Source organism: Brevibacterium sp. LAARM3_SD1, assembly GCF_057364765.1.
On record NZ_JBNFOL010000013.1, the window covers coordinates 1 to 57671 of the forward strand.

Annotated in this window: 44 protein-coding genes, 1 tRNA gene and 5 pseudogenes (2 of these 50 only partly in view); 12 read left to right on the forward strand and 38 right to left on the reverse strand. The window is 65.7% G+C overall.

Translation table 11 applies throughout. The features are described from left to right. Positions 1 to 210: 210 nt before the first annotated feature. The 24 genes and pseudogenes from nrdR to mraZ all read right to left on the reverse strand — a co-directional run bounded on the left by nrdR (position 211) and on the right by mraZ (position 26111). Positions 211 to 708: a transcriptional regulator NrdR gene (gene nrdR / locus AC2W7L_RS09205; RefSeq protein ID WP_486004217.1), complete on the reverse strand. Its 498-nt coding sequence runs from the start codon at positions 706 to 708 to the stop codon at positions 211 to 213. Between the two features lie 2 nt (positions 709 to 710). Then, positions 711 to 2021: a histidinol dehydrogenase gene (gene hisD, locus AC2W7L_RS09210; RefSeq protein ID WP_486004218.1), complete on the reverse strand. Its 1311-nt coding sequence runs from the start codon at positions 2019 to 2021 to the stop codon at positions 711 to 713. Between the two features lie 61 nt (positions 2022 to 2082). Further along, positions 2083 to 5592, reverse strand: coding sequence for a DNA polymerase III subunit alpha (dnaE, locus tag AC2W7L_RS09215; protein ID WP_486004278.1), 3510 nt, complete (start codon positions 5590 to 5592; stop codon positions 2083 to 2085). Positions 5593 to 5738: 146 nt separating this feature from the next. Continuing rightward, the gene (locus tag AC2W7L_RS09220; protein ID WP_167196894.1) at positions 5739 to 6662 is read right to left on the reverse strand and encodes an RluA family pseudouridine synthase; all 924 of its coding nucleotides are present in this window, start codon (positions 6660 to 6662) and stop codon (positions 5739 to 5741) included. Further along, positions 6655 to 7191: a signal peptidase II gene (locus tag AC2W7L_RS09225; RefSeq protein ID WP_486004219.1), complete on the reverse strand. Its 537-nt coding sequence runs from the start codon at positions 7189 to 7191 to the stop codon at positions 6655 to 6657. Before AC2W7L_RS09225 ends, AC2W7L_RS09220 begins: the two co-directional genes overlap by 8 nt. 124 nt (positions 7192 to 7315) lie before the next feature. Then, positions 7316 to 8119, reverse strand: a complete 804-nt coding sequence (locus AC2W7L_RS09230; protein WP_486004220.1) for a DivIVA domain-containing protein — start codon at positions 8117 to 8119, stop codon at positions 7316 to 7318. A gap of 304 nt (positions 8120 to 8423) precedes the next feature. After that, on the reverse strand, positions 8424 to 8723 hold the full coding sequence (locus AC2W7L_RS09235) for a YggT family protein (protein ID WP_062243070.1): 300 nt from the start codon (positions 8721 to 8723) through the stop codon (positions 8424 to 8426). A gap of 94 nt (positions 8724 to 8817) precedes the next feature. After that, the gene (locus tag AC2W7L_RS09240; RefSeq protein WP_167196902.1) at positions 8818 to 9336 is read right to left on the reverse strand and encodes a cell division protein SepF; all 519 of its coding nucleotides are present in this window, start codon (positions 9334 to 9336) and stop codon (positions 8818 to 8820) included. A 78-nt stretch (positions 9337 to 9414) separates the two neighbouring features. Continuing rightward, positions 9415 to 10173, reverse strand: a complete 759-nt coding sequence (gene pgeF / locus AC2W7L_RS09245; protein WP_486004221.1) for a peptidoglycan editing factor PgeF — start codon at positions 10171 to 10173, stop codon at positions 9415 to 9417. Position 10174: 1 nt separating this feature from the next. Further along, positions 10175 to 11367: pseudogene (gene ftsZ / locus AC2W7L_RS09250) on the reverse strand (cell division protein FtsZ). Between the two features lie 270 nt (positions 11368 to 11637). Continuing rightward, positions 11638 to 12393, reverse strand: a complete 756-nt coding sequence (locus AC2W7L_RS09255) for a cell division protein FtsQ/DivIB (protein ID WP_486004222.1) — start codon at positions 12391 to 12393, stop codon at positions 11638 to 11640. A 5-nt stretch (positions 12394 to 12398) separates the two neighbouring features. Beyond that, on the reverse strand, positions 12399 to 13814 hold the full coding sequence (murC, locus tag AC2W7L_RS09260; protein WP_486004223.1) for a UDP-N-acetylmuramate--L-alanine ligase: 1416 nt from the start codon (positions 13812 to 13814) through the stop codon (positions 12399 to 12401). A 2-nt stretch (positions 13815 to 13816) separates the two neighbouring features. After that, on the reverse strand, positions 13817 to 14917 hold the full coding sequence (locus AC2W7L_RS09265) for a UDP-N-acetylglucosamine--N-acetylmuramyl-(pentapeptide) pyrophosphoryl-undecaprenol N-acetylglucosamine transferase (protein ID WP_486004224.1): 1101 nt from the start codon (positions 14915 to 14917) through the stop codon (positions 13817 to 13819). A 1-nt stretch (position 14918) separates the two neighbouring features. After that, a pseudogene (gene ftsW / locus AC2W7L_RS09270) lies at positions 14919 to 16036 on the reverse strand (putative lipid II flippase FtsW). A gap of 131 nt (positions 16037 to 16167) precedes the next feature. Next, positions 16168 to 16497: a hypothetical protein gene (locus AC2W7L_RS09275; protein ID WP_486004225.1), complete on the reverse strand. Its 330-nt coding sequence runs from the start codon at positions 16495 to 16497 to the stop codon at positions 16168 to 16170. Between the two features lies 1 nt (position 16498). After that, positions 16499 to 17942 (reverse strand): annotated as a pseudogene (gene murD / locus AC2W7L_RS09280) (UDP-N-acetylmuramoyl-L-alanine--D-glutamate ligase). A gap of 67 nt (positions 17943 to 18009) precedes the next feature. Beyond that, a complete protein-coding gene (gene mraY, locus AC2W7L_RS09285; RefSeq protein ID WP_167196920.1) occupies positions 18010 to 19098 on the reverse strand; it encodes a phospho-N-acetylmuramoyl-pentapeptide-transferase in 1089 nt (362 codons plus the stop codon). After that, the gene (locus tag AC2W7L_RS09290) at positions 19095 to 20561 is read right to left on the reverse strand and encodes a UDP-N-acetylmuramoyl-tripeptide--D-alanyl-D-alanine ligase (RefSeq protein WP_486004226.1); all 1467 of its coding nucleotides are present in this window, start codon (positions 20559 to 20561) and stop codon (positions 19095 to 19097) included. Before AC2W7L_RS09290 ends, mraY begins: the two co-directional genes overlap by 4 nt. Position 20562: 1 nt before the next feature. Beyond that, the gene (locus AC2W7L_RS09295; protein ID WP_486004227.1) at positions 20563 to 22134 is read right to left on the reverse strand and encodes a UDP-N-acetylmuramoyl-L-alanyl-D-glutamate--2,6-diaminopimelate ligase; all 1572 of its coding nucleotides are present in this window, start codon (positions 22132 to 22134) and stop codon (positions 20563 to 20565) included. Continuing rightward, complete coding sequence (locus AC2W7L_RS09300; protein WP_486004279.1) at positions 22134 to 23123, reverse strand: peptidoglycan D,D-transpeptidase FtsI family protein; 990 nt, start codon at positions 23121 to 23123, stop codon at positions 22134 to 22136. The genes AC2W7L_RS09295 and AC2W7L_RS09300 overlap by 1 nt, the downstream gene beginning before the upstream one ends. Positions 23124 to 23317: 194 nt before the next feature. Beyond that, a pseudogene (locus AC2W7L_RS09305) lies at positions 23318 to 23914 on the reverse strand (penicillin-binding protein 2); the annotation flags it as partial. Between the two features lie 74 nt (positions 23915 to 23988). After that, positions 23989 to 24555 carry a cell division protein FtsL gene (gene ftsL / locus AC2W7L_RS09310; protein ID WP_486004228.1) on the reverse strand — a complete coding sequence of 189 codons (567 nt, stop codon included), beginning with the start codon at positions 24553 to 24555 and terminating at the stop codon, positions 23989 to 23991. Then, positions 24552 to 25514 carry a 16S rRNA (cytosine(1402)-N(4))-methyltransferase RsmH gene (gene rsmH / locus AC2W7L_RS09315; RefSeq protein WP_486004229.1) on the reverse strand — a complete coding sequence of 321 codons (963 nt, stop codon included), beginning with the start codon at positions 25512 to 25514 and terminating at the stop codon, positions 24552 to 24554. The genes ftsL and rsmH overlap by 4 nt, the downstream gene beginning before the upstream one ends. 165 nt (positions 25515 to 25679) lie before the next feature. Next, on the reverse strand, positions 25680 to 26111 hold the full coding sequence (gene mraZ, locus AC2W7L_RS09320; protein ID WP_025777975.1) for a division/cell wall cluster transcriptional repressor MraZ: 432 nt from the start codon (positions 26109 to 26111) through the stop codon (positions 25680 to 25682). A 460-nt stretch (positions 26112 to 26571) separates the two neighbouring features. On the opposite strand from mraZ, the gene AC2W7L_RS09325 reads away from it, so the two are divergent. From AC2W7L_RS09325 to AC2W7L_RS09335, 3 genes are read left to right on the forward strand one after another with little or no spacing between them, the layout of a single operon-like run. Continuing rightward, the gene (locus AC2W7L_RS09325) at positions 26572 to 27561 is read left to right on the forward strand and encodes an AAA family ATPase (protein WP_167196933.1); all 990 of its coding nucleotides are present in this window, start codon (positions 26572 to 26574) and stop codon (positions 27559 to 27561) included. 4 nt (positions 27562 to 27565) lie between these two features. Next, a complete protein-coding gene (locus AC2W7L_RS09330) occupies positions 27566 to 28822 on the forward strand; it encodes a DUF58 domain-containing protein (RefSeq protein WP_486004230.1) in 1257 nt (418 codons plus the stop codon). Then, complete coding sequence (locus AC2W7L_RS09335; protein WP_486004231.1) at positions 28819 to 31347, forward strand: transglutaminase TgpA family protein; 2529 nt, start codon at positions 28819 to 28821, stop codon at positions 31345 to 31347. The genes AC2W7L_RS09330 and AC2W7L_RS09335 overlap by 4 nt, the downstream gene beginning before the upstream one ends. 155 nt (positions 31348 to 31502) lie before the next feature. On the opposite strand, the gene AC2W7L_RS09340 is transcribed toward AC2W7L_RS09335, so the two are convergent. From AC2W7L_RS09340 to dinB, 3 genes are all read right to left on the reverse strand, one after another. Next, positions 31503 to 32183 carry a YdcF family protein gene (locus AC2W7L_RS09340; protein ID WP_486004232.1) on the reverse strand — a complete coding sequence of 227 codons (681 nt, stop codon included), beginning with the start codon at positions 32181 to 32183 and terminating at the stop codon, positions 31503 to 31505. A gap of 153 nt (positions 32184 to 32336) precedes the next feature. Next, complete coding sequence (locus AC2W7L_RS09345; RefSeq protein WP_486004233.1) at positions 32337 to 32699, reverse strand: DUF3040 domain-containing protein; 363 nt, start codon at positions 32697 to 32699, stop codon at positions 32337 to 32339. Positions 32700 to 32830: 131 nt separating this feature from the next. After that, the gene (gene dinB, locus AC2W7L_RS09350) at positions 32831 to 34066 is read right to left on the reverse strand and encodes a DNA polymerase IV (protein WP_486004234.1); all 1236 of its coding nucleotides are present in this window, start codon (positions 34064 to 34066) and stop codon (positions 32831 to 32833) included. Positions 34067 to 34126: 60 nt separating this feature from the next. On the opposite strand from dinB, the gene AC2W7L_RS09355 reads away from it, so the two are divergent. Both AC2W7L_RS09355 and AC2W7L_RS09360 read left to right on the forward strand, forming a co-directional pair. Next, entirely contained in the window at positions 34127 to 34672 is a 546-nt protein-coding gene (locus AC2W7L_RS09355) for a hypothetical protein (RefSeq protein ID WP_486004235.1), read from the forward strand. Beyond that, positions 34669 to 35901, forward strand: coding sequence for a polyprenyl synthetase family protein (locus AC2W7L_RS09360; RefSeq protein WP_486004236.1), 1233 nt, complete (start codon positions 34669 to 34671; stop codon positions 35899 to 35901). Before AC2W7L_RS09355 ends, AC2W7L_RS09360 begins: the two co-directional genes overlap by 4 nt. Positions 35902 to 35959: 58 nt before the next feature. Here the strand turns inward: AC2W7L_RS09360 and AC2W7L_RS09365 are convergent, their stop codons facing one another. Then, positions 35960 to 36310: an Rv2175c family DNA-binding protein gene (locus AC2W7L_RS09365; RefSeq protein ID WP_486004237.1), complete on the reverse strand. Its 351-nt coding sequence runs from the start codon at positions 36308 to 36310 to the stop codon at positions 35960 to 35962. A gap of 129 nt (positions 36311 to 36439) precedes the next feature. Between AC2W7L_RS09365 and AC2W7L_RS09370 the strand changes: the two genes are divergently transcribed. Both AC2W7L_RS09370 and AC2W7L_RS09375 read left to right on the forward strand, forming a co-directional pair. After that, positions 36440 to 37672 carry a lytic transglycosylase gene (locus tag AC2W7L_RS09370; RefSeq protein WP_486004238.1) on the forward strand — a complete coding sequence of 411 codons (1233 nt, stop codon included), beginning with the start codon at positions 36440 to 36442 and terminating at the stop codon, positions 37670 to 37672. Then, on the forward strand, positions 37669 to 39882 hold the full coding sequence (locus tag AC2W7L_RS09375; RefSeq protein WP_486004239.1) for a protein kinase domain-containing protein: 2214 nt from the start codon (positions 37669 to 37671) through the stop codon (positions 39880 to 39882). The genes AC2W7L_RS09370 and AC2W7L_RS09375 overlap by 4 nt, the downstream gene beginning before the upstream one ends. A 109-nt stretch (positions 39883 to 39991) precedes the next feature. On the opposite strand, the gene AC2W7L_RS09380 is transcribed toward AC2W7L_RS09375, so the two are convergent. Genes AC2W7L_RS09380 through gcvH form a run of 4 tightly spaced genes read right to left on the reverse strand, consistent with a single transcriptional unit; the run spans position 39992 to position 43505 of the window. Continuing rightward, the gene (locus tag AC2W7L_RS09380) at positions 39992 to 41386 is read right to left on the reverse strand and encodes a class II 3-deoxy-7-phosphoheptulonate synthase (RefSeq protein ID WP_486004240.1); all 1395 of its coding nucleotides are present in this window, start codon (positions 41384 to 41386) and stop codon (positions 39992 to 39994) included. Between the two features lie 10 nt (positions 41387 to 41396). Next, positions 41397 to 41882 (reverse strand): bifunctional nuclease family protein, encoded by a 486-nt coding sequence (locus AC2W7L_RS09385; RefSeq protein ID WP_167196965.1) that lies wholly within the window; start codon positions 41880 to 41882, stop codon positions 41397 to 41399. Between the two features lie 10 nt (positions 41883 to 41892). Further along, the gene (locus AC2W7L_RS09390; RefSeq protein ID WP_486004241.1) at positions 41893 to 43101 is read right to left on the reverse strand and encodes an FHA domain-containing protein; all 1209 of its coding nucleotides are present in this window, start codon (positions 43099 to 43101) and stop codon (positions 41893 to 41895) included. Next, on the reverse strand, positions 43101 to 43505 hold the full coding sequence (gene gcvH / locus AC2W7L_RS09395; RefSeq protein ID WP_486004242.1) for a glycine cleavage system protein GcvH: 405 nt from the start codon (positions 43503 to 43505) through the stop codon (positions 43101 to 43103). The genes AC2W7L_RS09390 and gcvH overlap by 1 nt, the downstream gene beginning before the upstream one ends. Positions 43506 to 43735: 230 nt before the next feature. Between gcvH and AC2W7L_RS09400 the strand changes: the two genes are divergently transcribed. Further along, a tRNA-Pro gene (locus AC2W7L_RS09400) sits at positions 43736 to 43812 on the forward strand. A gap of 139 nt (positions 43813 to 43951) precedes the next feature. On the opposite strand, the gene AC2W7L_RS09405 is transcribed toward AC2W7L_RS09400, so the two are convergent. The 4 genes from AC2W7L_RS09405 to AC2W7L_RS09420 form a co-directional block, all read right to left on the reverse strand. Further along, complete coding sequence (locus AC2W7L_RS09405; protein WP_486004243.1) at positions 43952 to 45205, reverse strand: MFS transporter; 1254 nt, start codon at positions 45203 to 45205, stop codon at positions 43952 to 43954. A 104-nt stretch (positions 45206 to 45309) separates the two neighbouring features. Continuing rightward, the gene (locus tag AC2W7L_RS09410; protein WP_486004244.1) at positions 45310 to 46185 is read right to left on the reverse strand and encodes a sodium:proton antiporter; all 876 of its coding nucleotides are present in this window, start codon (positions 46183 to 46185) and stop codon (positions 45310 to 45312) included. A 431-nt stretch (positions 46186 to 46616) separates the two neighbouring features. Beyond that, a complete protein-coding gene (locus tag AC2W7L_RS09415) occupies positions 46617 to 47120 on the reverse strand; it encodes a DedA family protein (protein WP_062243135.1) in 504 nt (167 codons plus the stop codon). A 208-nt stretch (positions 47121 to 47328) separates the two neighbouring features. Beyond that, complete coding sequence (locus tag AC2W7L_RS09420) at positions 47329 to 48543, reverse strand: metal-dependent hydrolase family protein (protein WP_486004245.1); 1215 nt, start codon at positions 48541 to 48543, stop codon at positions 47329 to 47331. Between the two features lie 245 nt (positions 48544 to 48788). Between AC2W7L_RS09420 and AC2W7L_RS09425 the strand changes: the two genes are divergently transcribed. Both AC2W7L_RS09425 and AC2W7L_RS09430 read left to right on the forward strand, forming a co-directional pair. Beyond that, entirely contained in the window at positions 48789 to 52811 is a 4023-nt protein-coding gene (locus tag AC2W7L_RS09425) for a Pls/PosA family non-ribosomal peptide synthetase (protein ID WP_486004246.1), read from the forward strand. After that, positions 52804 to 54147, forward strand: a pseudogene (locus AC2W7L_RS09430) (M1 family metallopeptidase); the annotation flags it as partial. The gene AC2W7L_RS09425 and the pseudogene AC2W7L_RS09430, both read left to right, overlap by 8 nt. A gap of 196 nt (positions 54148 to 54343) precedes the next feature. On the opposite strand, the gene AC2W7L_RS09435 reads toward AC2W7L_RS09430, so the two are convergent. Together AC2W7L_RS09435 and AC2W7L_RS09440 are read right to left on the reverse strand one after the other, a co-directional pair. Then, a complete protein-coding gene (locus tag AC2W7L_RS09435) occupies positions 54344 to 55099 on the reverse strand; it encodes a GNAT family N-acetyltransferase (protein WP_486004247.1) in 756 nt (251 codons plus the stop codon). Then, complete coding sequence (locus AC2W7L_RS09440) at positions 55096 to 56412, reverse strand: MATE family efflux transporter (RefSeq protein WP_486004248.1); 1317 nt, start codon at positions 56410 to 56412, stop codon at positions 55096 to 55098. The genes AC2W7L_RS09435 and AC2W7L_RS09440 overlap by 4 nt, the downstream gene beginning before the upstream one ends. Before the next feature lie 326 nt (positions 56413 to 56738). Here AC2W7L_RS09440 and AC2W7L_RS09445 point away from each other — a divergent pair, with 326 nt between their 5' ends. Further along, a protein-coding gene (locus AC2W7L_RS09445; protein WP_486004249.1) for a hypothetical protein crosses the window boundary here: on the forward strand, positions 56739 to 57671 show its 5' portion. It continues 6 nt past the right edge of the window; 933 of the gene's 939 nt are visible here — the first part of the coding sequence; the start codon lies at positions 56739 to 56741; its stop codon lies beyond the right edge, outside the window. Continuing rightward, on the forward strand, positions 57665 to 57671 hold the start of the coding sequence (locus tag AC2W7L_RS09450; protein WP_486004250.1) for an HNH endonuclease signature motif containing protein. It continues 1988 nt past the right edge of the window; only the first 7 of its 1995 coding nucleotides appear in the window; it begins with the start codon at positions 57665 to 57667; its stop codon lies beyond the right edge, outside the window. The genes AC2W7L_RS09445 and AC2W7L_RS09450 overlap by 13 nt, the downstream gene beginning before the upstream one ends.

Here is a 57671-nt window from a genome sequence, read left to right on the forward strand (position 1 = left end):
GTTGCTGGGCCGCCGTCAGGTAGTAATTAAAGGGGTGAATGTGAAAGGCCGCTTGGGTTCGGCTTCCCCTCCGAACCGCAAGCGGCCGCGCGCCGTAGCGCGCACGTTCAATACTACACAACTATTTCTGTACCGCGGTACTCGAAACGGCAATTTCTGACAGAAATCTCAGCCGTCTCAGGATCCGATCTCGCGCACGCTCCGCGACGCTCAGTTCGCGAAGTCGTCGGGGGCGGGTTCGCGGGTCTGTCCGGACTGCAGAAGCGCATCGGCACGCAGGGAATCGATCGCGGTCTCGAAGTCTTCGAGCGAGTCGAAGCCCTGGTACACGCTGGCGAATCGCAGGTAGGCGACCTGGTCGAGTTCGCGCAGCGGTTCGAGGATCGACAGGCCCACTTCGTCGGCATCGATCTCCGCGATTCCGCGCGACCGGATGTTCTCCTCCACCCGCTGTGCGAGCTTCGCGAGATCATCGTCGCTGACCGGACGTCCCTGGCAGGCCTTGCGCACACCCGACATGATCTTCTGACGGGAGAACTCCTCGGTGACTCCGGAGCGTTTGATCACCGACAGACTCGTGGCCTCCATCGTGGTGAAGCGGCGGCCGCAGTGACGGCACTGCCGGCGCCGACGGATCGCGGCGCCGTCTTCGCTGGTCCTCGAATCGACGACCCGCGAATCTGACTCGCGGCAGAACGGACAGCGCATCTCTACTCCTCGAACCTGATGTCGACGGCCCGGCCGTGGGCCGGCAGCTGTTCGCTGGCGGCGAGAACACCGATGTGTCCGGCTACCTCGTGCAGTGCCGCCCTGTCATAGTCGATGACCTGGCTGACCTTGATGAATGAGTGCACACCCAGACCCGAACCGTGAGCGGCGGTGCCCATCGTGGGCAGCACGTGGTTCGATCCGGCACAGTAGTCGCCCAGCGACACCGGTGCCCAATCGCCGAGGAAGACCGCTCCCCCGTTCGTGATCCGAGCCCCGACCGCTTCCGCCTCGGCAGTGTGGACCTCGACGTGTTCACCGGCATAGCCGTTGACGACCGTGATCCCGGCGTCGACGTCGTCGACGAGGACGATCGCCGACTGCCGTCCGGCCAGCGCCGTGGCGATCCGTTCGGTGTGCGTCGCCTCCGGCACCTGCACGTCCAGTTCCTTCTGCACCCCTTCGGCCAGTGCGACGGAGTCGGTGACCAACACCGAGGCGGCCAGTTCGTCGTGCTCGGCCTGGCTGATGAGATCGGCGGCAACGAAGCGCGGGTCCGCCTGCTCGTCGGCGAGGATGATGATCTCCGTGGGTCCGGCGACCGCGTCGATGCCGACCCGGGAACGGACGAGCGACTTCGCCGCGGCCACATAGGCGTTTCCGGGGCCGGTGATGAGGTCGACGGGCTCGAGTTCCTCACCATCGTCGAAACCGTAGGCCAGGGCACCGATCGCCTGTGCTCCGCCAATCGCCCAGACTTCGTCGACGCCGAGGATGTGTGCGGTGGCGAGCACCGTCGGGTGAGGCAGGCCGTTGCTCTGCGGCGGGCTGGCGATCGCCAGTGAGTGGGCGCCGGCGGTCTGCGCGGGCACCACGTTCATGATCACCGTCGAGGGGTACACGGCCAGTCCGCCGGGCACATAGAGTCCGACGCGTTCGACCGGCAGGTGGCGGGTGGTGACGAAAGCGCCGGAGGCCAGCTCGGTGCGGACATCGACGGGGCGCTGATCGGCGGCGACCTTCCGAGCTCGGGCGATGGATTCGACGAGCGCGGCCTTGACCGCGGGATCGAGAACTGCGGCAGCCTCGGCCAGTGCGGATTCCGGTACGCGCAGGGTTTCGGGGCGCACTCCGTCGAAGCGTTCGGTGAAGTCCTTCACCGCGGCCGCTCCCCCACCGGCGACGGTGTCGAGCAACTCGGCCACCCGTCGTTCGATATCGGCATGGGTCTCGGCGGCCCGAGGCAGCTTCTGTGCCAGGAATCGCTTGTTGAGGGTCTCACCACGGAAGTCCAGAATGTTCACCCGCACCATTCTAGTCTCCTCGGCAAGGCATCGGTCCTCCGGCCCGAAGTGCGGACCGACCGCAACGACCTCAGACGCTCAAGCAGCGAGAGCCGAGCAGCGCCTTGAGGTCGCCGTAGAGGCTCGGGTTCGGGTCGACACGGATCGACCGGTCCAGACGCATCACGGTCTGCCGCCCCGGCTGGGAGAGGGTGATGTGGACGTCGGTCTGTCCCTTGTTGGCCTCGAGGATCTGCTTGAGTTTCGACGCCATCTCCTCGGTCGCCTTCTCCATCGGCATGATGAGGTTGAGCGGCCGGTCGTTGGGGTCGGTGACATCGGGAATCGTCATCGACATCGCCATCAAAGAGGTCGGCCGGTCATCGGAGGTGCGGATACGTCCGGTCAGAGAGATGACGAGGTCGGTCGCCAGCAGGCTCGCCACCGGTTCGTAGGTGTCGCCGAAGAACATCACTTCGATCTCGGCTTCGAGGTCCTCCAAGGTCACGATCGCATAGGGACGTCCGGAGTTCTTCGACACCTTGCGGGTGACCTGCGTGATCATTCCGCAGACCTTGATCTGGGATCCGTCGTGGCGGTGCGATTCCGGATCGACCACCTCGGCGATGGAGGCATCGGATTCGGCAGCCAGCACACCTTCGAGACCGTTGAGCGGGTGATCGGAGACGTAGAGGCCGATCATGTCGCGCTCGAAGGACAGCTTCTCCTTCTTCTCCCACTCCGGACGGTCGGGAATGGTCACGGAGAAGCCCGGTGAGTCATCGCCCCCGCCGAGCCCGGCGAAGAGGTCGAACTGTCCATTCGCTTCCTGCCGCTTGACGCCGATGACCGAGTCGACAGCCTCCTCGTGGACTTCGACGAGGGAGCGGCGGCTGTGGCCGAGCGAGTCGAAGCCGCCGGCCTTGATGAGGGATTCGATCGTGCGCTTGTTGCACACGTGGCTGGGCACCTTGTCGAGGAAATCCGTGAACGAGGTGTAGGCGCCCTTCTCCCCGCGGGCTTCGACGATGCCCTCGACGACGTGGGCGCCGACGTTGCGGACCGCTCCCATGCCGAAGCGGATATCAGTCCCGACAGGGGTGAAGTGGAGCGCGGATTCGTTGACGTCCGGGGGCAGCACGGTGATGCCGAGGCGGCGGCACTCGTTGAGGTAGATCGCGAGCTTGTCCTTGTTGTCACCGACCGAGGTCAGCAGGGCCGCCATGTATTCGGCCGTGTAATGGGCCTTGAGGAAAGCGGTCCAGTAGGACACGACGCCGTAGGCGGCCGAGTGCGCCTTGTTGAACGCGTAGTCCGAGAACGGCAGCAGGATGTCCCACAGTGCCTGAGCGGCGGCTTCGGAGTAGCCGCGTTCCTTCATACCGCCGAAGAAGCCGACCTGCTGCTTATCGAGCTCGGACTTCTTCTTCTTGCCCATCGCACGGCGGAGGATGTCGGCTTGACCGAGGGAGTACCCGGCGACCTTCTGCGCGATCGCCATCACCTGCTCCTGGTAGATGATGAGACCGTAGGTGGTGTCGAGGATCTCCTTGAGCGGCTCCTCGAGCTCCGGGTGGATCGGCGTGACCTCCTGGAGCCCGTTCTTACGCAGCGCATAGTTCGTATGCGAATCCGCCCCCATCGGACCGGGTCGGTACAGCGCCAGAGTCGCGGAGATATCCTCGAAGTTGTCGGGCTTCATCATCCGCAGCAGGGCGCGCAGACCGCCGCCGTCGAGCTGGAACACACCGAGGGTGTCACCGCGGGTCAGCAGCTCATACGCCGCCGGATCGTCGAGACTCAGATGTTCGAGGTCGAGGTCGAAGTCCCGGTTGGCTTTGATGTTCTCCACTGCGTCGGAGATGATCGTGAGGTTTCGCAGTCCCAGGAAGTCCATCTTGATGAGTCCGAGGCCCTCAGAGGTCGGATAGTCGAACTGGGTGATGACCTGACCGTCCTGGAACCGACGCATGATCGGAATGACGTCGATGATCGGGTCCGAGGACATGATGACACCGGCGGCGTGGACACCCCACTGCCGCTTCAGCCCTTCGAGTCCCTTCGCGGTTTCGAAGGTCTCTCGGGCCTCTGGGTCCGTGTCGACGAGCTCGCGGAACTCGCCGGCTTCCTTGTAGCGCTTCGACTCAGGATCCTCGATGTCCTTGAGCGGGATGTCCTTGGCCATCTCGGCCGGCGGCAGCGCCTTCGTCAGCCGCTCGCCCATCGAGAAGGGCTTGCCGAGCACACGCGCGGAGTCCTTCAGCGCCATCTTCGTCTTGATCGTGCCGTAGGTGACGATCATCGCGACACGCTCATCGCCGTACTTCTCGGTCACATAGTCGATGACCTCGGAGCGGCGACGATCATCGAAGTCGACGTCGAAGTCGGGCATGGACACACGGTCCGGGTTGAGGAAGCGCTCGAAGAACAGTCCGTGCTGCAGCGGATCGAGGTCGGTGATGCGCATCGCGTAGGCGACCATGGAGCCGGCTCCCGAACCGCGGCCGGGTCCGACGCGGATGCCGTTGTCTTTCGACCAGTTGATGAAGTCGGCGACGACGAGGAAGTAGCCGGGGAAGCCCATCGAGATGATGATGTCGAGCTCGTAGTCGGCCTGTCGGCGGACGTCGTCGGGAACACCGTCGGGGTACCGGTAGTCGAGTCCCTTCGCGACTTCCTTGATCAGCCACGAGGTCTCGTCCTCACCGGGAGGGCACGGGAACTTCGGCATATAGTTCGCCGAGGTGTCGAAGGAGACTTCGCACTTCTCGGCGATCTCGAGGGTGTTGTCACAGGCTTCGGGGAACTCTTTGAACAGCGACCGCATCTCTGCGGGAGTCTTGAGGTAGTAGCCGGAGCCGGAGAAGGCGAACCGCGAACCGCCCTGATCATAGGTGGGTTCGATGAGTTTGGAACCGGATTGGATCGCCAACAGCGCTTCGTGCGCCTTCGCATCCGATTCGTGCGTGTAGTGGAGGTCGTTGGTGGCGACCAGCGGAATGTCGAGTTCCTTCGACAGTCGGATGAGGTCTTTCGTCACCCTCTTCTCGATGGACAGGCCGTGGTCCATGAGTTCGACGTAGTAGTTGTCCTTGCCGAAGATCTCGCGGTACTTCCCGGCGGCCGCTTTGGCTTCTTCGTACTGTCCCAGTCGCAGCCGCACCTGAACCTCTCCGGACGGGCAGCCGGTGGTGGCGATGAGTCCGTCGGAATAGCTCTCGAGCAGCTCCTGGTCCAGCCGGGGCCACTTCGCAGTCACCGAGTCCAGGGAGGCATAGGACGATGCCTTGAACAGGTTCCGCATGCCCGTGTTGTTCCGCGACAGCAGGGTCATATGTGTGTAGAGACCACCGCCGGACAGGTCGTCGCTCTTCTGTGATTCGTCGGTGCGCCACTTCACGCGTGTCTTGTCCCGGCGGTCGGTGCCGGGGGTGACATAGGCTTCGACGCCGATGATCGGTTTGATGCCGGCGGCGTTCGCCTGGGACCAGAAGTCGAAGGCTCCGAACAGGTACCCGTGGTCGGTCGTGGCGATCGCGGACATTCCCGATGCCTTCGTCGCCGCCATCAGATCGGCGAGCCGGGCCGCACCGTCCAACATGGAGTATTCGGTATGGACGTGGAGGTGGACGAAGTCCTCGTTCGGCACTGGGCGCCGCCTTCCTGAAGTTGCCGGTGTTGCCTGCCCAGCTTAGTCCATCAGCGCTCTCGCGGAGGGGTTCCGGGATGTTGTTCCGGGCACGGGGCTCAGTTCGGCCGGATGCGGTCGAGTGCGGTCTGCAGATCCTCGGGGTAGCCGCTTTCGAACTCGACCCACTTCTGCGTGTCGGGGTGATGGAAACCGAGCTTGACGGCGTGCAGCCACTGGCGTTCCAGGCCGAGTTCCTTCGCCAACACGGGATCGGCACCATAGGGCAGGTCGCCGACACAGGGATGCTTGGTGGCGGAAAAGTGGACGCGGATCTGGTGAGTGCGTCCGGTCTCGAGATGGACCTCGACGAGCGCGGCACGGCGGTGGGCTTCGATCACTTCATAGTGGGTGATCGCGTTCTTGCCTTCGGTGCGCACGGCGTAGAGCCCGTCGTGCTTCGGGTGCCGGGCGATCGGAGCGTCGATGGTGCCGAGCACGGGATCGGGCAGACCCTGCACGACCGCGTGGTAGGTCTTCTCGACCGTGCGCTCTTTGAAGGCGCGTTTGAGCACGCTGTAGGCGTATTCGCTCTTCGCCACGACCATGAGTCCGGAGGTGCCGACGTCGAGTCGCTGCACGATGCCCTGACGTTCGGGCGCACCCGAGGTCGCGATGCGGAAGCCCGCTGCTGCGAGCCCGCCGACGACCGTGCGTCCGGTCCAACCGAGAGCCGGGTGGGCCGCCACGCCGACGGGCTTGTCGACGACGACGAAGGCATCCTCGTCGTGGACGATGCGCATTCCCGGCACGGGGTCGGGCACGACCTCGAGCGGCTTCCTGGGTTCCGGCATCATGATGTCGAGCCGTTCGCCGGCGATGACGCGATCGGATTTGATGACCGAGCGCCCCGACATCTCCACTCCCCCGTCTGCGCAGATATCGGCGGCCGCAGTGCGGGAGAGGCCGAGCAGCTTCGACATCGCGGCGTCGACGCGCTGGCCGTCGAGTCCCTCGGGGACGAGGATGGAGCGTTCAGTCATGAGAGTCCTCTTTCACACGGGTGGAGTCCGATCCGTCGATGTCGATGCCTCTGAGGCTGACGATGACGAGCGTGACTGCGGCGGCGGAGATCGCGATGTCCGCGACGTTGCAGATGAACAGCGACAGATCGATGAAGTCGACGACGGCTCCGTGCAGGAATGCGGGTTCGCGGAAGAGCCTGTCGATGAGGTTGCCGAAGAGTCCGCCCAGGAGCAGACCGAGCCCGATCGCCCATGCACGCGATCCGAGCTTGCGGGAGATCACGAGGATCGCGATGAAGACGCCGATGGCGATGATCGGGAAGATCCACGTCACGCTCGAGCCGAGGCCCAGCGCAGCTCCGGGATTGCGGTAGAAGGTGAATCCGGCGAGCGAACCGATCACGGGCACCGGCGGCTGGTCTTCGAGGAGGCTGACGGCGAGGAATTTGGTGAACTGATCGATCACGACCACGATTGCCGCGATTGTGAACAGCATGGCCATCATGGCGGCACGAGGTCTTTTCACCCGTGAGGCAGGATCGTTCATTTGGTTCATTCTAGCCCACAGCCGATCGATTCCGACTCAGGCCTGCGACCGCTCGGTGTGCGAACACGACCGAGGCCCGGGTACTCCGCAGAGTTCCCGGACCTCGGTCGGTGATACTTGAGGATCAGAGCTTGTGGTTCGAGGAACCGCCCAGTGGGCCGTTTCCGTCGAGGGTCTCCGGAGCCAGGCTCGTGGAGTTCTCGAGGTCACGCAGCTGATCGTTGAGGTAGCTCTTGAGTCGAGTGCGGTACTGGCGCTCGAAGTTCGAGAGCTGGTCGATCGAACGCTCGAGGGTCGACTTCTGCGATTCGAGGGTCGACAGCGTTTCGTCGCGCTTGGTTTCGGCCTTGCCGACGATGTCGGCGGCTTCCTTCTCGGCGCCCTTGATGAGTTCGTCGCGCTTGCGCTCACCTTCGGCAACATGCTCGTCGTGGACGCGCTGGGCCAGAGCGATGAGACCATGAGCGTCTCCGTCGCCACCGACTGCGGCAGCACCGAGACCGGCACCCGCAGCTCCACCGGCAGCACCGGCGGCCATCGCTGGTGCAGCCGAGTTGTCCTGCTGAGCGGGAGCGGCTTCCTTGACGGCCGGGGCCGGGGTCTCTTCGACCGGTGCCGGAGCGGCAGGTGCCTCGGCCTGAGCCGGAGCTTCCTCCTTCTCCTCGGGTGCGGGAACCGCGGCGGGCATCGCCTGAGTGGCGTCGATGTCCTGAGCCGGTGCAGCGGAAGCGCCGCCGGCTTCGAGTTCCTTCACACGCTGTTCAGCGGTGGAGAGCTTCTGACGCAGTTCGTCGTTCTCCTGGTAGAGACGCCGAATCTCAACGACGACCTCATCAAGGAAATCGTCGACTTCGTCCTGGTCGTACCCGTCGCGGAACTTCACATGCTGGAACCGCTTGTTTACTACGTCTTCAGGCGTGAGCGCCATGAGGTCACCTTCGGTCGATCTACATTCATTACGCTGCCGCCCAGAAGGACGGCTTCAACGTCACATTAGCGTAACACCTGCAGTTTTGTCCCGCAGTAATGGCGTGTCTCGCATTCAATGACGAAGTTCTACGCATTCGAGGCTAACAACTCAGGTATGCCGACAGCCAATTCCCGTGAGCACATTCACCATCTATCAGGTATTCGCACAATGGAATCCGGATAATCGATCGCCGCATTCCGCAGCCGGTTCCAGGCGCCCTTTCACAGTGATTCATCAGCCGAAATCGCTGTGCGGAAGGGGATCAGGCGGAGGCGTGCGAGAGGTTGAAGAACACTGACGCGATGATCTGGATGCCGATGAGCAGGACGATGAATCCCAGATCGAGTGAAACCTGCCCCAGACGCAGCGGCGGAATGATCTTGCGCAGCAGCTTCAGCGGCGGATCGGTGAGTGTGTACACGATCTCGGCAAGGACGAGGAGGAAGCCCGTGGGCCTCCAGTCGCGGGAGAACACCTGGACCAGGTCGAGTACGACTCGTGCCAGGAGCACGTAGACATAGAGGCTCAGAGCAGTACCGAGGATGTAGAAGATGATGGCCACGTGGGTCCCCCGCGCCTTTCGTTGTTGCTTGAGTACTGAGCCTTCAGCCTATCGGCTTCAGCTGAGGACGAGTTGAGAGATTCGCAGGGCCCGTTCAGCTCTGGTTGAAGAAGCTGGCCTGAGTATCCGAATCGGCTTCGTTCTCACCGGCGACTTCGATGTTCTCCGGCGTCAGCAGGAACACCTTGTTCGTGACCCGCTCGATCGATCCGTGGAGGCCGAAGATGAGGCCCGCGGAGAAGTCGACGAGGCGCTTGGAGTTGTTCTCGTCCATCTCCGAGAGGTTCATGATCACGGGGGTGCCCTCACGGAAGGCGGCGCCGATGACCATGGCGTCGTTGTAGCTGCGGGGGTGGATGGTCCTGATGCGATTCATTGAGGTTCCTGGCGCCGGGGTGTCTACGGGACGGATCGGTGACGGATGGATCGGTGTCACCGGTGCCGGAGTCCGTTCCTCCGCCGCTGCCGGTTCGTCGTACTGCTCGGCGTCATCGAAGGTCTCGACGACCTCGCGATCCCGGTGCGCGGTATCACGACGATCGGTGTGCTGGGTGGTCTCGTCCTCTTCTTCGACGAAACCCAGGTATTCCAGCGTCTTCTTGATTGCTGACATGTCTAAAGCTCCTCGGACTTCGGCACTTGCTCACCTGTCGCCCAAACTATCGCACGCGGGCTTCTGGGCCGGTGAGTCCTATGGGTGTGTCGCGGTCTTTTCTTCCTGCAGCCAGATGATCCCGGCGAACCGGCCCGTCCGCTTCTGCCTGCGGTAGGAGAAGAGGTCCTCGGACTCCTTCGTGCAGGTGCGTGAGAAATGATCGATGGTCACATCATTGCGGCGCAGCTGTTCGGCCACGGCTCCGGCGACGTCGAGGGCCGGTGTTCCGGTCACCGACACCGAGGCGGCCGTCGGCTCGATCGCCGCGACCTCGCTCCTCAGCTCGGGCGGGACTTCATAGCAGCGGGGACAGACCGAGGGTCCGATGACCGCGTGGATGTCCCGTGCACCGGCCTCGCGCATCGCCGCCACCGTATTGCCGACCACTCCTGCGGACATCCCCGGTCGTCCCGCATGGACGGCGGCGATGACGCCGGCGTCGGCATCGGCGAGCATGACCGGGGTGCAGTCGGCGACCATGATCGCCAGCCCGAGACCGGGGACGGTCGTCAACTGGGCATCGGCTTCGACCGGAGTCTGCCGCAGCTGCGCTTCGTCGCTGATGAGGTGCACATCGGTTCCATGCACCTGGGAGACGAACGAGAGCCGCTCCCCGCTCAGGCCGATGACCTGAGCGAGAGCGGCTCGGTTGGCTGCGACGAGTTCGTCATCGTCGCCGACGTGGCGGGCGAGATTGAACGAGGCGAAGTCCCCGCTCGAGTATCCGCCGTGCCGGTCGGTGAAGGCGATGTGGGCGGTGCGCCCGCCCGGGATGACGAACCTCGAGCGCAGCATATTACTTGAGGAAGTCCGGGATATCGAGGTCGGAGTCGAAGTTCGAGCTGCTGCGTTCGCCCGGCAGCGTGGCGGGAATCTGGTGTTCCTCGCTGCGGCGCGGAGCGGCTGCGGGCTCCTCGGCTGCCGGCGTCTCGGTCTCGGATTCGGACTCGGCGACGACGGGCGACTCGACTTCGGGCTCCGCCGGCGCGGCGGCCGGGATCGGGGCCGGAATCTGGTCGGAACCGGCGGTCTCCGCATTCGGCGAGGTGTTGTCGAATCCTGCGGCGATGACGGTCACGCGGCACTCGTCGCCGATGTTGTCGTCGATGACGGCGCCGAAGATGATGTTCGCTTCGGGGTGCGCTGCTTCCTGGACCAGGCGTGCGGCCTCATTGACCTCGAAGAGTCCGAGGTCGCCGCCGCCGGTGATGCAGAAGAGCACTCCGTGGGCGCCGTCGATGCTGGCTTCCAGCAGCGGGGAGGCGATGGCGGATTCGGCGGCCTGCACGGCACGGTCGTCTCCGGTTGCGGCACCGATGCCCATGAGCGCGGTCCCGGCATCCTGCATGACCGACTTGACGTCGGCGAAGTCGAGGTTGATCAGACCCGGGACGAGATGAGGTCGGTGATGCCCTGGACGCCGGAGCGCAGGACCTCATCGGCGGAGCGGAATGCTTCGACGACGGAGACGCTGCGATCGGAGATCGAGAGCAGACGGTCGTTGGGGATGACGATGAGGGTGTCGACCTCTTCGCGCAGCGCCGCGATTCCGGCTTCCGCCTGCGCGGAACGGCGACGTCCCTCGAAGGTGAAGGGGCGGGTGACGACACCGATGGTCAGTGCGCCGAGCGAACGGGCCACCCGGGCCACGACGGGGGCGGCACCGGTTCCCGTGCCGCCGCCTTCGCCGGCGGTGACGAAGACCATGTCCGCACCCTCGAGGGCGTCGCGGATGGCGTCTTCCGAGGATTCGGCGGCTTTCTTGCCGATCTCCGGGTCCGCGCCAGCGCCGAGGCCCCGGGTCTGGTCACGGCCGATCTCGAGCTTGACATCGGCGTCGGAGAGGACGAGAGCCTGGGCGTCGGTGTTGATCGCGATGAACTCCACGCCGCGCAGGCCGACGTCGATCATCCTCTGTACAGCGTTGACACCGCCGCCGCCGGTTCCGGCAACTTTGATGTCCGCTCCGGATTGTGGGAATTCAGCCAAGTCGGTTCCTCGTCTCAAGCGCTTGCGCTCCGCAGGGTCTGCGTGCGCATTCGGTCTGTGTTCTCTGCCCTGAGGCTATTGGGCGGGGCAATCTCACTGCAACCATTCTCGCCGGAGTGTCGGGGTTCGGCCAAACTTCATTCCCGGTGTGTCGGGGCCAAACGGAGGCAATCGCAGCGGCTGGCCCGTACGGGTCAGCTCACGGAGGCCCGAACCGGCCGCGACGGAGTGTTCGAGACTGGCTCCGACCGAACGCCGGCCGGGCAGGCCTCAGTCGGTCACGGGCACAGAAGGCACGGAGACATCGATCTCGGTGCGGCCTTCGGCGGCGAGCTGGGCAGCAGTGCGCATCTTGAGACTGGCGTCCGAGGAATCGCCGAAGACGACCGTGGCTTTCTGCTTTCCGGTGTCGAGGCGACCCTGGAGGCTCATGGCGTCCTTGGCTTCGATCGTCACCAGCTGACGGCGCAGCTCCGGCCGCAGCTCGCCCATGAACCGGATGACCGCCGACACGGTCTCTCTGTCCGGCTGGTGTCCGCCGCCGCTGAGCACGGTGAGCTTCTTCGGCGCCTTGTCGACCGTTCCGAGGTCGACGGCGTCGGAGTCGTAGAGACGGTAGCCGGATTCGCCTTCGATCGCGATGACCGGGGTGCGGTCGGTGATCTCGATCTTCAGCGCCCGGGGACCTGCGTAGTGGACCGAGGCCGCTTCCGCTTTCGGGAACTCCCCCAGCACGGAGTCCTCGACCGTGCCCGGACGCACCTGCGGCAGCGGTCTGCCTCTCTGACTGTCGAGCACGAAGTTGCTGACCTTGTCGGTGTCGACCAGCCGACTGCCGCTGACCTGCACTTTCGTCAGTGTCAGCAGGGGTGAGAACCAGGCGACGGCGACGAGGGCGATGAGGGCCGCCACGATGCCGATGGCGATGAGACGGCGACGCCAGGTCTGCCTGCGGCGGGCACGGATGACTCCGGTGAGGTCCGCAGTGGAGTTGTCACCGGCCTGGGCCGGGGGAAGCGGCGCCATGGGCCTCAGCCCTCCAGTGCGCTCAGCAGCTCGGGCCCGAGGATCGTGACATCTCCGGCTCCGACGGTGAGCACGAGGTCTCCGGGCCGCACTCGGGCGGCGACGAAGGGGACCGCCTCGGCGAAGGACTCGAGGAAGGTCACGTTCTCGTGCGGGACCCGATCGGCGATGAGCGCGCCGGTGACTCCCGGCACGGGATCTTCGCGAGCGGGGAAGACGTCGAGGACGACGACCTCATCGGCCAGGCCGAGGGCCTGTCCGAACTCCTCACGGAATTCCATCGTCCGCGAGTACAGGTGCGGCTGGAAGATCGCCCAGACGCGTCCCCCGTCGGTGACGACTCCGCGGGCGGCGCTGAGCACGGCGCGCACCTCGGTCGGGTGGTGGGCGTAGTCGTCGATGACCCGCACTCCGCCGGCGATTCCGCGTTCTTCGAAGCGGCGGCGGGTGCCGCCGTAGCCGGCGAGTCCGGTGGCCGCACGTTCGACGTCGCCGCCGAGGCTGTGAGCCACGGCGATGGCGGCGGTGGCGTTGAGCGCGTTGTGCATTCCCGGCTGACGCAGTTCGACCTTGAGCGCCTCGTCCCGTCCGGGTAGGTCGAGGACGAAAGTCGACCCGATTCCGGAGTCGAGGTCGCGGAGCACGATATCGGCGTCCTCGGAGGTGCCGTAGAGGACGACGTCGGCGCCCTGGCTGCGGGAGTGGAGGGCGACGTCGTGGGATCCGGGATCGTCGGCGCAGGCGATGATCGTTCCGCCCCGGGTCTGGATGCCGTCGCAGAATTCGATGAAGGCTTCGCGCACCTTCTCCGGGGTCCCGTAGTGGTCGAGGTGGTCGGCTTCAACGTTGGTGAGGATGCCGATCGCCGGTTCGTAGAGGAGGAACGATCCGTCGGATTCGTCCGCTTCGGCGACGAACACGTCGCCGGTGCCCAGGTGGGCGTTCGTGCCCGTCGTCGACAGCACTCCCCCGATGACGAAGGACGGGTCGACTCCACAGGCCTGCAGCGCCACGGTGGTCATCGAGGTGGTCGTGGTCTTTCCATGGGTGCCGGCCACGGCCACTGCCCGCCTGTCGACCATGAGCGAGGCGAGAGCCCCTGAGCGGTGGAGGATGCGCAGCCCACGGCGCTGGGCTTCGACGAGTTCGGGGTTGTCCTTGCGGATGGCCGAGGAGATGACGAGGGTATCGGCCTCACCGAGGTTGTCGGCCGAATGTCCGATCGTGACGGTGGCGCCGAGGGTGCGCAGCACATCGACGACGTTGGATTCCTTCGCGTCCGATCCGGTGACGGCGACTCCGTTCATGACCATGATCCGCGCGATTCCGGACATTCCCGAACCGCCGATGCCGATGAAGTGGACGGCGCCGAGGTCGCCGACGGGAACGATGTTCTCAGGGCTCGTGTTCGCAGAGGTCATGTTCAGCCTTCCAGCGCGCGGTTGACGATGGCGGCCATGCGGGCCGCGGCATCGGTGGGGTAGTTCAGCTGCAGTGCCGCCCGGCTCATCTGTGCGAGTCGGGACTCGTCGGCGAGCAGCGGCAGGATGGTGTCGACGACCGTCGACGGGGAGAATTCGGCATTGTCGACCATGAGCGAGGCGCCGGCCGAGACGCTGCCGGAGGCGTTGAGCCGCTGTTCGCCGTTGCCGATGGCCAGGGGCACGTAGAGCGCCGGGACTCCGGCGACCGTGGCTTCGGAGACCGTGGCGGCTCCGGAGCGGGCGACGAGGAGATCGGCGACCGCATAGGCCCGATGCATTCCGTCGACATAGTCCACGACGTGGTAGTCGCTCAGCTCGGCAGCGACCTCGCGCAGTGCGTCGCCCTTCCCGGCTCCCGCGATGTGGAGGACCTGGATGCCGGCTTCCTGGCACGCCGTCGCGGTGGCGAGGAAGGCTTCGTTGATCTTCTGTGCACCGGAGGATCCGCCCGTCACGACGAGGACAGGGCTGTCATCCCGCAGTCCGAGATCGGCGCGGAACGCCGCGCGCTGTCCCTCGTCGCCGCGGTTCAGGTCGGTGATCTCCGTGGGCATGGGCATGCCCACGAGCGTCGAATTGCGCAGCTGCGTGTCCGGGAAGGTGATGCCGACCCGACCGGAGGTGGTCAGTCGGGCGCCGAGGCGGTTGGCCATTCCCGGCTTCGCATTGGCTTCGTGGACGATCAGCGGAATCTTCGCCTGTTTGGCTGCGAGGAACGCCGGTGGGCACACATAGCCGCCGACGCCGACGACGGCGTCGATGCTGCGGGAGGAGATGATCTGCTTGACGGCGGAGATGTTGCCGCGGAAGCGACCCGGGAATTTCAGCAGGGCGGGACTGATCGACCGCGGCATCGGCACCTTGTCGATGGTGAGCAGCTCGAATCCGGCGCGGGGAACGATGTCGGCTTCGAGCCCGTCGGGGGTGCCGAGTGCCACGACGTCCCAATCCGAGTGCTGCCGGCGCAGTTCACGGCCGATCGCCAGCATCGGCGAGATATGGCCGGTGGTGCCTCCACCGGCGAGGAGGATACTCGTCATCTCATTTCCTTTTCTTGCGGGCAAGCACGGCGAGGGAGGATCGCAGGCGATCCTTGTTGGCGGCGATGGCCGCCTCGGCGCCCGGTTCAGCACGGGCGAACGACAACACCACTCCGACGGCGAGGAGCGAGGCGATGATCGAGGAGCCGCCGTAGGACACGAACGGCAGCGGCAGACCGATGACCGGCAGCAGTCCGGTGACGACACCGATGTTGATTCCGGCCTGTCCGACGATGAGGGCGAAGAAGCCTGCGGTGGCGACCTGGACCATGAGGCTGTTCGAGCGCATCACCACACGGACCATGCCATATCCGAGGACGGCGAAGATGAGGATGACGACCAGAGTGCCGACGAGGCCCAGCTCCTCTCCGATGATGGCGAAGATGAAGTCGTTGTGGGCTTCGGGCAGCCAGGACCATTTCTCACGGCTGGCTCCGAGCCCGACTCCCAGCCATCCGCCGGATGCCAGGGAGAACAGCCCGTGGTTGGACTGCCAGGCTTGGCCCATGGTGTCCGCGGCGGTCTGATCCGCATGCCCGGTGAGCATCGCCTGGATGCGGTCGAGTCGGTTCTGAGAGCTGAGGACGAAGAAGGCGACGGCGGCGGCCAGCACGCTGCCCAGCAGCACGAAGTACTTCATCGGGAATCCGCCCACGAACAGGCACACGATGCCATGGCCATGATGACGAGTCCGGTGCCGAGGTCGTTGCCGGCGACGACGAGTCCGGCGGCGGCGAGCACTCCCGGGACGATGGGGATCATGGCGTGGCCGAAGGTGGTCATCTTCCCGGCCTTCTGAGCCAGGATGAAGCCGAGCCATAGGGCGAGGGCGACCTTGAGGAACTCCGAGGGCTGGATCTGGAATCCGCCGAACCCGATCCAGTTCGCATTGCCCTTGGTCTCTTTCCCGAGCCCCGGCGCAAAGACCAGCGCCTGCATGGCGAGGCCGCCGAGGATGGCGAACCAGGCGGCCCGCTTCCAGAACTGCAGAGGCATCCTGCTCGCCACGAACATGAGCACGAGGCCGACACCGGCGAACATCGCCTGCTTGTTGAAGTAGGCGAACGAGGAGCCCGCTCCCCCGTCGTAGGAGGTGACCGATGAGGCGGAGAGCACCATGACCAGGCCCAGTCCCGTGAGCAGCACGACGCAGACGAGGATGAGGAAGTAGGTCGTCAGCGGATGAGCCGACAGGCTGGCGATGTCGCCGCGCAGATGATCCCATGCGTTCCTGATCACCGAGGCGGTCTTCACGAGCTCTTCCCAGTGGCCTTCGCCGGTCTCTTCGCGGGTTTCTTCGACGGCTTCTTCGCGTTTCCGGCCGTGGATGCGGTGCCGCGTGATGCGGATGTCGCCGAGGCGGTCCCGGTCGTTCGTTTCCCGGCGGGCTTCGCCGAGGCGGACGGTGTGGCGGCAGACCTTGCGCCGGACGTCTTCGCTGCGGTCTTCACACCCGCAGGCTTCGTCGCAGTCGCCGCGCCGGCACGCTTCGACCTCGGCGGTGCGGATGCTGAAGCCGACGTCTTCGCGAGCTTGCGGCGGCGACGTTCATCCGCCTTCGCGGTGGTCTGCCGTCCCATCTCAGCGCTCCAGGTGAGTGTTGACGGCCTCGGTGAACAGTTCGCCGCGAGTGTTGTAGTTGAGGAACTGGTCCATGCTCGCGGCGCGGGCGCCAGCAGCACGGTGTCTCCGGCTTCGGCCAAGCGTGCGGCGGCGTCGACGGCGGCCGCGGCGACGGCCTCTCCGCGGCGCTTCGGGACACCGGAGTCCACGGCCAGGGCCGGTTCGATCCTCACGACTTCGAGGTCGGGGATGGTCGCGGCGATCGCCTCTCGGTAGGCCGAGTCGTCGGAGCCGATGAGCACGAGTGCTTTCAGTCGGTCACGGTGGTCGGCGAACAGGGAGGTGAAGTCGGCGCCTTTGGGCAGGCCCCCGGCGATCCAGATGATCGAGTCGAAGGCGGCCAGCGAGGCATTCGCGGCGTGGGTGTTCGTCGCTTTCGAATCGTCGACCCAGCGGATGCCGTCTGCTTCGGCGACGGTGACCATGCGGTGGGCGCCGAGCGAGTGGCTGCGCAGTCCGGCGGAGATCGCCTGGCCGGGCACGTCGATGGCGCGGGCCAGACAGGCGGCGGCCAGAGCATTGGCAACCTGGTGCGGGGCGGGCTGCGAACCCGCGACGCCGGTGCGGCCGCCACGTCGTCGAGCGAGGCAAGTTCGGCCGCCGATGAGTAGCGCTGCGGGATGTATGCGCGGTCGACCAGCAGATCCTCGACGACGCCGAGCTCGCCGGGACGGGGCACGCCGGAGGTGAAGCCGATGGCCTTGGCGCCTTCGATGACGTCGGCGTCCTCGACCATGTGCAGAGTCGTCTCGTCGGCGCAGTTGTACACGCAGGCGAGCTTCGCGTTGTGGAAGATCTTCGCTTTGTCCGCGGCATAGGCGTCGGCGCTGCCGTGCCAGTCGAGGTGATCGGGGGCGATGTTGAGCACGGCCGCGGCGTCGGCGCTCATCGACTCCTGCCAGTGCAGCTGGAAGCTCGAGAGTTCGATCGCGAGGACCTCGAGCCCGGGTTCCAGCACCGCCTCGAGCAGCGGAGTGCCGATGTTGCCGCAGGCCTTGGCCTTGAGTCCGGCGGCCACCAGCATCGATTCGAGCATCGTCGTGGTCGTCGTCTTGCCGTTGGTGCCGGTGATGGCCAGCCATTTGGCGTCGTTGGTGCCGCGGATCCGCCACGCGAGTTCGACTTCGCCGATGACGGGGATGCCGGCTTCCAGGGCTGCGGCGAGCACGGGCTGGTCGGGGCGCCATCCGGGTGAGGTGACGACGAGGTCGAGTTCGCCTTCGGGCAGAGCTTCGACGTGTTCGGGTCCGCGGCGGATGTCGACGTCGAAGACCTCGAGGATCTGCGCTTTCTCGCTGACGTCAGCGGTGTCGTCTCCGTCGATGACGATGACGTCGGCACCGCGTTCGCCGAGGTGGACGGCGGCTGGGAATCCCGTCACGCCCAGACCGGTGACGAGCATGCGCAGTCCCGCCAGCGAGGAGCTCGGTCCGCTCAGCGCGGCCGGGATCTCCTTAGGCGTGGTTTCATCAGCCAATGCGGGCCACCCAATCGGCGTAGAACAGGCAGATTCCGGCGATGACGAAGAGTGCTGCGATGATCCAGAACCTCACCACGATCGTCACTTCCGCCCAGCCCTTGAGCTCGAAGTGGTGCTGCAGCGGTGCCATCCGGAAGACGCGTTTGCCGGTGGTCTTGAAGGAAGCGACCTGGATGATCACCGACAGGGTGATGATGACGAAGAGTCCGCCGAGGACGATGAGAAGCAGCTCGGTGCGCGACATGATCGCCAGTCCGGCGAAGGCGCCGCCGATGGCCAGCGAGCCGGTGTCGCCCATGAAGATCTTCGCGGGCGAGGTGTTGAACCACAGGAAGCCGAAGCAGGCGGCGGCCATCGCACCGGCGACCATCGCGAGATCGCGGGGGTCGCGCATGTAGTAGCAGGCGTTCGTGGCCTCGGACATGAGGTTGCAGTTCTGGGTCGACTGCCAGGTGCCGATGACGACATAGGCGGCGAAGACGACCACCGAGGCGCCGGCGGCCAGACCGTCGAGACCGTCGGTGAGGTTCACGGCGTTCGACACGGCGGTGACGATGAGGTTCGCCCAGATGACGAACAGGATGAGGCCGAGGATCGCGGACCCGAACGCGAGATCGAGGTTCGTATCGCGGATGAACGAGATCTTCGTCGACGCCGGGGTCTCGCCGAAGGAGTTCGGGAACTGCAGGGCGAGGACGGCGAAGGAGATTCCGACGAAGGCCTGGCCAATGAGCTTCGGCATCGGACGCAGACCCAGCGACCGCTGCTTCTTGATCTTGATGAAGTCGTCGAGGAATCCGACGACTGCCAGTCCCGCAGCCAGCCACAGGACGAGCAGCCCCGATGCCGTGGGCACGGAACCGGTGAACAGGTGTCCGAGCAGGTAGGCGAGAACTGCTGCACCGATGATGACGACGCCGCCCATGGTCGGGGTGCCGCGCTTCGTCGCGTGCGAGGTCGGACCGTCGTCACGGACGAACTGACCGTATCCCTTCTTGACGAGCACCCGGATGAACAGCGGCGTGCCGACAAGGGCGAAGATGAGAGCCAGGCAGGCTGCGAGCAGTACGGCAATCATTGGGCCCCCGATACTCCGGCGATTTCGTCTCCCAGATAGCGCAGACCGGCGTCACGGGAGGATTTGAACAGGACGATGTCACCGGGAGCGAGTTCGGCGTTGAGCAGGTCCCTCGCCTCGGCCGCGGTGGCGACCCAGGCCGCCTCGTTGCCCCAGGAGCCCTCGAGGTTCGCCGCATTGAAGATCGGCTTGGCGCCCTCTCCCACAACGATGGTGCGGGTGATGTTGAGCCGCACGACGAGTTCGCCGATATCCGAGTGCGCGGACACCGACTCGTCGCCGAGTTCGAGCATCTCGCCGAGCACGGCGAAGGTGCGACGCGGGCTGGTCTCCTCGTCGCCGCGACCCATCGAGGCCAGGGTCTTCAGAGAAGCCCGCATGGATTCGGGGTTCGCATTGTAGGCGTCGTTGAGCACGGTCACACCCGATGGTGAGTCGATGAGCTCCATCCTCCAGCGGCTGGCCGCCGAGGAGGTCGACAGGGTCGTGACGATCGACTTCGTCGTGACTCCGCAGGCGTGGGCGATGGCGGCTGCGGCCAGAGCGTTGCCGACGTGGTGTTCGCCGATGAGCGCCAGGCGCACATCCCGCGGCTCCTCACCGGGCAGGGTGAGGGTGAACGTCGGGTGGCCGGAGGAATCAGTGGAGACGGACGTGCCGCGCACGACCTGGTCGTCGGCTCCGACCCATTCGGGCAGGGACTCACGCTGTGAGAACCACAGGGTTGACACCTCGGGAGCGAGGACCTCGCGCATCGCTGACACGCGGGTGTCGTCGGCGTTGAGCACGGCGGTGGACCCGGCGGTGAGGGACTCGACGAGTTCGGCCTTGGCCCGTGCGGTGTTCTCGATCGAGCCGAAGACTCCGGAGTGGGCGGTGCCCACGGCGAGCTCGACGGCGATGTCCGGTCGGATGAGGCTGGTCAGGTAGGCGAGGTTGCCGATCGACCGGGCGCCCATCTCGAGGACGAGGAAGCGGGTGGACTCGACCGCCCGCAGCGCCGTCAGCGGGACGCCGACCTCGTTGTTGTAGGAGTTCGGCGGCCACACGGTCTCGGCAACGCCTGCGAGGAGGTCGGCGGCGAGGTCCTTCACCGTGGTCTTGCCGACGGATCCGGTGATCGCGATGACGGTGATCTCACCGTCGGCGCGCAGGCCTTCGATGCTGTGCTTGGCCAGCTGGCCAAGCGCTTCGGTCGCATCGGCGACGACGACGACCGGCAGCGGTGCGTCGTCGATGGTGGGGACGGATTCGCCGATGATCAGGGCCGCTCCCGCCTCGACGGCGGCGGCGGCGAATTCGATGCCGTCGAAGCTCTCGCCTCGGCGAGCGACGTAGATATCGCCGGGTCCGACTTCTCTCGAGTCGGTCACCACACCGGCGGTCAATGGGGTCTCGGGGTCGATGCCGTACAACTCGCCGCTCAGGGCGGTTGCGATTTCGGCTGCAGTCAGTCGCTTCATATCATCTGTGAACTTTACCTGGTTGTGCGCCGCCCAGTCGCATGGACAGCGCTGAGCGTGTCCTGGCCCGGTCGTCGAAATCGGTGACCGTGGTGCCCACGGTCTGGCCTGTCTCGTGCCCCTTGCCCGCGATGAGCACAGTTGCACTGGGGTCTGCCCCGGCAATCGCCTCATCGATCGCGGCACCGCGATCGGGGACCTCGATGATCTTTTTCACACGGGCCCGCCCCGCATCCACCTCGGCGTCGATTCCCTGCCTGATGGCAGCGCGGATCATGTCGGGATCCTCGGTGCGGGGATTGTCGTCGGTGAGAACGATCACATCGGCCTCGCGTGCCGCAGCCTGCCCCATTCCGAAGCGCTTGCCGCGGTCACGGTCGCCTCCGGCGCCGAAGACGATGATGAGTTCGTCGGAGTCGGCGTGAAGTGTCGCCAATGCCTTCGCGATCGCGTCGGGGGTGTGCGAATAGTCGACGATGGCCCGCGGCAGGATTTCCGGGTGCGATTCCTCGAGTGCCCGCGGTCCGGACACGTCGATGATCTCCATCCGTCCGGGCACCGTGGCCACGAAGCTGCGCCCGATCGCGTCGATCTCAGCGGCCGGGATCCCCGACTCGATGAGCATCGAGGCCGCCAGGGCCGTATTCGTGACGTTGAAGTCGCCCGGCAGCGGTGAACGGAGGCGAATGCTCTGGCCTTCGTCGAGGTGGAGTACGAAGTCCGCTTCGCCCGGGGTGTGTTCGATGCGCCACTGGCTGCGCTCGTCGCGCCCCAGAGTGCGCACGGGCACCTGCGCTGCCGCCGCCATCCGCTCGCCCCATTCGTCTTCGATGACGATGACGGCCCTGTCGGAGAATGTGCGGGTGAACAGCTGAGCCTTCGCCTCGAAGTACTCCTCCATCGTGTTGTGGAAGTCGAGGTGGTCCTGGGACAGGTTCGTGAACCCCGCAACGCCGAAGTGCGCCCCGTCGACGCGGTGCTGGCTGAGTGCGTGGGAGGAGACCTCCATCGAGCAGGTGTCGACCTCTGCCGCCCGCATCTTCGCGAACAGGGCGTGCAGTTCGGGCGCTTCCGGCGTCGTGCGCACACTGGGCACGGTGTCGCCGGCGATGAGGATGGCGACCGTGCCGATGACCGCGGTGCGGTGGCCCAGTGCCGCGAGCATCCCGTCGGCCAGATAGGTCGTCGTCGTCTTCCCGTTCGTTCCGGTGACTCCGATCAGCTCCGGCACCGAGGTGGTCTCGTAGACGGCGGCGGAGACGAACCCGAGCACGGCGCGGGGTGCTTCGACGATGAGGGCGGTGACTTTGTCGAGCAGCTGCCTGTCGGCCTCGTTCTCGCTCAGTGCTTCGGTGATGACCTGCCAGCCGGCGTCGTCGGTGAGGATGGCGTCGACTCCGCCCCGGATCAGCTCGGGGGCGAACTTCGCGCCGTGGACGTTCGCACCCGGCAGGGCCGCGTAGAGCTGACCGGGTGAGACCGCCCGCGAGTCATGCGAGACTCCGGTGACCTCTGTCTCGGGATCGCCGTGGACGGTGCCGGGTGCGATCGGCAGCAGCTGTGAAAAACGCATCATTTCCATTCTCGAGCGGGCAGGTCGGGCTTCTGCGTCGACGGTGGGATCTTGAGATGCCGCATGGCGAAGCCCGCGACGTCGGAGAAGACGGGGGCTGCGGCCTGTCCACCGTAGTAGCCGTCACGTGGCCGCTGCAAAGTCACGGAGATCGCGAGCTCGGGGTCTTCGGCGGGCAGGACGCCGACGAAGGAGGCGGTGTATCCGTCGTAGCCTCCGCCTTCGGCCGCAGGCGCCTGCGCGGTACCGGTCTTTCCGGCGACTCGGTAGCCCGAGACCTGGGCGGACTTGCCTGTGCCTTCGGCGACAACGCCTTCGAGTATCCGAAGAGTCTCGTCCGCAGCTTTCTCGCTGACGACGCGCTGCTTCTCCCCGGCCGGTGTCGAGATGGTCCGTCCCTTCGGTGAGACCATTCCGTCGACCAGGCGAGAGGGAACGTGGACTCCCCCGTTGGCGATGGTGGCGATGACGTCGGTGGTCTGGATCGCGTTCGCGGCCACACCCTGACCGAACATCACTGTGTACTTCGTACGGCCGTCCCACTCCTCGTACGGGTGCAGGATGCCCGAGGTCTCGGCGGGGAAGCCGATGCCCGAGGCGGTGCCGAAGCCGAACTTCTTCATGTACTCGTAGCGCTGAGCCTCGGTGAGTTCCTTTCCGGCGATCACAGTGCCGGTGTTCGAGGATTCGGCGAGGATTCCGGCGAAGGTGAGCTTCTCGTCGGGGTGCTCGTGGGAGTCGCGGAACTCCTCGTCGTTCGGTGCCTTCCACTTGTCCGGAACGGTGAACTCCTGCTCCGGAGTGACGAGTCCCTTGTCGAGCAGCGCCGCGGCGGTGACCATCTTCGCGGTCGAACCGGGTTCGAACATGTCGGTGAAGATACGCGAGCCGCGGTCGGGTCCGTCGACCTTGCCCGGAGAGTTCGGGTCGACCGTGGGAGCATCGGCGGCGGTGATGATGCGTCCGGTCTTGACCTCTTTGATGACGATGACGCGGACTCGGCCTTGTGCTTCTTCCGCTGCTCCTCGATGGCCTGCTGAGCGTAGTACTGCATCGCCGGATCGATCGTCGTCTGCAGTCCCTGACCGTCGACGGCGTCCTTCATGTTGTTGTCGCCGAGCGGGATGATCTCTCCGCGCGCACCGCGTTCGTACTGCCGCTGGCCGTCCTTGCCGGACAGCTGCTCGTCATAGGCCTTCTCCAGTCCGGCCTGGGCCGTGCCGTCAGAGCTGAGGAAGCCGACGAGGTTGCCGGCGACTCCGCCGGCGGGGTACGACCGCACCGCATACTCTTCAGCAGAGATGCCGAGGACTTCGAGTTCCTTCACTTCACGCCAGGTCTCCGAGGTCAGTCCTTTGGCAACAGGGTTCCAGCGCTTGTCGCCGACGAGCTTCGGGTACAGCAGACCCGGGTCGGTGTTGAGCGGCTTGGACAGGGCTTCGGCGGCACCCCACGCCCCGACGAGTTTGCCGTCGACTTCGTACTGGGCGACGTTCTGCTGATCGACGACGAGCTGGTAGCGGGAGACGCTGTCGGCGAGCACGGTCCCATCGGAGGCCAGGATCTGTCCGCGATCGGCGGGCAGGGTCTGAGTGACGAGTCGGTTCGACAGAGCCTTCTCCGCCAGCTTCATAGAATCCATTCCCTGGATCGACACGAGGCGGACGGAGGCGATGAGGAGAGCGAGGACCGACACCGCGGCGATGAAGCCCATCCGCCACCGCAGATTGGGGCCTTCGCCCTTGCGCTTCCTCTTCAGTCGGGTCTTTGCTGAGCCCATTGCTCTGTCCTCGGTCCTTGGTGTGGTCGGCGAATGTTTCGGTCAGGCCGTTCCCTGGTCCCGGTGAGCTCGGACTACTTCGGCGCCTCCTGGCTCGGAGCCGCCACGTCCTGGCTCGGGCTGCCCCCGACGACCGGGAGCTTCTCATCCGATCGTAGATTGGGTCGGAGGTCATCACGTGTATCGGCACGCGGGCCGGGCACGACTGTGGGCTCTTTCTCACCGCTGACGTCGATTCCGGGGGCGTCGATGATCTTCCCGGTCTTCGCATCGAGGAATTCCGGCGAGGAATCACGGACGAGACCGAGCTCTTCGGCGGCCAGGGAGATGTTCTGCGGGGACTCGCGGTACGAGTTGTCCTCGATGAGCCGGTCCTTCTGCTCGGCCAGGGCTTCCTTCTCACTCGTCAGCTGGTCGACCTTATAGGAGGTGTTGGCGACGAAGATGTTGAGCAGCAGCACGGCCACCAGGGTGGCCAGCAGGATCCCCAGGCACAGCATCGAGAAGGGCAGACGGGACTTGGGCAGTTCGAACTTGAGCAGCCGCAGCTTCGCCCCGCCCTGCTGACCACCGGCCTCTTCGAGCCGGCGGAAGCGTTCGGTGAAGTGGGGCTGACCTGCGGTCGCCTGGGAATTCCTCACGATCGTGCCTCCCTGATCTTCTGCACTGCCCGCAGTCGGACGCTCGCCGCCCGCGGATTGGTCTCTGCTTCTTTCTCGTCAGCCATTTCGGCGCCCCGGATGATCTCCTTCAGCCAGGGCTGGTGCTCTTCGGGCACGACCGGCAGGTCCGGCGGCACCGAGGAGGTCGTGGCGGCCCGGAAGGTCTTCTTCACGATCGTGTCCTCCAGCGACTGGTAGGACTCGATGACGGCCACTCCCCCGATGTGCAGGGCTTCCAGTGCTGCCGGCAGCGCGGTGCGCAGCACTCCGAGCTCGTCGTTGACCTCGATGCGCAGGGCCTGGAAGGTGCGTTTGGCGGGGTGGGACTTCTTCTTCGTCTGCGGAATCACGCGCGAGAGCATGGCCGCGAGCTGGTCCGAGGTCTCCCAGGGGGTGTCGGCCCGGTCGGTGACGATGATCTTTGCGATCCTGCCGGCCATCTTCTCTTCGCCGTATTCGCGGAGGATGCGGCGCAGCTCGGTCTCGGAGTAGGTCGCCAGCACTTCTGCTGCGGTGAGTTCCTGGGTGCGGTCCATGCGCATGTCCAGGGGCGCCGGCCGGGCGTAGGAGAATCCGCGTTCGTCTTCGTCGAGCTGCAGGGAGGACACTCCCAGGTCGAGAAGGATCGCGCTGATCTGGTCGATGCCCAGGTCGGCGAGGACCTCGGGCAGCTCATCGTCGACGGCGTGGACGATATCGACTCGGTCGGCGAAGGGGGCGAGACGTTCGGTCGCGATGGCGATGGCCTGCAGATCGCGGTCGATGCCGACGAGGTGGACATCGTCGAAGGCTGTGAGCACGGCTTCGGCGTGCCCGCCCATTCCCAGAGTGCCGTCCACGACGACCGGGGTGAGCCCGGTCTCCCGTGCGGCTTCCACTCCGACGCCGATGAGTTCGACCACGCGCTCCAGGAGCACCGGTACGTGCTGAGCTGTCATTCGTGGGTCCTTCATACGGTGGTGGTCGGGGGTGCGCTGCTGGAGCCAGAACCTTGACCGCCGTGGCCCTGCCACCGGGGAAGTGTGTCAGGACGTCCGAGCTTCGGAAACGGGGAAGTTCCCCGAAACTCGAGCACGGCGGGCAAGGATCAAACCCGAGCAGAATCAGATCACTCCGGGGATCACCTCCTCCTCGCGTTCGGCGAAGGCCTGCTGAGCGCCGACGAGGTAGTCCTCCCAGGTCGGTGCATCCCAGATCTCGACTCGGTTGCCCATGCCGATCACTGCGACTTCCCGATCAAGTGATGCGTACTGCCGCAATATGTTCGGGACCGTGATGCGTCCCTGTTTGTCCGGTTGCTCCGCAGATGCCGCTGACAGGAACACGCGCTGGTAATCGCGAGCTTCCTTATTCGTCTTCGGCGCGTTCTGGATTCGCGCGTGCTCGGCTTCGAACTCCGTGGTGGGGAACAGGGTGAGGCAGTTCTCCTGGCCACGGGTCAGTACGAGTCCGGGCGACAGCTCCTCGCGGAACTTTGCGGGCAGGATGAGCCGACCTTTGTCGTCGAGCTTCTGCATATGAGTGCCCAAGAACATGTCGTCTCACCCCTTTCGAAACCCATCGGCTCCGATAGCAACCACAGTACTCCACTTCCCTCCACAGATTCCAGCTTTTCACCCTACCGATGCTCTGAACTCATTGTTTTCCCAGGTCAGATACGTGGAGGAAAGTGGGGAAAATTTCCCAGAGGCGCGTCGTCGGAGTGTCGGACACCCGGAAATCGGGGCGTTCGCGGTGGGGGTGGGCCGCCTCGGCGAGAGCGACGAGAACGGCAGAGATCCGCGAGAATCCGCGGATCTCAGGCGATTCTCACGCCGAGGTGGAGGCGAGTGGGGAGGAAAGTGGAGGGTCCGCGTGGAGGGAAGTGGGGAGGAGGGTGGGGAGTGGATTGGGGACCGCCTCGGGGAGGGAAAGGGAGTGGGGAGGACGACAGAGTGACGAAGCTGAAAGAAACTCGTGTGGCTGGGGTGCCGGCTTTAAGGGACAATGGAGGGTATGTCGACCAGCCAAGAAGGTACACAGACCAATTCCGTGATCGGCGCCGAACACATCGAGTGGGTGCAGAATCTGACCTCGCGGGCACGCACAGCGATGAACTCGGTCCTCGAGGGCAAGGATGAGGCCGTCGGGCTCTCGCTCATCGCGCTGCTCGCCGGCGGACACGTCCTCTTAGAAGACGTCCCCGGCGTCGGCAAGACCCTGCTGGCCCGTGCCATGGGCAAGGTCGTCGACGGCTCCGTGCGCCGCATCCAGTTCACTCCGGACCTGCTGCCCACCGACGTCGTGGGCGTGAACCTGTTCAACCAGGAGACTCGTCACTTCGAGTTCCGGCAGGGCCCGGTGTTCGCGAACATCGTCATCGCCGATGAGATCAACCGCGCGTCCCCGAAGACGCAGTCGGCGATGCTCGAGTGCATGGCCGAGGGACAGGCGACGATCGACGGGCAGACCTATCCGATGCCCACGCCGTTCATCGTCGTCGCCACTCAGAACCCGATCGACATGGAGGGCACCTACGCTCTGCCCGAGGCGCAGCGTGACCGCTTCCTCACGCGCATCTCCCTGGGGTATCCGGCGACGTCGGACGAGGTCGATCTGCTGGACAACCAGATCCAGAACGATCCCCTCGAGACCGCCGCCGCGGTGACGAACCTCGAGCAGATCACTCAGGCGCGCACGATCGTCCGCCATGTCTCCGCGAGCCGGCAGCTGCGCGAGTACATCGTGGCGATCCTCCACGCCACCCGCAACGATCAGGCGATCCTGCTCGGCAGCTCCCCGCGCGGCGGCGTCCACCTGCTGCGTGCGGCGAAGGCCCGCGCGGCCCTGTCCGGGCGCACCTTCGTCACCCCCGACGATGTGCAGGCCTTGGCTCCGTACATCCTCGCCCACCGCATCATCCCCCGCGACGGCGACGACGCGGACCTGGCAGCCGACCTCATCGGTCGGGTGCTGTCCCGCGTGCCCGTCTCGACGAACCAGTGACCGCATGCGACTGAGCACTTCGGGCATCATCTTCGTCCTTGCCGGGGCGGCCCTGATCATCACGGCCTACCGCTTCGCGCTGCCCGGCCTGCTGCCGGCCGGCCTGCTGCTGCTCGGCCTGGTCCTGCTCTCGGCGCTGCTCATCCTGTGGGGCATCCGTCGGGTGTCGATCGCGATGAGCACGAACCTCCACGAGGTGGCGCTGGCTCCCTCTGGTGACCGCTACCCGCTGGCCGCCGAGGGCAAGGAGGTCGAGGTTCAGGCAAACGTGACCAATGTCGGCCAGCTCGCGATCCCCGGCGCGACGATCGACTTCGTTCCGGCCGAGGGGTTCGGCGATTCGACCTCCGGCGATGTTCCGGCGCTGGCTCATGGGGCGTCGCAGACGGTGCTGACGTCCTTCACCCCGAACCGCCGTGGTGTCTCCGGAATCGAATCCGTGCTCATCACGGTATTCGGGCCCTTCGGCCTGGTGAAGATGAAGAAGAAGGTCCACGGGGCCTTCCCCGTGGCCGTGTCCGTGCCGATTCTGCCCGCACGCATCCCGCAGGATTCGTCGATCCGGCCCGCCCGCCTCGACGACGGCAAGGTCCGCACCGGTCACACCACCCGAGACTTCCACACACGTGAGTACGTCCCCGGCGACGATCTGCGGCATGTGCATTGGCCCTCGACGGCGAAGTCCGGCGAGCTCATGGTCCGACACGAAGCCGATGAGGAGACGCTCTATGCGCTCATCCTCATCGACCTCGTCGCCGATGAGGGCACCGAGGAGCCGAGCGATCTCGAGATCGAGTTCCTTCTGGCCGCCGCCACCGCGGCCGGAACGGCGTTCCTCCGGGCCGACTACGAGGTCAACGTCGTCGCTCCCGGACACCAGATCAGATTCAAAGGAGCCCGCGAGATCGACAAGCTGCGTCTGCTCTCCGCCCTTGTGCGTCCGGGCAGGGTCGAACTTCCCTCGCACGACAACCCGAACCACATCGTCATCTGCTCCGTCGGTGATCAGCGCGGGCAGGAACTCGCCTCCCACTTCTCCCGTCGGGTGCCGGTGACTCTGCGCACCCTCAGCGAGATCGACGATCTGACGATGTTCGGTCTCAGCGAGGACCTGCCGGAGTCGTGGACGACCTTCGAGTCCAAGCGATCCCGCGGCGGCACCGGTCGGAGCTCGGCCGAGCCCGGGCCGGGCACCGCCGGCGCCGGAGCCTCTGCGGCTCCGGGCAGCGCGAGCTCGACTCCGCAGGGGGTGCGCCGATGAGTCTCGATACGCCTGACACCCGTCCGCGCGGAGCCGATTTCGAGCCTCCGGCGCAGGACTATTCGGCACCGGTGTCGACGAATGATGAGCGTCCTAGCACGGGCTGGCTCGAAGCGATCGTCGTCTTCGTGGCCATGGCGCTGACCGCGGTCGCCGTGTCGGCCGTGTTCAAGGACTTCGCCTGGCTGTCGCCCGTGCTCATCTCCGTGGCCGTCGTCGTCATCGTCGGTGCCGTCTTCCGCACCGTTCCGGCGCTGCGGTCGACCGGCACCGCGGTCATCGCCCAGTGCGTGGCCGGTCTCATCACCGTGTTCGTCGTCTGTGCCGGGGATTCGCTGCTGCTCGGGTTCATCCCGACCGGTGAGGCCTTCGGCGCGGTGATCGACCTGCTCTCCGAGGGAGTCAGCGACCTCTATGCGACCGCTCCCCCGGCGGCGAGCACACCGGGCTTCATCGCGATGCTCACGATCGCCTTCACCCTCATCACGATCCTCATCGACGGTCTCGTCTCGGATCTGCGGGCGCCGAAGGTCGGCGGTGTGCTGCTGCTCGTGCTGTGGATGATCCCCGTCTACTTCGCCGCTCAGGAGGTGAAGTGGTGGCATGTGGTCGCGATCCTCGCGGCATTCCTGCTGCTCATGCTCAGCCCCTATCTGCCCGCGACCCGGTGGCGCGGAGGAATGACGGCGATCCTGGCCGGCGCTCTGGCTCTGGCGATCGGCATCGGCCTGCCCCTTCTGCTGCCGCCGGTGCCGACCCTGCCGGATCGGGCGTCGAAGGGCCAGGGCGACCTGACCGTGACGAACCCGTTCCTCAACCTGCGACAGAACCTCGGCGATCGCGATGACACGACGCTGTTCCGCTATCAGACGACGGCCGAGGAATCGGATCCGATCCGGTTGACCTCGATCGATGACTTCGACGGGGAGAACTGGGCGCCGAGCCCGTTCAGCCTCGATCCCTTCGCGATCGCCACCGATGGCATGCCGTGGCCCGAGGGGATGCCGCGGGACAAGAACTTCAACGAGGAGACGATCAACGTCGCCGTCGGCGACAACTACGACCAGCAGTACCTGCCGTCTCCGTATGCTCCGCAGCAGCCGAAGGATCTCGACCGCCGGTGGATCTTCGACGAGAAGACTCTGACGATCGTCGGCAACGGCCGGAAGACCGGCGGACTGCAGTATTCGATGGACTATCTGTCCCCGAATCCCGATGTCGAGGATCTGCAGTCAGCGACTCCGGTGTCCGAAAGCGACTTCGAGACCGAACTCGCCGTCCCCGATTCTCTGCCCACGAGCGTGAAGGAGACGGCGGAGCGAGTCACCGCCGATGCCGAGAATCAGTGGGAGGCCGCAGTCATGCTGCAGGCGTATTTCCGCGGCGGCGATTTCGAGTATTCGCTCGATGCTCCCGAACGCGCCAGCGGCGATGCGATCTCGGACTTCCTGGCCGATAAACAGGGCTACTGCGTCCAGTTCTCCTCGGCCATGACGATCATGGCTCGCACGATGGGCATCCCGGCGCGCATCGGCGTCGGCTACGCCGGCGCGGATGAGGGCGAGGACAGCTACGACGTGAGCATGCAGGATTCGCATGCCTGGCCGGAGCTGTACTTCGAAGGCGCCGGTTGGGTGCGCTTCGAGCCCACCCCCGGCGGTCCCGCCGGCGATCCGCCGAAGTGGACTCTCGCCAATGGCGCCGACCAGCAGGAGGAGAGCGACGAGACGGAATCGGCGAGCCCGAGCGAAGAACCCTCCGAATCCGCGTCGCCGACCGGCGGCTCCGAAGAGCCCACCGAGGAGGAGACGAGCACTGAGGCCGCAGAGCCGACCGGTTCGGATCTCGGCACGGTCTTCGGCATCGCAGCGATCGTACTCGTCCTGCTGCTGCTCGCCGCGCTGCCCGCGATCTGGCGTTCGATCCTGCGATCGCGCCGGACGAAGGATCCGCACGACCTCGAAGCCGTGTGGACCGAGGTGCGTGCGCTGGCCACCGACTACGGACAGAGCCTGGATTCGAGTCGGACGCTGCGCTTCAACGAGCTCGTGCTCGCCGGCGCAGCCCCGGCGGCTGGGGCTGCCGGTGGCGCTGCCTCTGAGTCTTCGAAGGACACGGACTCGACCGGTGCGGATGCGGGCTCCACGGAGCCCGAGATCGACCCGAACACCGGTGAACCCGTCCGCAAGTCCGCCGCCGAGGCTGCCGCCGGTTCCGGTGTAACCGGAGCAAGTGCAGGGGCTGGCGGTTCCTCGTCCTTCGATCGTTCGGACGAACGGCTGCAGCGACTGAGCAGCCCGGCCCCGTCAGGACCGACCGATTCGGGTCGTGATGACACCGCGCTGGGAGCGTTCGTCGATGCTCTCGAAGCCGATCGCTACGGAGCCACGTCCGAGTCTCTCGACGACTCCGAGGTGCGTGCGCTCGTCGACGAGGTGCGGACGGATCTGTCGGAGCGAGCGACGCCGGGCAGCCGGATCTCCGCGAAGATCTGGCCGGCCAGCCTGTTCAATCGCCCGAAATGATGGGCTGACGATATCGGTCAGAGCGCAAGCTGACGATCGGCGGTCAAAGTGCAAGAGGCGGTCCTATGGGGCCGCCTCTTCGCTGTCGCAACTCGTCCCACACCACCGCACGGTTTCCACACCGGCACGCGGCGGGTTCCACGGCGCATCGCAGCTCAGTCCCGCGCTCGAGCCTGTCTCGCGTTCTCCCGGTTGAGAGTGTCCAAGGCGATCAGTCCGCGCACGGCGGCTACGGGTCTGACAAGGGGATGTTCACCGAATCGGTAGTCTCCCCCGCGGACCAGTCGGCGTGCCAGGTCCGGTCGCATCTGCCACAGGTGGTCACGGGCTTTCTCCGCGTGATGAGAGTTCGAGACGATGCTGATCGTGGTGGCGGGGGTGAGTTCGCGGTCGATGATCGGGATCGCGTTGGCGATGTTCTCCCACGTCGTCGTGCTCTGCGTCTCAACCACTGATCGGCCGGTGAAGCCGAGTTCCTCTTGAGCGAAGCGTTCGAGGATGACCGCCTCCGGTGTGAGTCCCGTGACGGCTCCTCCGCAGAAGATGAGGAGGCTCGAACGCGCCCTCGAGTCGATCGACCGCAGACCGGCAAGGACTCGGAATCGGTTGATTCCGTTCGGCCGCTGCCCGCGGTTGGCATATCCGAGGACCACGATGATCTGGTCGCTGTCCGTTGGTGTCAGACCCGTCAGGTGAGCGTTCCGAGCTCGATGACCACCGGCACCTTCATAGTCACCAAGACGTCGGTGGCTCGATCTCCAATGGGCCACCTCGGCGACGGCGAAGACGCCGGCGAGGACGACTCCGGCGGTCACGAGCACCCGTGCAACGCTCACTCGCTCCCGCGCAACGTACACGCGCCCCAGAGCAGCGGTCACGTGACCTCGAGTGGGGATTGAAAAAGGCACCCTCATATCGAGAGTGCCTTGATCGTTTCGAGCAGGATCATTCGCCGCGCTGGCGCTTCTCCCACCGGTCTTCCATCCGGCTCATGAACCCGGAGTTGCCTTTGCTGCCGGACTTCGTTCCGGAGTTCCGAGTATCGGTCTGAGTCTGCGCGCACGGCCCGGACGGCTGAACGCCCAGTACATTCCGGCGACCATGAGGCCGAAGCCGACGACGCCGAGGGCGATCCACCAGGTCGAGCTGGAGACGAGCGAGATCGCGAGGATCGTCGCGGCCAGTCCGGCAAGAGCGATGAGGATGCCGAGGACGAAGCGCTTCGCGGAGATTCCGGGCCCCGTGGCAGCGGCCTGGGTTTCCGAAATATTGCGTGCAAAACGAGGGTCCTCACTGCGCAGCTGCTTCTCCAGTTGATCCAACAGCTGCTGTTCGTGATCGGAGAGTGGCATCTCGAACCCCCGTTTCCCTACTCAAGTCTTTCACTCAATCATAGTCTCTGAGGGCCGAAAAAACATCTCCGGGGGTCGTCTGGAGCCGGATTCCCACGGGGTCTTCAGACTGTGCTCCCGCTCACCCGCTCTCAGGCGTCGGGGCGCTTGCGCAGAAGCGAGGCCTGCGAGATCGCTTCGCTGCCGAATCGACGTCTCACCTCGTCGAGCGCGACCTCGGCATCGCGTCCTGAATGCTCCGGTTCATCCAAGGTGGCCTGCCGCCCGGTGACGGCGAAATCGCTGAGGCCCGCGGCCCTGACCCCGAGCAGCCGGACTCCCTGGGAGCGCTGCTCGCGCAGCTTGCGCAGGGCCGGACGCAGCGCCTCGTACATCTCCCGGGCCAGATCCGTCGGCGCCGAGAGGGTCACCGACCTCGACAGTGTCGTGAAATCGCCGAGGCGGTACTTCAGTCCGAGACTCGTGGCCACCTTCCCCTCCGCACGGACCCGGTAGGCGACCTTGTCGGCCAAGCGCAGCAGTTCGTGTTCGAGGACAGAGATGTCCCAGATGTCCTCGCCGAAGGTGTTCTCCGCGCTGATCGAGTGCTCCTTGGCCTGGTGGTCGAATCCGGAGGAGTCTCGGCCGTGAGCGGCCCGCCACAGCTGATGGCCGTGGGCTCCGAAGACGCGTGCGGCCCAATCCTCGTCCACAGCGGCGAGGTCGCCGATGAGTCGGATTCCGTAGCGGGAGAACCCTTCTTGGGTCTTCTCCCCCACCCCGGGCAGCGCTTCGATCGGCATCGGGTCGAGGAACTCCTGGGTTGCTGCCACGGGGACGAGCAGCTGACCGTTCGGTTTCGCCCTGGTCGAGGCGAGTTTCGCCACGACCCTGCTGACGGCGATGCCGACCGAGGCGCTCAGACCGGTCCGTTCCCGAATCTGGGCACGCAGCTGCGTGGTGATCTCCACCGGGGAGCCGAGGCGGCGCACGGCTCCGGAGACATCGATATAGGCTTCGTCGACGCTGACCTGCCGCACATCGGGGGTCACCGCGGCGACGAGGTCGAAGACTTGGCGTGAGTACGAGGAATACAGGCCATGGGACGGCGGGATCACCTCGGCGACGGGGCACAGATTCATGGCCCGCGACATCGGCATCGCCGCGTGCACTCCGAACTCGCGTGCTTCATAGCTGGCCGAGACGACGACTCCACGGCCGCTGCGCCCGCCGACGATGACGGGCCGGCCGACGAGGTGCGGACGGCTGAGCAGCTCCACGGAGACGAAGAACGAGTCCATGTCGAGGTGGAGCATGGTGGCACCGGCGTCGTCCGTGCCCAGTCGGCTCAGATCGCCTCCGGATCGTGCCAGCTGCTTCCGACTCATCTCCTGCCCCTCGCGCTCGTTCCTTTCGGCTCCGCCGAACAGTCCAGGTACTCTTGAAGCATGGTATCGCGCACCGCTGTCATGACACTGCCCATCGTTGCCGCTCTCGCGCTTGCGGGCTGCTCGGGAAACGGGGGAGACAAGGCCGAATCGACCCCTTCGGCCTCACAGGAGACCTCGGCCTCCGCATCCCCGACCGCGGCCGAGGCCGCCTCGGCAGAAGCATCGACCGAGGCCACCGGTTCGGATCCCGATACGTCGAACGCTGTGAAGGATCTGCCCGAGTACATCAAGCCGTACCCGGACTCCGAAGTGCTCTCGGCCTCAACAGTCAAGGCCCATAACGACAAGGACAAGAAGCTGCCCGAGCAGGTGAGCCTCGTCGTCCGCGCCAAGGCCGATGCCAAGGACATCTTCGCATTCTACGAGAAGGAGCTCGGCAAGGCCGACTTCGAACCCCTCGGCGAAGAGATGAAGACGAAGAGCGCCCGCGTGGTCAACTTCAAGCACAAGGACAATGACAGCGTCCTCGTCGTCACGGTCGCCGAGGATTCCGAAGACAAGGCGAATTCGATCGTGACCGTCGGCGGAAACATCGCTTCATGAACTCACATTATTCTGCGACGCCCGGCGACGTCCCCGAGCCCGCCCCGTCCGCCGCACCTGCCCCGCCTGCCCTCGTCGAGGCCCTCGATTCCCCGGAGGCCATCGCCGCCGAGGTGTCCACCCAGCTCGAGGCGTTCCTCGCCGAGAAGGCCTCTGAGTTCGAGGCGATCTCACCCGATGCGACGGCGATCGGCGACGCACTCATCGAGTTCACCCGCGGCGGCAAGAGGATCCGTCCCGTCCTGCTGTGGTGGGGTTTCCAGCTCGCCGGAGGTGAGGTCCGCGCCGGGACCGCAGGCGACGTCACCGTAGGTCTGGCTCAGGCAGCCGGTTCGCTCGAGCTGCTCCACGCCGCCGCGCTCATCCACGATGATGTCATCGACAATTCGGACACCCGCCGCGGTCGGCCCGCCCTGCACCGTCAGTTCGAGACCCGCCATCAGTCCTCCGGATTCCACGGCGACGGTGCCTCATTCGGCGTCTCCGCCTCCATCGTCATCGGCGATATCTGCCTGGCGCTGAGCGAGGAGCTCTTCGAACGGTCGCAGGATGCCCTGGGCGACAGCCACTCGGCCCGCGAGCTGCGCGGAATCGTGCGCCGCGATGTCATGGTCGGCCAGTACCTCGATGTGCTCGCCGAGGTCATCCCCCTCAGCGACGATCGGATCGCCGACCGCGCGTGGGAGGTGCTCAGCTATAAGTCCGCGAAGTATTCGGTCGAGCAGCCGCTCCTCCTCGGCGCGGCCCTGGCGGGAGCGGACAGCCGGCAGCTCGAGGAGATCTCCGGCTTCGGTCTTCCCCTCGGACAGGCCTTCCAGCTGCGCGACGATGTCCTCGGCATCGCCGGCGACCCGGAAGCCACCGGCAAGCCTGCCGGAGACGACATCCGCGAGGGCAAGCGGACCGTCCTCATCGCCGAGACCGCTGCCCGGATCTCGGCCGACCAGCTCGAGGTCCTCGCCTCACGCTTGGGCGATTCGGAGCTCACCGACGCCGAGGTGGCCGAATGCGTTGACATGATCACGGACTCGGGAGGCCTCGCCGCCGTCGAATCCTTCATCGCGGACAAGCACGCCCACGCGGCGACGGTCGTCGACACGTGGGCGGAAGGTGCCGCAGGTGCAGCATCGGCGGAACGGTCGGCCGCCTCGGCGCGGGTGCGCATCGGATCGGCCGCGCAGGAACGACTCAAGGGATTCGCGACAGCCCTGAGCTACCGCTCCAGCTGAGTCCGCCGAACCGCTCCAGCTGAACCCGCAGGTCAGAACGGCAACGTCGAACGGCAGATCAGAACGCGAGGGCCTGCGCGCGGCGGCGCACTTCCTTCTTGTTGCCGGCGCGAAGCAGGTCGATGGGTCGGCCGGGCAGGGACTCGTCGTGGGTGAAGAGCCACACGATGGCTTCTTCGTAGTCGAACCCGGCATCGTAGAGAGTGTGCAGGGTGCCCTTGAGCGGCTTGACGACCTCACCGTCGACGAAGAAGGCCAACGGAACCCGCAGGACCTTCGGATCACCGATCTTGATTCCGCAGATGGCGCCGTCTTCGAGCAGCCTCCGCACCTGGGAGATGCCGAGTCCGGTGAGTTCTGCGATGTCGGGCAGCGGGGCCCAGTCCTGGACGAGTTCTTCGGTATTCACGCCCTCAAGCGTAGCAATATTCGACAGAAACACCCCGCCATGCGGTGCGGAATGCTCGGGTCGGGCCCGCCTACTCGTTAGGCTGGGGACCGTAGCTTCCCCACTCGACATGAAGTCAACAGGTGACAGATGACACGACCGCGACGGCACAACCCCATCACCGCCGCTCCTGACATCCGCGCCGCATCGAAGGTGAATTCGACCGGTCCGATCCCAGGAGCCGAACGGGTCGACCCCGAAAACGAATTCCCCACCGAGGTGGCCCCCACCACCGATTCCCTCGACGAGAACGCAACGGCCGCCTCGGCGACAACGCCGGACCCGGGCTCGCCCGCGTCCGCTGACGATATCGCGGCCGCCGACGATCGGCCCGACGACGGCGTCGATGACGCATCCGACCGTGCTTCCACTGACGACAGAACAGCTTCTGCGAACACCGCGGCCGCGACCACCGGACCGCAGTGGATCTCGGGCACCGCGAGTGCGACCGTTCCCGTCACCCACGGCGGTCGCACGTACAAGGTCAAGCAGGGCGACACCCTCTACGGTGTGGCCAGCAAGCACGGCGTCTCCGTGCCCGCACTGGCCGAGCTCAACCGCATCTCGCCGCGTCAGAATCTCCACCAGGGCCAGGTTCTGTCTCTGCCGGAGAAGAACGACCTGCCCGATGATGATCCCTCGCACGTCGTCGCCCCCGGAGAGACCCTGCAGGGGATCGCCGCGCGGCACGGAATCTCACCGGCGACTCTGCGCCAAGCCAACGCCATGGGTGATGATTCGTTCATCACGGTCGGCGAGCTCCTCCTGCTGCGCCCGTCGAAGGCGCGCCCGCGTCGCACGGCGGCCGAACCGCCGCGTGATATCCCCCGCGTCGCCGCCAGCGCCCAGGTCGAGGGCATCCGCCCCTCCGTGCTCCACGCGGCGCGGCTGAACAAATACACTCTGCTGCACCGTCGCCATCCGGCCCCGGCACAGGCGAAGCTGCTCGTCGCCTCGCTGGCTCTCGAGCTCGGTGCCGACCCTGCCCTCATGCAGGCTGTCGCCGCTCAGGAGTCCGGTTTCCAGCACACGACCGTCTCGGCCGGCAACGCGATCGGCATCATGCAGATCACTCCCCGTTCCGGCCGTTGGGCCTCCGATATCGTCGGTCGCGGACTCGATCTGCTCGACATCGAGGACAATATCGTCGCCGGCACCGTCATCCTCGGCTGGCTCGTCGAAACCGCGCAGTCGGAGAATGAGGCCATCGCCGGCTACTACCAGGACCTGCGCTCGGTTCGCGCCGACGGGCTGCTGCCGGAGACGAAGGCCTTCGTCCGCGGCGTCCAGATGCAGCGTGCGCGACTGAAGGAGGCCCTGTGAACGCCCGCCGAGATCCCCTCATCGGCACGGTGCTCAACGACCGCTACCGCATCGATGCCAAGATCGCCCGCGGCGGTATGGCCATGGTCTACCGCGGCACCGATCTGCGTCTCGATCGTGAGATCGCGATCAAGGTCATGCATGAGCACCTCATCTCCGATGACACCTTCGTCGAACGCTTCCGCCGGGAGGCGATCAACGCCGGTCGCCTCACCCACCCGAACCTCGTGGCCATCCACGATCAGGCGCGTGACGGCGACGTCGTCTACCTCGTCATGGAGTACCTGCCCTCGGTGACGCTGCGCCGTGAGCTCAAGCACCGCGGCACCTTCACTCCCAGACAGGCGATCGTCGTCCTCGACGCGATCCTCGCCGCGCTCGAGGCCGTGCATTCGACAGGGATCATCCACCGTGATCTCAAGCCCGACAATGTGCTGCTGGGCACCGACGGTCAGGTCAAGCTCGCCGACTTCGGTCTGGCCCGTGCCGTGACCACGGCGACGACGACGAAGACCCTCATCGGCACCGTCGGCTATGTCGCTCCCGAGCTCGTCACCAGAGCCGGCGCCGATGCACGTACCGATCTGTACACGGTCGGCATCATGTTCTACGAGATGCTCACCGGCGCTCAGCCCTATACCGACGATGTGCCGATCCAGGTCGCCTACCGTCACGTCCACGACACGGTTCCGCCGCCGTCGGACGTCGTTGCCCGCCTCAGCCCGCGTCTGGACGCGCTTGTGCTGTGGGCGACGTCGAAGGACCCTGAGGACCGCCCTGCCGATGCCGCCGAATTCCGCCTGGCGTTGGCCGAAGCACGTGCGGAGATGAGCGAGGCCGAACTCGACCTCGGAGATCCGCAGATCGCCGCCGGCGAGCACTCCCCCGTGCTCACCGCGAGCATCGATCTCGGCGAAGTGGTCCCGAAGGAGAAGCGCTCCCGCACCGACGAGATCCCATACCTCGAGGACGAGGAAGAGGACCCCACCGACGCCGAGGCGGCCGCAGCCGAAGACTCGAACGATGACGAGCACGGTGACGCCTCCTCAGGCGACGGCTCCGGTACGTCCGGAACCGATGACGATGATCAGTCGAAGGACGAATCGACCGGCACCGGCGCGAAGACCGGTGCCGGAGTCGCGGCGGCTGCCGCCGGAATCGGCGGAGTCACCGCTGCTGCCGTCACGGCCGGATCAGACGACGATTCCGACGGCGAGGCATCGTCCGATCACCAGTCGAAAGATGAATCGGACGCGGACGCATCTGCCGAGAGTGACGGTTCCGACGACCGGGACGAGTCCGCGGATCATGACGTCTCGCACGCAGCGGTCGTCGGCACTGATGCCGACAGCGACGATCACGATGATCGTGACGGCAAGGACAAGGCCGCGGTCGTCGCCGGCTCCGCGGCCGCCTCGGCGGGGGCATCCCCGGTCCGACGTCGCCGACGTCGCGTCCTCACCGGACTCGTCGCCGTGGTCGCCGTCCTCGCTCTCGTCGCCTGGTTCGTCGTGGCGAACCTGCCTGCTCCGACGTCCATCGTCCCCGGTGAGCTCGCCGGAAAACCCGTCGAGGAGGTCACCTCGCAATTGGAGGACAACGACCTCAAGGCCGAGCCCAAGGAAGTCTTCGACGACAAGGTGCCCGCCGGGACGGTCATCGGCACCGAACCCGTCAGCGGTGCCGAGCTCGCCCCCGAGTCATCTGTCACGGTCGTCGTGTCCAAGGGTGAGGAGAAGTTCGCGGTTCCCAAGCTCGAAGGCGTGAGCCGCGACGAGGCAGAAGCAGCACTGAAGAAGGTCAACCTCGAAGTCGGCAAGGTCGATGAGGAGTACAGCGACACGGTCGCCAAGGACACCGTCATCTCAGCTTCGCAGAAGCCCGGGACGAAGCTGTCGAAGGGTGAGAAGATCAACCTCGTCGTCTCCAAGGGCGTCGCCCCGATTCCGGTTCCCAACGTCGAGGGCCTGACCTTCGACGCCGCCTATGCGACCTTGGCCAAGCGCGGATTCCGCGTCGGCAAGGACGAGGTGTTCTCCGATGACGTGCCCAAGGGCAAGGTCGTCTCGCAGTTCCCGAAGAGCACCGAGGCGAAGCCGGCGAACTCGCTCATCATCGTCCGCGTGTCCAAGGGCAAGGAGAAGAAGGAAGACTCCGAGAAGAAGGACGACAAGAAGGACGAGAAGAAGGACGAGGACAAAGACAAGTAGGTTTCGTCTAAGTCACGTCGGTCAGACGAACGACTCGTCGCTCATACAGATGCCGGGGGCTCCGCAGATATTCTGCGGAGCCCCCGGCATTATGCGTCGGTAGCAGCTGCTACTTCCGGCGAGTGAGGTACTCGGCGACCTGGAAAGCCATCTCCAGCGACTGGTCGTGGTTGAGGCGCGGGTCGACGAGGGTCTCGTAGCGGCGACGCAGACCTTCGTCGTCGATCTCGGTGGCTCCGCCCATGATCTCCGTGACGTCATCGCCGGTGAGTTCGATGTGGAGTCCGCCGGGGATCGTTCCTGCATCCTGGTGCGCATTGAAGAACCCTTCGACCTCGGCCATGACATCTTCGAAGCGACGGGTCTTGTACCCGGTGTTCGAGGTGATCGTATTTCCGTGCATCGGGTCGCAGACCCAGGTCACGTGCGGAAGTCGGTCGCCGATTCCCGACAGGAGAGCCGGCAGCGACTCACCGATCTGTCCGGCACCCATGCGGGTGACGAAGGTCAGGCGGCCGGGCTCGGCATCCGGATCGAGCTTCTCGGCCAGGGCCAGAGCGTCGTCGGCCGTAGCCGTGGGGCCGAGTTTCACACCGATGGGGTTGCGCACCTTCGACAGGAAGTCCACATGGGCACCGTCGATCTCGCGGGTGCGCTCACCGATCCACAGGAAGTGGCCGGACACGTCGTAGGCTTCGCCGGTGCGCGAGTCGATGCGGGTCAGTGCACGTTCGTATTCGAGCAGCAGCGCCTCGTGGGCAGCGTAGAACTCGGTGGTCTTGAGGGCATCGAAGTCGGCTCCGCAGGCATCCATGAAGCGGATGGCGCGATCGATTTCGGCAGCGGTCTGTTCGTAGCGCTGGTAGCCGGGGTTCGATGCGAGGAAACCGCGGTTCCAGTCGTGGACGAACCGCAGATCGGCGAAACCGCCCTGGGTGAACGCACGGATGAGGTTCAGCGTGGATGCGGAGATGTGGTACGCCTTGAGCAGACGCTCCGGATCGTGGCGGCGGGATTCCTCGGTGAACTCGTAGCCGTTGACGATGTCGCCGCGGAACGACGGCAGGGTGACTCCGTCACGGGTCTCCATATCGGCCGAACGCGGCTTCGCGAACTGACCGGCCATGCGGCCGATCTTCACCACGGGCATCGATCCGCCGTAGGTGAGCACGGCCGCCATCTGCAGAACGGTCTGCACACGGGCGCGGATCTTGTCCGCCTGGGCTCCGTCGAAGGATTCGGCGCAGTCCCCTCCGGCGAGGACGAAGGCCTCTCCGCGCGAGGCGGCGGCGATCCGCTGCTTGAGCACATCGGCTTCACCGGCGAAGACCAGCGGAGGCGAATTGCGCAGATCGGTGAGCACCTCGTCGAGCGCGGCGCTGTCGAGATACGTCGGCTGCTGCTTCGGGTCCATCTCTCGCCAGTCGTCGAGACCGCGGAGATTGTCGTGGCCGGCAGCGGCGATTTCTCGGTTGGACAGAACCGGATCGGTGTGGAGACTCACTGTTTCACTTTCATGGGTTTTCGGTGCCGGTCTCGAAGTCCTCGGCCGAGACGTTGTCGAGGAAGTCTCTGAACTGGGCGACTTCCTCTTCATCGGCCTCGGGGGCTTCGATTCCGGACTCTTCGAGCAATTGTGTTTCGACGAAGACGGGGCAGTGCGCTGTCAGCGCCAGGGTCACCGCGTCCGAGGGGCGCGCGGAGATCGACTTCCCGTCATTCGTGTGCAGCTCGGCCAGGAAGATCTGACCATCCTTGCCGGTGATCGTCACGTCCTGCAGCTCGGCGCCGTACTTCTCGAGGACGTCAAGCAGCAGAGCGTGGGACATGGGACGCGGCGGGGTCAGTCCCCGCTGCGCGATCGACAGCGCATTGGCCTCGATCGCTCCGACCCAGATCGGCAGATAGTACGCGGGTTCGCTGGCCTTGAGCAGCAGAATCGGTTGGTTGGCGGGCATTTCGATGCGGACGCCGACAACCTCGACTTCAACTTTTGACATTATCCCCCGGTCAGGAGCGCGGACGCTGCTGGAAGATCATTCGGAACTTGCCGATCTGCACATCGGCTCCGTTCTGCAGTTCGATGGAGTCGATGAGCTGACGACCCACATAGGTGCCGTTGAGCGAACCCGTGTCGCGCAGCGTGAAGCCGCTGGGCGTGCGGATGAACTCGGCATGCTTGCGCGAGACGGTGACGTCGTCGAGGAAGATGTCGGCGTTCGGGCTGCGGCCCACCGTCACCACGTCGGTGTCGAGCAGGATCTGCGAACCGGAGTCCGGTCCGGAGACGACGACGAGCAGAGCGTCGGCTTCCTGCAGACCTTCGAGGTCGGGCACCGGGTGGATTTCGCCGGTGTGCGGGTCGAGGATTCCATGGAACTGCTGGCTGCCCGAATCGTTCATCGGATCCTGGCCGTCGTTCGTCGGGGCACCCTGCGGCTGGCCGTACTGAGGCTGACCGCTCTGGGGCTGGCCTGACTGAGGCTGACCGCTCTGGGGCTGGCCTGACTGAGGCTGACCGGGGCCGGGCTGGCTGCCCTGCTGCTGGTTGGGATCGAACTGGCCGTACTGGCCGGCCCCGTTCGAACCGTACTGCTGCTGGCCGCCCTGCTGCGGATGGTTTCCGTACGGCTGGCCCTGGCTGCCCTGGGGCTGCGCAAACTGGCCGGCGCCATTGGAACCATACTGCTGCTGACCCTGGCTGCCCTGAGGCTGGCCGGACTGCGGCTGGCCGAAGTTCTGCGGTGGATACTGACTCTGCTGAGGCTGATACTGCTGCTGGCTCTGGCCGCCCTGACCGTTTCCGGCGTAGGGCTGGTCGGCCGGCTGCGACGCACCATAATTCTGGCCGCCCTGCGGAGTGCCGCCGTACTGTTGGCCACCGCCATACTGCTGACCGTTGCCGTACTGCTGGCCGCCCTGAGGCGTGCCGCCGTGGTTTTGGCCGTTGCCGTAGGGCTGACCGCCCTGCGGGGTCCCGCCGTGATTCTGGCCGTTGCCGTACTGCGGTGCCTGTGGGGCGCCGTTGGCCGGCTGCTGTCCGTAGGGAGGGTTCCCCTGGCTGTTCTGGTCGACCTGAGGGTTCATCCGAGTCGCCGACTCGTCGCCGCCGTTGCCGTTACCGGCCCCGAATGGGAACTTCTTCGACTGCGGGACCTGTCCGTTGTCATACCAGGGCTGCGAGGGGGTCGGACGATTCTGATCGTGATTCTGCGACATTACGCCTCCTCGCTCTGAATGAGCTCTTTGTACGCCTCGCTGTCCATCAGCGATTCGAGCTGTGCGGGGTCACTGAGTTCGACGAGATACATCCACCCGTCTTCGAAAGGCGACGAGTTCACGGTCTCGGGTGAGTCGTCGAGTGAGTCGTTGACCTCGGTGACGGTCCCCGACACAGGTGCGATCAGGTCAGAGACGCTCTTCGTGCTCTCGACTTCGCCACAGGACTCCCCTGTGGTGACCGAATCCCCGGCTTCAGGCAGGTCGACATAGACGACGTCACCCAGCTGTTCCTGGGCGAAATCAGTGATACCCACACGGACTACTGCATTGTCATCCGTGGTCGCGACCCACTCATGGTCGCGCGAGTACCGCAAAGACACTGGATAATCCAGATCTGCCATGTCGACTCCTCTAGTTTGTCGGTGTACCAAGCATAGCGGCCTAGTCCACTTTCATAACAATCACGAAACGGAAAAGTTACCGGGTCACCCTGTCAGGCATCTGCAAGTCCCGCTTCTTCGGTATCTACCTGGGATGATACCTGTTTTTCGAAGGTCACGGAACGCGGTTTTGGCAGTTGGCCCTTGATCGGTATAAGCTAGTTCTCGTTGCCCACGAGGGAGTACGGTAACGGGCTATGGCGCAGCTTGGTAGCGCGCTTCACTGGGGGTGAAGAGGTCGTGGGTTCAAATCCCGCTAGCCCGACCACCACATGTGTCGCCACTTCGCATCGACGAGGTAGCGGCACATTTTTCGTTCCCGGAACTGTTCTGCACCCTGCGTAATCTCGAGCCCACCCATACATTGCGCAATCTCGACCCCGCTCCCGCGCCGACTCCGGCAAGCGTCAGGTCCGGCGCACGTCCAAGCGGTTCGCGAAGACCATCGTCAGGATGCCGACGAACACGAGTATGCCGAGGCCCCAGCGCAGTCCGGCTCCGGTGGCGACGACCCCGATCAGCGGGCTCGTCCCGAGGTAGCCGACCCGCATCAGCCAGTTCACAAGCGTCACTCCCCCGGCCCGGCCCACTCCGGGCAGACGGCCAGCAGCGCCGAGTGCACCGGGCACGAGCGTCGCAGACCCGAATCCGAACGCTCCCATCGAGATGAGCAGCAGGATCGGCTCCTGGGCCGTGATGGCCCCGATCCCGCCGAGAGCGATGAGTCCGCCACCGAGGCGTGCGACCCGACCGGCCCCGAACCTCGTCACGAGCACGTCCCCGCTGAACCGTCCGAGACATTGGCTGCCGATGACGATGCTGAAGGCGATCCCCGCCGAGGCGGCCGGAACGTCAGCGAAATCGACCGCGGCCAGCCCTGCCCAGTTGTTCGCGACGTCTTCGACCACGGCACCGCAGATCGCCACGATCGCCAAGGGCAGCGCCGCCAAGAGAACCGCAAGTCTCGAACGTCCCGCGGCCCCGGCGCCGCCACGGCTCGCGCGCTCAACCTCTCCGGTCAGATCAGCCGCACGGGAGTCCGATCCGGATTCCGATCCGGAGTCGGCCCCGGAATCGGACGTCGAGCTCGGATCGGAACCGGTGACGCGCCTCGGCGAGGCATATCCGCCGATGAGGCGCCGACCCACGATCGTGATGAGCACGGCTGCGGTGCCGATGATCGCCAGCCACACCCGCATGTCGGCACCTGCGCTGGCAGCCGCGGTCGCGGCGGCTCCGCTGAGCAGTCCGCCGAGGCTCCACAGCGCATGCATCGATGACAGGATCGAGCGGCCGGCCCGCTCCTGGACGGAGATGCCGACGACGTTCTGCGCGACGTCGACGATCGCATCGCAGCACCCCAGCAGGAGCAGGCAGATTGCCATCATCACGCCGTTGACCGACCATGCCGTCGCCGAGGCGGCCACGCCGAGCATCACCGTCCCGACGATGACGACCCGGTGCGCTCCGAACCGGGCGATGAGCGCGGCGGGCAGGGCCGAGGACAGCAGCGATCCGACTGCGAAGCAGGCGACGACGAGTCCGAACTGCCAGGAGCTCAGCTCGAGGCGGTCGACCAGCAACGGATACCACGGCAGCAGCGCCGCGAAGACGGCCCCGTTTCCGGTGAAGTAGAGGCCGACTCCGGCAGCGGCGCTCACACCATTGCGGCCCCGGCCGGAACCGGACCGCCCAGCCTCATCGCGCGGACTCAGAGTCCCACCGCATTCGACCTGCGTAACTCACTGGTTCCGGGCATGACGATTCAGTCCGCCTTCACGGCCTTCGCCGCACGCAGGTCTCGCCCGGCCTGTCCGAGGATCACGAGTCCGACCAGCACTCCGAGCAGCATCCACCACAGCGAACCGGTCATGAAGATGAGCACCATCGAGACGAGGATCGGCAGGAGGCGGCGCAGCGACCACCAGACGTAGCCGCCGAAGCTCGGCATCGCGACGCCCGCCGAGTCTGCGACGGATTTGACCATGAAGTTCGGTCCGTTGCCGATGTGGGTGATCATGACGGCACCCAGCGAGACGGCGATGAGCAGCGTCTCGGGCACTCCCGCCACCTTCGGCTCGCCCGGCACCTGGGCGGCCATCTCGAAGAAGGTGACATAGGTCGGAGCGTTGTCGAGGACGGAGGAGAGGCCGCCGGTGAAGATGAACAGGGAGATCTCGCCCAGCGGGATCTTGTGGGCGATCTGACCGAGGTGCTGCAGAGCAGGCATCATCGTCAGGAAGATGCCGATGAAGAGCGCCCCGACTTCGAGGATCGGCGTCCACGTGAACTTGTTGAGGTTGAACCTGGCACCACGGTCGCCGACGAGGAACGAGGTCACCGCGGAGAGGAGCATGACGACCTCACGCCACGGCACGTAGTCCGAGGCGGTCGCATGCCCGGTTTCGATCGCGTGCAAGTCGACCGAGGGGATGAACGCGACGGCGATGATGATCGCCAGGAACAGCAGACCGCTGGCGCCGCGCAGGCCGAGCTTCGTCGCATACTCGGCGTCCTTGGCCAGTGCCTCGGCCGGTTCCTTTGCGTACATCTTCGAGTCGAGGGCGAAGTAGCTGATGAGCAGAAGGACATTGACGAACAGCCAGTACGGCCAGAGTCCGAACGTCCATTCGAAGGGCACTCCGCGCAGCATGCCGAGGAACAGCGGCGGGTCTCGCCCAGCGGAGTGAGCAGACCACCGACGGCGAGGAAGATCGTGTTGATGCGCGGTGTCGCTTTGATGTCTCCGACGAGGAAGATTCCGCCCGAGGCGACGATGAGCTTGACGAGGTTGCGATCCCAGATCTTATCCGTGGCCGGGATGAGCGGGAGCACCGCGATGCACCCGAGCAGCAGAACGAACGGAATGATGCTCCACCAGGCCACGACCATCCGGGGACTCCTTTTTACTCACTGTCGACGAGCACTCTCGTCATGTCGACGCTGACGCTGTCCCACTCTACTGAACGCGCGCGGCACTTCGGACCACAGTCTGCCTGACGGACTCCGAGGTGGATCCTTCGGTTCGCCCAGCTGGATCCTTCAAATCACCGAGGCGGCAGCGCAGTTCGCTCAGTTCACCGAGGCGGAGGCCTCTTCCTCGGCGGGAGTTCGGTCCTTGCGCAGTCCGATGAACAGACCGATGATCGCGACGACGAAGACGAGGCCGAGCCCGACGGTCAGTCCCGGCTCGGCCTGGTAGGCCTTGGCGACGGCCTTGAAGCCGAGGAATCCGACGGTCGAGTAGATGAGCGCCCACAGCGATCCGCCGACGGCGAGCGCCGGGACATAGCGGCGGTAGCGCATCCCCGTGGTTCCGGCAGCCAGGTTGACCACCGTCTGCAGTCCGACGGTGAGGAAGCTCAGCGCCACGACTGGTGCCCCGAAACGGTCGATCGTGTCCTCGGCCCGACGGTACTTGCGCCCGGACATGATCTTCTCGACCCGGTCGAACTTGCGGATCCCCTTCCGGGCGAAGCGGCCGAGGAGGAAGGTGCCGCCGGCGCGGAAGATGATGATGCCGAACATGATCAGCCAGGTCACGGCGATCGGAAACGACCAGTCGAGCGGATTCATCGCTGAGGCGCACTCCTCTCTCTGGCATTTCCGCCGCAATGACGCGCTGCGGCCTATGGATCGGTCACCCTCATCATAGCCCCATCAGGTTAGGGTTCCCTCACCAAATGATGAGGCGAGACCGATCTCACCCACCGAGGCGGCCGTGCCCTCGCAGACGTACGATCAGGGCGCACCGCCTCGGCGACGTTCCGGTTCGGTCAACGACTCAGACGAGTTCGCCGTCGAGGTAGACCGCGTTGACTCGGTTCTCGATTCCGCGGACATCGGCAGTGCGCAGGTCGCCGTCCACGACGACGAGGTCGGCCAGACCGCCCGCGCCGAGGCGACCGACCCGATCGTCATCGAGCAGGCGAGCCGCCACGGAGGTGCCGGCGGCGAGCGCCTCCGTCGTGGAGAGCCCGACCTCGGCCAACAGGCTGATCTCTTCGAGGTTCTCCCCGTGTGGGCCGACTCCGGCGTCGGTACCCAGAGCGATCGGGACTCCCGCCTCGTGGGCCCGGGCGATCGACTCCTGGTGCGCCTCGACGACGCGGCGGGCCTTGTCAACGACTGAGGCGGGCAGTGCGGCACCGGTGTCGGCGGCTTTGATGACCGCCTGTGGGGCCTGCAGGGTCGGGACGAGGAAGGTGCCGTGCTCACACATGAGGTCGATGGCCTCGTCGTCGAGATAGATTCCGTGTTCGATCGAGCGCACCCCGGCACGGACGGCGTTCTTGATTCCCGGTGCGCCCTGGGCATGGGACATGACGGACGCACCTTGAGCGGCCGCCTCGGCGACGATGACGGCGATCTCGGCTTCGGTGAACTGCGAGTGGCGCGGGTCATCACGCGGGGAGAGCACTCCCCCGGTCGAGCAGATCTTGATGTGGTCGGCGCCCGCCCGTAGGAGTTCGCGGGCCTTCTTCTGCACCCCTTCGAGCCCGTCGGCGACTCCCGACGGCCGGCCCGGGTGCGGGGCCAGGAACGGCGATTCGGCTCCGGAGACGAGGTGGAAGTCCCCGTGCCCACCGGTCTGGGACATGATGTTGACGGCGATCGTCAGGCGCGGACCGCGCACCACGCCGGTCTCCACTGCCACCTTTGCCCCGAGGTCGGTGCCGCCGGCGTCGCGCACGGTCGTGACTCCGCCCTTGAGGGTGGCTTCCATATTCGCCACGGAATTATAGAACTGCAGCGAGAACGGATCGTGGAAGTTCGCGGTGGCTGCCGCTCCGGAGCTCGTGAGGTGGACGTGGCAGTCGATGACTCCGGGAATGATCGTCTTGCCCGTGCAGTCGACGTAGTCGTCCCCGGCGTTGTGTGATCCCTGTCCCCCTTCGGTCACCGAGGTGATTCGTCCTCCGTCGATGACGACGTCCCGGGTGCCGGGCAGGAAACGGGTGCCGTCGAAGACGGTGGCGTGGGTGAGAACTGTGACCATGGGCGTGCTCCTCATCGTTGAAAATCAGCTGGTCGACCGCGGACGGTCGTCTACTCACATCTATCACAGACGCCTGAGCCGTGACGATAGCGCCTGTCCCGTGGCGATAGGATCAGTCCGTGGAACCGGGATGCGCTCCGTGCGCCCCGACCTGTGTTCACGTCCGCGACACCTTATTGGACTAAGGTCACCGGCGATGCCGGTCGGCCCGGCGCCAGTCAGCTCCCGAACGACCCGGAAGATCCGTGAGAGAATACGCACCGCAGTTCCCGTCCCCCGTGCGTCCCCGCGAGGACCGCACCCTCATCGACGTCCTCCTCGAGTCGGCCGGCGCCCATCCCGATCAACCGGCCCTCGATGACGGCACTCGGGTGCTCAGCTACGCGGAGCTCATCACCGCGATCCGCGATCTCGCACTGGCGATGGCCGAAGCCGGAATCGGCCCCGGTGACAAGGTCGGCATCCGCGTCCCCTCGGGGACGGTGGATCTGTACCTAGCGATCCTGGCCACGCTCATGCTCGGCGCGGCCTACGTTCCCGTCGACGTCGACGACCCGGATGAGCGGGCGCGCACCGTATTCGCCGAGGCGGCCGTGACCGGAGTGGTCACCGCCGGACCACACATCGAATCCCGCACCGACCGCGGTCCTCTCGACCGTTCCGAGCTGCGTTCGCCTACCCCCGATGACGACTGCTGGGTGATCTTCACCTCCGGCTCGACGGGCACTCCGAAAGGCGTGGCCGTCACCCATCGTTCGGCGGCAGCCTTCGTCGACGCCGAGGCGGCCCTGTTCTGCGTCGAGGAGCCGCTGGGTCCCGGCGATCGCGTCCTGGCCGGACTGTCCGTGGCCTTCGACGCCAGCTGTGAGGAGATGTGGCTGGCCTGGCGGCACGGCGCGTGCCTCGTCCCTGCCCCGCGTGCACTGGTGAAGTCCGGAATGGATCTGGGACCGTGGCTGTCATCGCGGCAGATCACCGTCGTCTCGACCGTGCCCACCCTGGCCGCACTCTGGCCGGCGGAGAGCCTCGACAATGTCCGCCTCCTCATCTTCGGCGGTGAGGCCTGCCCGCCCGAGCTCGGACGTCGGCTCAGCGACGACGACCGTGAAGTGTGGAACACCTACGGCCCCACCGAGGCGACCGTCGTCGCCTGCGCGGCCATGCTCGACGGGTCCGAGCCGGTGCGCATCGGCCTGCCGCTCAAGGGCTGGGATCTGGCAGCCGTCGATGCCGAGGGCGTACCCGTCGCCGAGGGCGAGACCGGCGAGCTCATCATCGGCGGAGTCGGACTGGCCCGCTACCTCGATGCTGCCAAGGACGCCGAGAAGTTCGCCCCCATGCCGAGTCTCGGCTGGGACCGGGCGTACCGGTCCGGCGACCTCGTCGTCAACGATCCGGCCGGGCTCATCTTCGTCGGTCGTGCCGATGAGCAGATCAAACTCGGAGGCCGACGCATCGAACTCGGCGAGATCGACGCTGCCCTGCAGGCCCTGCCCGGTGTCGAAGGCGCTGCGGCCGCGGTGAAGAAGACGGCGGCCGGCACGGACGTCCTCATCGGCTACCTCGCCCCCAGTGCCGGTTCCGGCGAGGCCGACCTTCCCGACTGGGAGGCCCGGCTGCGTGACGAACTGCCGGCCGCACTCGTTCCCCGTCTGGCCCTCGTCGATGACCTGCCCACGAAGACCTCCGGCAAGGTCGACCGCAATGCCCTGCGGTGGCCGCTCGATGACGGCGCCGAGGCGGCCGGATCCGATGAGGTCTTCGACGAGGACGTGGAGTGGGTCGCCGAGCAGTGGGCCGCGGTCCTCGGTGCCCGACCGGGCAGCGATACGGACTTCTTCACCGCCGGCGGTGGTTCGCTGGGCGCCGCACAGCTCGTCTCCCGACTGCGCACCCGCCATCCCAGCGTCACCGTCGGCGACATCTACGCGCATCCGCGCTTCGGCGCCCTGTCCAGGCTCTGCCTCGGCGAGGAAGGGGCCGGAATCGGACCGGCAGGTCCGAAGCGGACGATCACACGGACCTCCCGGGGCATGCAGGCCTTCCAGGTGCTGCTCGGAATTCCGGTGCACATCCTCGGCGGGGTCCGATGGGTCGTACTGGCGATGCTCGCGGCCGATATCGGGGTCGGTCTTGGCGCGGACCTGCCCTTCACACCGTGGCCGGTGCTTATCGTCCTCTTCCTCGTCTTCGTCACCGCGTGGGGGCGGATGCTCATCTCCGCGGGTGCGGCACGCCTGCTCATGATCGGGATCCGGCCCGGGGTCTATCCGCGATCCGGGTGGGTGCATAAACGGCTGTGGCTGGCCGAACACATCGCCGACATCGCCGCTGCGGTCTCGGTGGCGAGCGCACCCTGGGTGACCTGGTATGCGAAGCTGCTGGGCAATCGGATCGGCAGCGACGCCGATCTGCACTCAGTGCCCCCGGTGACCGGTTTCCTCACTCTCGGCGAGGGCGCTGCAGTCGAACCCGAGGTCGATCTCAAGGGCTGGTGGGTCGACGGTGATCTGCTGCGCATCGGACGCATCGATATCAGCCGCAACGCCACGATCGGTGCCCGGTCGACGCTCATGCCCGGCGCCGAGGTGGGGGTCGGGGCCCTCGTCGAAGCCGGATCCGCGGTGACCGGTCGGGTGCGGAAGAACCAGATCTATTCGGGTTCTCCGGCGGTTCGCGTCGGGAAGGCGAAGAAGTCCTGGCCGGCTCCCCCGCCTCGGCGGCGTCTGCCTTTCCTGTTCTATGCCATCGGCTCGCAGATCAATGCGTTGCTGCCGTATCTTGCGGTGGTGCCGGGCGTCGCGATCATGCTCGGGGTCTCCGGGATCGAGGTCGTCGAGTCTCCCTGGCTGCTGGTGGCATGGTCCCCCGTGGTCGCCTGCCTGTGGTTCCTCACCACCGCCCTGCTCGTCCTCGTGTCCGTGCGGATTCTGGCGATCGGGATGGAAGAGGGTGAGTTCCCCGTTCGTTCGGCTCGCGGATATCGGGTGTGGGCGACGGAGCGTCTGCTCGACATGGCCCGGGATCTGCTGTTCCCCCTCTATGCGTCGATGCTCACCCCGTGGTGGCTGCGCCTCCTCGGCGCGAAGGTGGGGCCGGGTACGGAGATCTCGACCGTCGTCTTCGTTCCGAAGATGACGACGATCGCGGCCGGTGCCTTCCTGGCTGATGACACCATGGTCGCCAGCTATGAGCTCGGCCACGGCTGGATGCGCGCCGGGCGAGCGAAGGTCGGCAAACGCGCCTTCCTCGGCAACTCGGGAATCGCGTCCCCCGGCCGCCGGGTGCCGAAGAACTCCCTCGTCGCGGTGCTCTCTGCGGCACCGGCGAAGGCGAAGAAGGGGTCGTCCTGGCTCGGTTCTCCCCCGGTGCAGCTGCGCCGTGCCGCCGTGGAATCCGATGAGTCGCTCACCTATGCCCCAACTTTCGGGGTCAAGGCCGCCCGGGCCTTCTGGGAGACGCTGCGGGTCTCGTCGATCATCGCCGGCGGCGTGCTCATCACCGGAGTCGTCCTCACCATCTGGTTCTTCCTCGGTCTGCCGGGCGGGGTCGCCGCGCAGTCGACGACGTTCGTCGCCTCGGTGCTGTTGGCCCTGCTCACCTCAGGCGTCGTCATGATGGCCGCCGGTGCAGTGGCAGCCGGACTGGCCGTGGCAGCGAAATGGATCCTCGCCGGTCCCATCCGACCCGGGGAGCATCCGCTGTGGTCGTCCTTCATCTGGCGCAACGAGGTCGCCGACTGCTTCGTCGAACTCGTAGCCGCTCCCTGGTTCACCCGGAATGCCGTGGGCACGCCTGCGATCGTGTGGTACCTGCGTGCGATGGGAGCGAAGATCGGCCACGGAGTGTGGTGCGAGTCCTACTGGCTGCCGGAGGCCGATCTCGTCGACCTCGGTGACAATTCGACGGTCAATCGCGGCTGTGTGGTTCAGACTCACCTGTTCCATGATCGGGTGATGAGCCTTGACACCGTGCAGCTCGATCCCGGTGCCACCTTGGGCCCCAACAGCGTCATCCTCCCGGCCTCCACGCTGGGTGAGAACGCCACGGTGGGAGCGACGTCTCTGGTCATGCGCGGAGAGTTCGTGCCGGCCAACGCCTACTTCAGCGGCAATCCTGTCATACCCTGGGTGGATGCCCCAGAACTTCCCTCACTCAGCGAAGAAGGCCGAGAAGACGTCGGTCGCGAAGAAGCAGGCCGAGACGACGTCGGTCACAACGGCTCAGACCCCGACGACGGAGAACGATCGGGCCGATCGCATGCTTGATACCTATACACAGGGTGTCGGCAACGCGGACCTTCATATCGACCATTACGATCTCGACCTCGACTACCGGATCGGTCCGAACCGACTCTCGGCCAGGGCGGTGCTCACGGGCCGTGTGCTCACGGACACCTCGTCGATCGTCCTCGACCTCACGGGCCTGCGGGTGACCAAGGCCAGCGTCAACGGCAAGAAGGTCCGCTTCTCCGCACGTGGGAAGAAGCTGCGCCTGACGACCCCGGCGCTGAAGAGTGACCAGCCGGTGGTCATCGACATCAGCTACACGGGCAATCCGGAACCGGCGATCGGCACTTGGGGCGACGTCGGCTGGGAGGAGCTCGAAGACGGAGTGCTCGTGGCCGGACAGCCCGTCGGAGCTTCGACGTGGTTCCCGTGCAACGACCATCCCTCGAACAAATCCCAGTACAGGATCTCGGTGCTCGTCGAGTCCGAGTACACGGTGGTGTCCAATGGGTCGCTGACGAAGAAGACGCGCAAGGCCGGGCGGACCCGCTGGACCTATGAATCGACGACTCCCCTGGCGACCTACCTGGCGACGGTGCAGATCGGCCGCTACAAGTACGGACAGATCCCGCTGAGCTCCGGAACCACGAAGTTCGGTGCCGCGATGCTCGGCGCAGCGAAGGACGCAGTCGCGGGTTCGCACCGAGATGCCCTGTCGAGCGCCGCCCGCGGGGTCGCCGGTGCCGCCGGCAAGGATGTGCCTGTTCACGACGAATCAGGCAGGCGCACGACATACAGCCGAACCGAGTCCCCCGTTCCCCTGGGCGTCTATGCCGACGATCATTGGGATGTGGCGATCGAGCGCCTCGGCGTTCAGCACGGAATAATGAACCTGTTCATCGAACGCTTCGGTCCGTACCCGTTCGACGTCTATGACGTGGTTGTGACCGATGACGTGCTCGAGATTCCGCTCGAGTCGCAGCCGCTGTCCGTTCTCGGGCCCAATCATCTCGGACCCGAATGGGAGGCCGAGCGCCTCGTCGCGCATGAGATGGCGCACCAGTGGTTCGGGAACTCGCTCACGCCGTCGCGGTGGAAGGACATCTGGCTCAACGAGGGCTTCGCCTGCTACGCCGAATGGCTGTGGTCGGAGGAGTCCGGGCGCGCGAGTGCCGATGAGCGTGCACGGCAGTGGTGGGAAGATCTGTCCGCTCAGGCGCAGGACATCATGCTCGGCGATCCGGGTGGGCCGGACATGTTCGACGACCGCGTGTACAAGCGCGGCGCTCTGTGCTTGCACGCTCTGCGCCTCGAGCTCGGCGATGCGGACTTCTTCGCTGCCATCGGCGAGTGGACGAAGCGATACCGTCATTGCTCGGTGAGCACCGAGGAGTTCATCCGCTGCGTCTCCGACGTGGCAGATCGTGACATCGCGAGGTGGTCCGCCCGTGGCTCGAAGAGCTGGAGCTCCCGCCGCTGGCTTGAACGCCTGCGCTTTGCGCACTGCCGAGTCCGGCAGCGCTGCAGTCGACGCTGCCGGGCTGGTCCTCAGCCGAGAGTCCGCCCCCACCTCAGCCGAGCTTGCGGACGAGCACGTCCGAGTCGCCATTGCGACCGACGGACACGAATCCGTGGTCGGCATAGAGTTTCGCTGCCCCGTTGCCGTCTTCGACGGACAGGCTCACGGCCGGGAATCCGCTCATCCGCACCAGCGCACAGACGGTGTCGAGGAGGGCACCGCCGATTCCCTGCCCCTGGTGGTCGGGCAGCACTGCCATCGAAAGTTCGGGGATGTCGGCGGCTACCCAGCCGTAACCGGTGAAGGGCACATGATCGTCGCTCGGCGTCAGGTCTGTGGCAGGTTCACTCGACTCAGCATTCGCGTCATCGCCGGTGACGACCTCACTGCGAACCACCTCGGTGCCGGTCTTGCCCAAGGCCGCTGCGAAGTCCCCGCCCACCCGTTCGTCGGCTTTCCCGACGACGTCGTCGATATCGGCCAGGCGCACCCAGGCGAGTCCGATGATCGGCGACTGCGCATCGGCTTCGGCGTGCGCGGCGACGGCGATGTCACCGTCACGACCCCAGTCGCGGAAGTAGAAGACGGCATCGCTGCGGTGGCGGAGGTCCTCGAGCTCGATCCGAGGTTTGTCCATCGACCAGTTGAAGCACAGGTCGACGAACGGCAGGAAGGTCTCGTCATCGGTCTCGGCCGGCAGCGGACGGATACGTCCGCGCAGGGAGGAGGCGGCCGCCTCGGCGGAGGAGTTCTGCGAATCAGCGGAAGTGTTCTGCGGATCATGAGCGTCAGTGTGTGCAGCGTTCATGAGATTCCTTTCTCGACGGCGCGTTCGATCCACGCCCGGTTGCGTACTCGCCAGCCCAGGGTCAGGGCGCGGAAACCGACGAATCCGATGCAGAAGCCGGCCCAGAGCCCGGGGGCTCCCGGCCAGATGTTGACGATCGGGATGAGCAGAATCGCGTATCCGATCACAGCGACCAATTGTGCCAGAGCCAGGTATCTCGCGTCCTCAGCTCCCATGAGCACACCGTCGAGGACGAAGACGTACCCGGCGATCGGCATGCTCAGCGCCAACACCGGCAGGAGCGCGGCCAGTGCCGACACCACCGCGGGGTCTGAGGCGAAAGCGCGCGGGATGATTCCGGATCCGGCGAACAGGACGATGCCGACGGCGATGCCGAAGACGATCCCCCACAGGCACAGGCGGCGGTTGATCGCGGCGACCGCCTCGGTGTTCTTCTTACCCAGCTCGAGGCCGATCATCGCCTGGCCTGCGATAGCCAGCGAGTCGAGGGCGAGCGCGAGAGCGAAGAAGATGCTCTGAGCAACCTGGATCGCGGCGAGGTCCGTCGTGCCCATCGCCGTCGCCAGGAAGACGAGGAGGATGAGTGCGGCACGCAGCGAGGCGTTGCGCACGAGCAGCCACCCGGAGGTCTTCGCCGAGGTGAACACGCCTGTCCAATCCGGGCGGATGCCGGCGCGGAAGCGGCGGGCCGCGCGGATGGAGATGGTGAGGTAGACCGCGCACATTCCGGCCTGAGCGAGGACCGTGCCCATCGCCGATCCTGCGACTCCCAAGTCGAGGCCGTAGATGAAGAATGCGTTGAGGCCGATATTGGCGACGCAGCCGGCGGCCGCGACGATCAGCGGGGTCTTCGTGTCCTGGAGGCCGCGCAGCAGGCCGGTGGCGGCGATGACCACGAGCATGAACGGCAGTCCCCACCATGAGATCGCCAGGTAGGAGTGTGCACCCGCGGTGATGGACGGTTCCGGGTCGAACGCCCCGATTGCAGTAGGCAGCAGCGGCAGACCGACGATGATGAGCAGGACGGAGGTGCCCAGCGCCAGCCAGATTCCATCGAACCCGGCCGTGATCGCGCCCGGCTGGTCCCCCGATCCCATCCGTTTGGCCACCCGTGGTGTCGTGGCATAGGCAAGGAAGATCATCAGACCGAGCACCGTCTGCAGGATCGTCGAGGCGATCGCCAGCGATCCCAGGGCACCGGCACCGAGGTGGCCGACCATGGCCGTGTCGGTGAGCAGGAAAATGGGTTCGGCGATCAGGGCTCCGAGTGCGGGAAGAGCCAAACGGAGAATGTCCTTGTCGATCGCTGCCACGTCCCCGATTCTAGCGAACCGAGGCGGTGGGGTGAGCCTGTCGCGAACCGGTTGTGCGGCGGGCCTGTCGCGATCGGTCACTGCAGGTCAGTTGTGGGTTCAAGCCCGATCGCGGTGTCGTGTCAGTGCCGAACTGTAGAGTCAGAGGACAAACAGATCAGTACCGATTCAGACAGCTCTGAATCAGTCACTATCGGACGAAATAGTATTTTCGTTCTATTTGTAATCGGATTGTGACATTCATTCATACGCTCAGATTATATAATTGAGATAGGCAACTTCCCCGATGACCAACTTCCACAGCGGCGTGGAGAGGTGAAAGACCGATGAAGCACATCGGAGACAACGACGGACGGGAATTCGGCCTGCCCGCCGTTCCCCCTGCTGAGGCAGACCACCGGACTCTGTCCCAGTTCCGTCGGGCCCACGGACGTCGCTTGGAGATCGCCCAGGACAATGAGCTCGTCTCCCTGCTGGGCACCTATTCACAGAGCAGCCTCGCCCAGATCCGTTCCTTCGTCGCCACCAGCCATGTCGTCGCCCAAGACGTCGCTTATGCCCTCGGGCTCACGGGCAGTCAGCCCGACTCGGTCTACGAGTTCGCGTCATTCACCAGGACTGCCACACGCTACAACCAGTCCGAGAACAAGGGAACTGAAGTCGACCCCAGCAGCGACGACTGCATAGTCGACGTGCCTGCCGACGACGTGTTCTCATCGCGCAGAGCCTGGACCCGTCGAGAAACACTGGCAATGGCACAGGCAGTTGCCCAGGTCGAAGCCGAAACCGGGACGAAGATCGGCGTAGTCTCAGGACGGAAGAAGAATCGTGCCGTCGGCCGCCGCCATCGTCGAGTGCGGAAGCTCGCCGAGGAGTTCCTGACCGACCCCGCTCTCCTACCGGACTTTCCCGGCTATGACCCGAAGCTGACCTTCTTCACGTGGCTGCGCGGCAACGTCGAGCCGACCGAGGCCGGCGTCTATTCGAGTCTCCTCGGCGCAACAACGAGCAACGCTCTCAGGCACATGACCTCGTCGATGACGCTGACCCACGGACTGCCGAAATTCCTCAAACGATGCCTGGACGGAGACTTCACAATCGAGCACGTCGATTGCGTGACTCGCGCGTGCCGTGACCTGCACTTCGAACATCTCCCGAAACTCGACGACTATCTGGCGCGCAGCGCGCCGACATTACGATCGAGACGTTCAAGCGCTCGGTCGCCCTGCAGATCTCGGTGCTGCAGCCGGCCGTGGACA

Bases quoted from the DNA above. Each gene is read 5' to 3' on its own strand.
- murC (WP_486004223.1), bottom strand. From the start codon at position 13,814: ATGACCTCTGCGAACACGAGCCCTGAGAACATCGTTCCCGTCGGCGAC.
- mraZ (WP_025777975.1), bottom strand. From the start codon at position 26,111: ATGTTCTTGGGCACTCATATGCAGAAGCTCGACGACAAAGGTCGGCTC.
- AC2W7L_RS09355 (WP_486004235.1), top strand. From the start codon at position 34,127: ATGGTATCGCGCACCGCTGTCATGACACTGCCCATCGTTGCCGCTCTC.
- gcvH (WP_486004242.1), bottom strand. From the start codon at position 43,505: ATGGCAGATCTGGATTATCCAGTGTCTTTGCGGTACTCGCGCGACCAT.
- mraY (WP_167196920.1), bottom strand. From the start codon at position 19,098: ATGATTGCCGTACTGCTCGCAGCCTGCCTGGCTCTCATCTTCGCCCTT.
- pgeF (WP_486004221.1), bottom strand. From the start codon at position 10,173: ATGCTGCGCTCGAGGTTCGTCATCCCGGGCGGGCGCACCGCCCACATC.
- AC2W7L_RS09335 (WP_486004231.1), top strand. From the start codon at position 28,819: ATGAGTCTCGATACGCCTGACACCCGTCCGCGCGGAGCCGATTTCGAG.
- dnaE (WP_486004278.1), bottom strand. From the start codon at position 5,592: ATGTTGGACGGTGCGGCCCGGCTCGCCGATCTGATGGCGGCGACGAAG.
- nrdR (WP_486004217.1), bottom strand. From the start codon at position 708: ATGCGCTGTCCGTTCTGCCGCGAGTCAGATTCGCGGGTCGTCGATTCG.
- AC2W7L_RS09385 (WP_167196965.1), bottom strand. From the start codon at position 41,882: ATGTCAAAAGTTGAAGTCGAGGTTGTCGGCGTCCGCATCGAAATGCCC.
- AC2W7L_RS09230 (WP_486004220.1), bottom strand. From the start codon at position 8,119: ATGGCGCTCACGCCTGAAGACGTAGTAAACAAGCGGTTCCAGCATGTG.
- hisD (WP_486004218.1), bottom strand. From the start codon at position 2,021: ATGGTGCGGGTGAACATTCTGGACTTCCGTGGTGAGACCCTCAACAAG.
- AC2W7L_RS09360 (WP_486004236.1), top strand. From the start codon at position 34,669: ATGAACTCACATTATTCTGCGACGCCCGGCGACGTCCCCGAGCCCGCC.
- AC2W7L_RS09325 (WP_167196933.1), top strand. From the start codon at position 26,572: ATGTCGACCAGCCAAGAAGGTACACAGACCAATTCCGTGATCGGCGCC.
- dinB (WP_486004234.1), bottom strand. From the start codon at position 34,066: ATGAGTCGGAAGCAGCTGGCACGATCCGGAGGCGATCTGAGCCGACTG.
- AC2W7L_RS09345 (WP_486004233.1), bottom strand. From the start codon at position 32,699: ATGCCACTCTCCGATCACGAACAGCAGCTGTTGGATCAACTGGAGAAG.
- AC2W7L_RS09415 (WP_062243135.1), bottom strand. From the start codon at position 47,120: ATGAATCCGCTCGACTGGTCGTTTCCGATCGCCGTGACCTGGCTGATC.
- AC2W7L_RS09225 (WP_486004219.1), bottom strand. From the start codon at position 7,191: ATGAACGATCCTGCCTCACGGGTGAAAAGACCTCGTGCCGCCATGATG.
- AC2W7L_RS09370 (WP_486004238.1), top strand. From the start codon at position 36,440: ATGACACGACCGCGACGGCACAACCCCATCACCGCCGCTCCTGACATC.
- AC2W7L_RS09330 (WP_486004230.1), top strand. From the start codon at position 27,566: ATGCGACTGAGCACTTCGGGCATCATCTTCGTCCTTGCCGGGGCGGCC.
- AC2W7L_RS09265 (WP_486004224.1), bottom strand. From the start codon at position 14,917: ATGACGAGTATCCTCCTCGCCGGTGGAGGCACCACCGGCCATATCTCG.
- AC2W7L_RS09255 (WP_486004222.1), bottom strand. From the start codon at position 12,393: ATGGCGCCGCTTCCCCCGGCCCAGGCCGGTGACAACTCCACTGCGGAC.
- AC2W7L_RS09240 (WP_167196902.1), bottom strand. From the start codon at position 9,336: ATGTCAGCAATCAAGAAGACGCTGGAATACCTGGGTTTCGTCGAAGAA.
- AC2W7L_RS09220 (WP_167196894.1), bottom strand. From the start codon at position 6,662: ATGACTGAACGCTCCATCCTCGTCCCCGAGGGACTCGACGGCCAGCGC.
- AC2W7L_RS09390 (WP_486004241.1), bottom strand. From the start codon at position 43,101: ATGTCGCAGAATCACGATCAGAATCGTCCGACCCCCTCGCAGCCCTGG.
- AC2W7L_RS09275 (WP_486004225.1), bottom strand. From the start codon at position 16,497: ATGGGACGGCAGACCACCGCGAAGGCGGATGAACGTCGCCGCCGCAAG.
- rsmH (WP_486004229.1), bottom strand. From the start codon at position 25,514: ATGACAGCTCAGCACGTACCGGTGCTCCTGGAGCGCGTGGTCGAACTC.
- AC2W7L_RS09290 (WP_486004226.1), bottom strand. From the start codon at position 20,561: ATGAAGCGACTGACTGCAGCCGAAATCGCAACCGCCCTGAGCGGCGAG.
- AC2W7L_RS09420 (WP_486004245.1), bottom strand. From the start codon at position 48,543: ATGGTCACAGTTCTCACCCACGCCACCGTCTTCGACGGCACCCGTTTC.
- AC2W7L_RS09295 (WP_486004227.1), bottom strand. From the start codon at position 22,134: ATGCGTTTTTCACAGCTGCTGCCGATCGCACCCGGCACCGTCCACGGC.
- AC2W7L_RS09435 (WP_486004247.1), bottom strand. From the start codon at position 55,099: ATGAACGCTGCACACACTGACGCTCATGATCCGCAGAACACTTCCGCT.